This window comes from Streptomyces sp. NBC_01283, assembly GCF_041435335.1.
GTDB lineage: Bacteria > Actinomycetota > Actinomycetes > Streptomycetales > Streptomycetaceae > Streptomyces.
The window spans coordinates 4,872,965-4,930,000 of the sequence record NZ_CP108430.1 but is presented as its reverse complement, the minus strand read 5'-3'; the positions used below and the strand labels follow the sequence as shown (position 1 = coordinate 4,930,000).

At 70.6% G+C, this 57,036-nt stretch carries 57 protein-coding genes, 1 tRNA gene and 1 riboswitch (2 of these 59 only partly in view); of the genes, 46 read left to right on the top strand and 12 right to left on the bottom strand.

Going from position 1 to position 57,036, the window contains the following annotated elements:
- Positions 1–691: the 3' portion of an MDR family MFS transporter gene (locus OG302_RS22550; RefSeq protein WP_371528426.1), read on the top strand. It extends 587 nt beyond the left edge of the window; 691 of the gene's 1,278 nt are visible here — the last part of the coding sequence; the start codon falls outside the window, past its left edge; it ends in the stop codon at positions 689–691.
- Positions 692–735: 44 nt separating this feature from the next.
- Here OG302_RS22550 and OG302_RS22545 read toward each other — a convergent pair whose 3' ends face one another.
- Together OG302_RS22545 and OG302_RS22540 are read right to left on the bottom strand one after the other, a co-directional pair.
- On the bottom strand, positions 736–2,409 hold the full coding sequence (locus tag OG302_RS22545; RefSeq protein WP_371528425.1) for a SpoIIE family protein phosphatase: 1,674 nt from the start codon (positions 2,407–2,409) through the stop codon (positions 736–738).
- Positions 2,410–2,551: 142 nt separating this feature from the next.
- A complete protein-coding gene (locus OG302_RS22540; protein WP_371528424.1) occupies positions 2,552–3,910 on the bottom strand; it encodes an NAD(P)/FAD-dependent oxidoreductase in 1,359 nt (452 codons plus the stop codon).
- A gap of 373 nt (positions 3,911–4,283) precedes the next feature.
- Here OG302_RS22540 and OG302_RS22535 point away from each other — a divergent pair, with 373 nt between their 5' ends.
- Both OG302_RS22535 and OG302_RS22530 read left to right on the top strand, forming a co-directional pair.
- Complete coding sequence (locus tag OG302_RS22535) at positions 4,284–5,057, top strand: TetR/AcrR family transcriptional regulator (RefSeq protein WP_371528423.1); 774 nt, start codon at positions 4,284–4,286, stop codon at positions 5,055–5,057.
- Positions 5,058–5,282: 225 nt separating this feature from the next.
- Positions 5,283–7,241, top strand: a complete 1,959-nt coding sequence (locus OG302_RS22530; protein WP_371528422.1) for a sigma-70 family RNA polymerase sigma factor — start codon at positions 5,283–5,285, stop codon at positions 7,239–7,241.
- Positions 7,242–7,258: 17 nt separating this feature from the next.
- On the opposite strand, the gene OG302_RS22525 is transcribed toward OG302_RS22530, so the two are convergent.
- Positions 7,259–10,504, bottom strand: coding sequence for a BTAD domain-containing putative transcriptional regulator (locus OG302_RS22525; RefSeq protein WP_371528421.1), 3,246 nt, complete (start codon positions 10,502–10,504; stop codon positions 7,259–7,261).
- A gap of 112 nt (positions 10,505–10,616) precedes the next feature.
- Entirely contained in the window at positions 10,617–12,716 is a 2,100-nt protein-coding gene (locus OG302_RS22520) for an asparagine synthase-related protein (RefSeq protein ID WP_371528420.1), read from the bottom strand.
- Positions 12,717–13,415: 699 nt separating this feature from the next.
- On the opposite strand from OG302_RS22520, the gene OG302_RS22515 reads away from it, so the two are divergent.
- The 4 genes from OG302_RS22515 (at position 13,416) to OG302_RS22500 (ending at position 18,702) form a co-directional block, all read left to right on the top strand.
- Positions 13,416–14,882, top strand: a complete 1,467-nt coding sequence (locus OG302_RS22515; RefSeq protein ID WP_371528419.1) for an MFS transporter — start codon at positions 13,416–13,418, stop codon at positions 14,880–14,882.
- Between the two features lie 177 nt (positions 14,883–15,059).
- Positions 15,060–16,262 carry an L-2-hydroxyglutarate oxidase gene (lhgO, locus tag OG302_RS22510; RefSeq protein ID WP_371528418.1) on the top strand — a complete coding sequence of 401 codons (1,203 nt, stop codon included), beginning with the start codon at positions 15,060–15,062 and terminating at the stop codon, positions 16,260–16,262.
- Between the two features lie 162 nt (positions 16,263–16,424).
- Positions 16,425–17,252 carry a tRNA (guanosine(46)-N7)-methyltransferase TrmB gene (gene trmB, locus OG302_RS22505; RefSeq protein ID WP_371528417.1) on the top strand — a complete coding sequence of 276 codons (828 nt, stop codon included), beginning with the start codon at positions 16,425–16,427 and terminating at the stop codon, positions 17,250–17,252.
- 94 nt (positions 17,253–17,346) lie between these two features.
- On the top strand, positions 17,347–18,702 hold the full coding sequence (locus OG302_RS22500) for a PrsW family intramembrane metalloprotease (RefSeq protein ID WP_371750195.1): 1,356 nt from the start codon (positions 17,347–17,349) through the stop codon (positions 18,700–18,702).
- On the opposite strand, the gene OG302_RS22495 is transcribed toward OG302_RS22500, so the two are convergent.
- The 5 genes from OG302_RS22495 to OG302_RS22475 all read right to left on the bottom strand — a co-directional run bounded on the left by OG302_RS22495 (position 18,699) and on the right by OG302_RS22475 (position 23,901).
- A complete protein-coding gene (locus tag OG302_RS22495) occupies positions 18,699–19,643 on the bottom strand; it encodes an aldo/keto reductase (protein WP_371528416.1) in 945 nt (314 codons plus the stop codon). The two genes, OG302_RS22500 and OG302_RS22495, sit on opposite strands and share 4 nt — an antisense overlap.
- 134 nt (positions 19,644–19,777) lie before the next feature.
- Positions 19,778–20,863, bottom strand: a complete 1,086-nt coding sequence (locus OG302_RS22490; RefSeq protein ID WP_371528415.1) for a M23 family metallopeptidase — start codon at positions 20,861–20,863, stop codon at positions 19,778–19,780.
- An 11-nt stretch (positions 20,864–20,874) separates the two neighbouring features.
- A riboswitch (cyclic di-AMP (ydaO/yuaA leader) is annotated at positions 20,875–21,021 on the bottom strand.
- Positions 21,022–21,223: 202 nt separating this feature from the next.
- Positions 21,224–22,381: a PP2C family protein-serine/threonine phosphatase gene (locus OG302_RS22485; protein ID WP_371528414.1), complete on the bottom strand. Its 1,158-nt coding sequence runs from the start codon at positions 22,379–22,381 to the stop codon at positions 21,224–21,226.
- A 156-nt stretch (positions 22,382–22,537) separates the two neighbouring features.
- Positions 22,538–22,611 (bottom strand) — tRNA-Met (locus OG302_RS22480).
- 78 nt (positions 22,612–22,689) lie between these two features.
- Entirely contained in the window at positions 22,690–23,901 is a 1,212-nt protein-coding gene (locus OG302_RS22475; RefSeq protein ID WP_371528413.1) for an alginate lyase family protein, read from the bottom strand.
- 926 nt (positions 23,902–24,827) lie between these two features.
- On the opposite strand from OG302_RS22475, the gene OG302_RS22470 reads away from it, so the two are divergent.
- Positions 24,828–25,175 (top strand): MerR family transcriptional regulator, encoded by a 348-nt coding sequence (locus OG302_RS22470; protein ID WP_371528412.1) that lies wholly within the window; start codon positions 24,828–24,830, stop codon positions 25,173–25,175.
- A gap of 714 nt (positions 25,176–25,889) precedes the next feature.
- On the opposite strand, the gene OG302_RS22465 is transcribed toward OG302_RS22470, so the two are convergent.
- The gene (locus OG302_RS22465; RefSeq protein ID WP_371528411.1) at positions 25,890–26,627 is read right to left on the bottom strand and encodes a GAF and ANTAR domain-containing protein; all 738 of its coding nucleotides are present in this window, start codon (positions 26,625–26,627) and stop codon (positions 25,890–25,892) included.
- A gap of 387 nt (positions 26,628–27,014) precedes the next feature.
- On the opposite strand from OG302_RS22465, the gene OG302_RS22460 reads away from it, so the two are divergent.
- From OG302_RS22460 to OG302_RS22450, 3 genes are all read left to right on the top strand, one after another.
- Positions 27,015–27,758 (top strand): ANTAR domain-containing protein, encoded by a 744-nt coding sequence (locus OG302_RS22460; RefSeq protein WP_371528410.1) that lies wholly within the window; start codon positions 27,015–27,017, stop codon positions 27,756–27,758.
- Complete coding sequence (locus tag OG302_RS22455; RefSeq protein WP_371528409.1) at positions 27,755–28,483, top strand: ANTAR domain-containing protein; 729 nt, start codon at positions 27,755–27,757, stop codon at positions 28,481–28,483. Before OG302_RS22460 ends, OG302_RS22455 begins: the two co-directional genes overlap by 4 nt.
- Before the next feature lie 82 nt (positions 28,484–28,565).
- Positions 28,566–29,258 carry a GAF and ANTAR domain-containing protein gene (locus OG302_RS22450; RefSeq protein ID WP_371528408.1) on the top strand — a complete coding sequence of 231 codons (693 nt, stop codon included), beginning with the start codon at positions 28,566–28,568 and terminating at the stop codon, positions 29,256–29,258.
- Between the two features lie 372 nt (positions 29,259–29,630).
- Here OG302_RS22450 and OG302_RS22445 read toward each other — a convergent pair whose 3' ends face one another.
- Both OG302_RS22445 and OG302_RS22440 read right to left on the bottom strand, forming a co-directional pair.
- Complete coding sequence (locus OG302_RS22445; protein ID WP_371528407.1) at positions 29,631–31,310, bottom strand: tyrosine-type recombinase/integrase; 1,680 nt, start codon at positions 31,308–31,310, stop codon at positions 29,631–29,633.
- Between the two features lie 78 nt (positions 31,311–31,388).
- Positions 31,389–32,084, bottom strand: a complete 696-nt coding sequence (locus OG302_RS22440; protein ID WP_371528406.1) for a hypothetical protein — start codon at positions 32,082–32,084, stop codon at positions 31,389–31,391.
- 41 nt (positions 32,085–32,125) lie between these two features.
- Between OG302_RS22440 and OG302_RS22435 the strand changes: the two genes are divergently transcribed.
- The 35 genes from OG302_RS22435 to OG302_RS22265 all read left to right on the top strand — a co-directional run.
- A complete protein-coding gene (locus OG302_RS22435) occupies positions 32,126–32,434 on the top strand; it encodes a helix-turn-helix domain-containing protein (RefSeq protein ID WP_371528405.1) in 309 nt (102 codons plus the stop codon).
- Between the two features lie 50 nt (positions 32,435–32,484).
- Positions 32,485–32,721, top strand: coding sequence for a helix-turn-helix domain-containing protein (locus OG302_RS22430; protein ID WP_371528404.1), 237 nt, complete (start codon positions 32,485–32,487; stop codon positions 32,719–32,721).
- Between the two features lie 14 nt (positions 32,722–32,735).
- Entirely contained in the window at positions 32,736–33,362 is a 627-nt protein-coding gene (locus OG302_RS22425; protein ID WP_371528403.1) for a hypothetical protein, read from the top strand.
- Entirely contained in the window at positions 33,359–33,793 is a 435-nt protein-coding gene (locus OG302_RS22420) for a hypothetical protein (protein WP_371528402.1), read from the top strand. The genes OG302_RS22425 and OG302_RS22420 overlap by 4 nt, the downstream gene beginning before the upstream one ends.
- A gap of 97 nt (positions 33,794–33,890) precedes the next feature.
- On the top strand, positions 33,891–34,190 hold the full coding sequence (locus tag OG302_RS22415; RefSeq protein WP_371528401.1) for a hypothetical protein: 300 nt from the start codon (positions 33,891–33,893) through the stop codon (positions 34,188–34,190).
- Positions 34,187–36,892 carry a hypothetical protein gene (locus OG302_RS22410; RefSeq protein WP_371528400.1) on the top strand — a complete coding sequence of 902 codons (2,706 nt, stop codon included), beginning with the start codon at positions 34,187–34,189 and terminating at the stop codon, positions 36,890–36,892. The genes OG302_RS22415 and OG302_RS22410 overlap by 4 nt, the downstream gene beginning before the upstream one ends.
- Before the next feature lie 243 nt (positions 36,893–37,135).
- Positions 37,136–37,303, top strand: a complete 168-nt coding sequence (locus OG302_RS22405; RefSeq protein ID WP_371528399.1) for a hypothetical protein — start codon at positions 37,136–37,138, stop codon at positions 37,301–37,303.
- Positions 37,300–37,926 carry a hypothetical protein gene (locus tag OG302_RS22400; protein WP_371528398.1) on the top strand — a complete coding sequence of 209 codons (627 nt, stop codon included), beginning with the start codon at positions 37,300–37,302 and terminating at the stop codon, positions 37,924–37,926. Before OG302_RS22405 ends, OG302_RS22400 begins: the two co-directional genes overlap by 4 nt.
- A 32-nt stretch (positions 37,927–37,958) precedes the next feature.
- The gene (locus OG302_RS22395) at positions 37,959–38,168 is read left to right on the top strand and encodes a hypothetical protein (RefSeq protein ID WP_371528397.1); all 210 of its coding nucleotides are present in this window, start codon (positions 37,959–37,961) and stop codon (positions 38,166–38,168) included.
- Between the two features lie 95 nt (positions 38,169–38,263).
- The gene (locus OG302_RS22390; protein ID WP_371528396.1) at positions 38,264–38,743 is read left to right on the top strand and encodes a hypothetical protein; all 480 of its coding nucleotides are present in this window, start codon (positions 38,264–38,266) and stop codon (positions 38,741–38,743) included.
- Positions 38,740–39,117: a hypothetical protein gene (locus tag OG302_RS22385; RefSeq protein ID WP_371528395.1), complete on the top strand. Its 378-nt coding sequence runs from the start codon at positions 38,740–38,742 to the stop codon at positions 39,115–39,117. The genes OG302_RS22390 and OG302_RS22385 overlap by 4 nt, the downstream gene beginning before the upstream one ends.
- Positions 39,114–40,214 (top strand): conjugal transfer protein, encoded by a 1,101-nt coding sequence (locus OG302_RS22380; RefSeq protein ID WP_371528394.1) that lies wholly within the window; start codon positions 39,114–39,116, stop codon positions 40,212–40,214. The genes OG302_RS22385 and OG302_RS22380 overlap by 4 nt, the downstream gene beginning before the upstream one ends.
- Positions 40,214–40,402, top strand: a complete 189-nt coding sequence (locus tag OG302_RS22375; protein WP_371528393.1) for a hypothetical protein — start codon at positions 40,214–40,216, stop codon at positions 40,400–40,402. Before OG302_RS22380 ends, OG302_RS22375 begins: the two co-directional genes overlap by 1 nt.
- Before the next feature lie 6 nt (positions 40,403–40,408).
- Positions 40,409–40,552, top strand: coding sequence for a hypothetical protein (locus tag OG302_RS22370; protein WP_371528392.1), 144 nt, complete (start codon positions 40,409–40,411; stop codon positions 40,550–40,552).
- A gap of 7 nt (positions 40,553–40,559) precedes the next feature.
- Positions 40,560–41,081, top strand: a complete 522-nt coding sequence (locus OG302_RS22365) for a hypothetical protein (RefSeq protein WP_371528391.1) — start codon at positions 40,560–40,562, stop codon at positions 41,079–41,081.
- Positions 41,078–41,509, top strand: coding sequence for a hypothetical protein (locus tag OG302_RS22360; protein WP_371528390.1), 432 nt, complete (start codon positions 41,078–41,080; stop codon positions 41,507–41,509). Before OG302_RS22365 ends, OG302_RS22360 begins: the two co-directional genes overlap by 4 nt.
- A gap of 79 nt (positions 41,510–41,588) precedes the next feature.
- The gene (locus OG302_RS22355) at positions 41,589–41,711 is read left to right on the top strand and encodes a hypothetical protein (protein ID WP_371528389.1); all 123 of its coding nucleotides are present in this window, start codon (positions 41,589–41,591) and stop codon (positions 41,709–41,711) included.
- A 384-nt stretch (positions 41,712–42,095) separates the two neighbouring features.
- A complete protein-coding gene (locus OG302_RS22350) occupies positions 42,096–42,272 on the top strand; it encodes a hypothetical protein (protein ID WP_371528388.1) in 177 nt (58 codons plus the stop codon).
- Between the two features lie 162 nt (positions 42,273–42,434).
- Positions 42,435–42,698, top strand: coding sequence for a hypothetical protein (locus OG302_RS22345; RefSeq protein WP_371528387.1), 264 nt, complete (start codon positions 42,435–42,437; stop codon positions 42,696–42,698).
- A gap of 13 nt (positions 42,699–42,711) precedes the next feature.
- Positions 42,712–42,987 carry an HNH endonuclease gene (locus tag OG302_RS22340; protein WP_371528386.1) on the top strand — a complete coding sequence of 92 codons (276 nt, stop codon included), beginning with the start codon at positions 42,712–42,714 and terminating at the stop codon, positions 42,985–42,987.
- Positions 42,988–42,993: 6 nt separating this feature from the next.
- On the top strand, positions 42,994–43,431 hold the full coding sequence (locus OG302_RS22335; RefSeq protein ID WP_371528385.1) for an AAA family ATPase: 438 nt from the start codon (positions 42,994–42,996) through the stop codon (positions 43,429–43,431).
- A 191-nt stretch (positions 43,432–43,622) separates the two neighbouring features.
- Positions 43,623–43,889 (top strand): hypothetical protein, encoded by a 267-nt coding sequence (locus OG302_RS22330; RefSeq protein WP_371528384.1) that lies wholly within the window; start codon positions 43,623–43,625, stop codon positions 43,887–43,889.
- Positions 43,882–45,363, top strand: a complete 1,482-nt coding sequence (locus OG302_RS22325) for a terminase (protein WP_371528383.1) — start codon at positions 43,882–43,884, stop codon at positions 45,361–45,363. Before OG302_RS22330 ends, OG302_RS22325 begins: the two co-directional genes overlap by 8 nt.
- An 11-nt stretch (positions 45,364–45,374) precedes the next feature.
- Entirely contained in the window at positions 45,375–46,517 is a 1,143-nt protein-coding gene (locus OG302_RS22320; RefSeq protein ID WP_371528382.1) for a phage portal protein, read from the top strand.
- A gap of 2 nt (positions 46,518–46,519) precedes the next feature.
- Entirely contained in the window at positions 46,520–47,251 is a 732-nt protein-coding gene (locus OG302_RS22315; protein WP_371528381.1) for an HK97 family phage prohead protease, read from the top strand.
- An 88-nt stretch (positions 47,252–47,339) separates the two neighbouring features.
- Complete coding sequence (locus OG302_RS22310) at positions 47,340–48,554, top strand: phage major capsid protein (protein ID WP_371528380.1); 1,215 nt, start codon at positions 47,340–47,342, stop codon at positions 48,552–48,554.
- Between the two features lie 64 nt (positions 48,555–48,618).
- Positions 48,619–48,852 (top strand): hypothetical protein, encoded by a 234-nt coding sequence (locus OG302_RS22305; protein ID WP_371528379.1) that lies wholly within the window; start codon positions 48,619–48,621, stop codon positions 48,850–48,852.
- 11 nt (positions 48,853–48,863) lie between these two features.
- Positions 48,864–49,418 carry a head-tail connector protein gene (locus OG302_RS22300; RefSeq protein ID WP_371528378.1) on the top strand — a complete coding sequence of 185 codons (555 nt, stop codon included), beginning with the start codon at positions 48,864–48,866 and terminating at the stop codon, positions 49,416–49,418.
- Positions 49,419–49,883 carry a hypothetical protein gene (locus OG302_RS22295; protein WP_371528377.1) on the top strand — a complete coding sequence of 155 codons (465 nt, stop codon included), beginning with the start codon at positions 49,419–49,421 and terminating at the stop codon, positions 49,881–49,883.
- Between the two features lie 24 nt (positions 49,884–49,907).
- On the top strand, positions 49,908–50,135 hold the full coding sequence (locus OG302_RS22290) for a hypothetical protein (protein WP_371528376.1): 228 nt from the start codon (positions 49,908–49,910) through the stop codon (positions 50,133–50,135).
- Between the two features lies 1 nt (position 50,136).
- On the top strand, positions 50,137–51,123 hold the full coding sequence (locus OG302_RS22285) for a phage tail tube protein (protein ID WP_371528375.1): 987 nt from the start codon (positions 50,137–50,139) through the stop codon (positions 51,121–51,123).
- A gap of 8 nt (positions 51,124–51,131) precedes the next feature.
- On the top strand, positions 51,132–51,644 hold the full coding sequence (locus tag OG302_RS22280) for a hypothetical protein (RefSeq protein ID WP_371528374.1): 513 nt from the start codon (positions 51,132–51,134) through the stop codon (positions 51,642–51,644).
- A gap of 8 nt (positions 51,645–51,652) precedes the next feature.
- The gene (locus tag OG302_RS22275) at positions 51,653–52,222 is read left to right on the top strand and encodes a hypothetical protein (RefSeq protein ID WP_371528373.1); all 570 of its coding nucleotides are present in this window, start codon (positions 51,653–51,655) and stop codon (positions 52,220–52,222) included.
- Positions 52,223–52,298: 76 nt separating this feature from the next.
- Complete coding sequence (locus OG302_RS22270) at positions 52,299–56,105, top strand: hypothetical protein (RefSeq protein ID WP_371528372.1); 3,807 nt, start codon at positions 52,299–52,301, stop codon at positions 56,103–56,105.
- A protein-coding gene (locus OG302_RS22265) for a carbohydrate binding domain-containing protein (protein ID WP_371528371.1) crosses the window boundary here: on the top strand, positions 56,106–57,036 show its beginning. Its footprint extends 1,799 nt past the window's final position; 931 of the gene's 2,730 nt are visible here — the first part of the coding sequence; it begins with the start codon at positions 56,106–56,108; its stop codon lies beyond the right edge, outside the window. It begins immediately after the preceding gene.

Sequence of the window (57,036 nt, the reverse complement as noted above, 5' to 3'; positions counted from 1 at the left end):
CGGGTCCGCGCCGCAGAGCGGTCTGCGGGCGCTGCTCCGGCACAAGGCGATGGTGCAGCTGTGCGTGCTCGGCTTCGTGCTGTTCTTCGCCTGCTACGGCCAGTTCGAGTCGGGTCTCTCCGCCTACGGCGTGGAGGCGGCCGGGATCTCGCCGTCGACCCTGGGCATCGCGCTCGCCGCCAACACGGCCGTGATCGTCATCGCGCAGTTCGCCGTCCTGAAGTTCGTCGAGCGGCGCAAGCGGTCGCGCGTGATCGCCGCCGTCGGTCTGATCTGGGCCGTCGCGTGGATCGCCGCCGGGTACGCGGGGATGGGGAACGGCAGCCAGGCCATGGCCACCGCCGCGTTCATCTCCACGTACGCGCTCTTCGGGCTCGGTGAGGCGATGCTGTCGCCGACCGTCGCCCCGCTGGTCGCCGATCTGGCGCCCGCCGGGATGGTCGGTCAGTACAACTCGGCCTTCGCCCTGGTGAAGCAGCTCGCGCTCGCGGTCGGCCCCGCGGTGGGCGGTCCGATGGGGGCCGCGCTGCACGGGCCGTACATCGTGACGTTCCTGCTGTTCTCGCTGGGCATCACGGTGCTCGCCGTACGTCTGGGCCGGCAGCTCACTCCGCTGCAGAACCAGCCGTACGTGGCGAAGAGCCGGGTGGTGGCCCAGGGCACCCCGGAGCCCGTACCGGCCAACTCCTAGACGCCTGTCGTACTAGTCGCATTACCTGTCGTACTAAAGGAGCACTACGCGCGCGGGAGGGCGAATTCGCACCAGACCGCCTTGCCGCCGCCCGGTGTGCGCCGTGAGCCCCAGTTCGAGGCGATCGTGGCGACGATGGCGATGCCACGGCCCGCCTCGTCCGCGGGCTCGGCGCGGCGGCGACGCGGCAGGTGGTCGTCGCCGTCCGTCACCTCGATGATCAGCCGCCGGTCCGTGCGGCGCAGGCGGAGCCGCATCGGGGGTGTGCCGTGCTGGAGGGAGTTCGCGACCAGTTCGCTGGCCGCGAGCACCCCCAGGTCGTGCAGTTCGGGCGGGAAGCGCCAGCTGGCGAGGACTCCCGTCGCGAAGGCACGCGCGCGTGGCGCCGCCTCCACTCCCCCGAGCAGCTCCAGGGCGGCGTTCCGGAACAGCTCGGCGTCCAGGCCGGTGCGGGCCGGGTGCTGGAGGACCAGGACCGCCACGTCGTCGTCGTGGTCGGCGGCCACCCCCAGGGCGCGGATCAGCCGGTCGCACACCACCTGGGGTGTGCCGGTGGCGCCCGCGAGGGCGCGCTCCAGGGAGGCGACGCCCTCGTCGATGTCCTCGCTGCGCCGCTCCACCAGGCCGTCCGTGTAGAGGACGGCGGTCGAGCCGGGGCCGAGCGGGACCGAACCCGAGGTGTGCAGCCAGCCTCCGGTGCCGAGCGGCGGGCCCGTGGGCTCCTCCGCGCGGTGGATCGTGCCGCCCTCGTCCCGTACGAGGATCGGCAGGTGCCCGGCGGAGGCGTACGTCAGGCTGCCTTCGTTCGGGTCGTGCACGGCGTAGACCATGGTGGCGATCTGCATCGCGTCGATCTCGGTGGCGAGGCCGTCGAGGAGCTGCAGGACCTCGTGCGGGGGCAGGTCCAAGCGGGCGTAGGCGCGCACGGCTGTGCGGAGCTGGCCCATGACGGCCGCCGCGCGGACGCCGCGGCCCATGACGTCGCCGATGACCAGGGCGGTGCGACCGCCGCCGAGGGTGATCACGTCGTACCAGTCGCCGCCGACCGCGGCCTCCGTGCCGCCCGGTTGGTACGTGGCGGCGATGCGCAGGTCGTCCGGCTGCTCCAACTCCTGCGGAAGCAGCGAGCGTTGCAGGGTGACGGCCGTCTCGCGCTGGGTGCGCTCGCTGGCCCGCAGCCGCTCGGCGGCCTCCGCGTGGTCGGTGACGTCGGCGGCGAAGACCAGGATGCCGTCGTCCTTGAGCCCTGTGGCGGAGCCGCTCACGGGGAGCGTCACGGGGGTGCAGGTGAATGTGTACGACCGGCCGCTCGCCGCCTTGCGGGACTTGACCGTGCGCGGCTTGGAGCTGCGCAGGACCTGGTCCAGGAGGGGCAGCAGGCCCAGCTCGTCCAGCTCGGGCAGCGCGTCGCGGGCGGGTTCGCCGACGGGGCGCTCACCGAACGCGGTGGCGTACGCGTCGTTGACGTACGCGATGCGGTGCTCGGGGCCGTGCACCAGGGCGACGAGGGCCGGAATGCGGTCGAGCACCTCGCGGGTCGGCAGTTCGTCGACGCCTGCGGCGGCCGGGGTGAGGGTGGTGCCCTCCTGGCCGCCTTCGGCGCGGGCCGCAGGGACGGAGCTTTCGGCTCGCTGTGGCGGGGAGATCCCCAGGTCGGTGCGCGCCGCGGCGCGGCGCTGCGTTCCGGGGAGCCGGGCGCTCCAGCGCGTGAAGTTCACTGCGGTAGGCCTCGTGATGTCGCTTCTGGATCGGGCGGGGATTTCCGGCGGTCCTGGCCCGCCCATGGTCACACGAACAGTCTGGCCGACCGGACTGACATCCGTCAGACGCCGGTGTCGTACGGGGAGTTCCTGCCTCCGGTCAGGAGGACTCCTTCGGGCTTCTGCCCCCGGCCGCGAGTTCGAACTCCGCACGCGGGTGCTCGAGCGACCCCAGGGAGACGATCTCGCGTTTGAACAGGCCGGACAGGGTCCATTCGGCGAGCACCCTGGACTTGCGGTTGACGGTGGGCACGCGGCTCAGGTGGTAGACGCGGTGCATGAACCAGGCAGGGTAGCCCTTCAACTTCCGTCCGTAGACATGTGCGACGCCTTTGTGCAGCCCCAGGGAGGCGACGGAGCCCACGTATTTGTGCGTGTACTCCTTGAGGGGCTGTTCGCGCAGGGAGGCGGCGATGTTGTCGCCAAGTGTCCTGGCCTGGCGTACCGCGTGCTGGGCGTTGGGGGCGCACTCCTTGCCGGGCTCGTCGGCTGTGACGTCGGGGACGGCTGCCGCGTCTCCCGCGCCCCACGCGTGCGTGGTGCCGTTCACGGTCAGCTGCGCGGTGCAGTCGAGGCGGCCGCGTTCGTTCAGCGGCAGGTCGGTCGCGGCCAGCACCGGGTGCGGTTTGACGCCCGCGGTCCACACGACCGTACGGGTGGGGAAGCGCGCGCCGTCGCTCAGGACGGCGACCCGGTCCTCGCACGAGTCGAGCCGGGTCTCCAGGCGTACGTCGATGTTGCGGCGCCGCAGCTCACGGACCGTGTACTTGCCCATCTCCTCGCCGACCTCGGGGAGGATCCGCCCGGAGGCCTCGACGAGGATCCACTTCATGTCCTCGGCCTTGACGTTGTGGTAGTACCGCGAGGCGTAGCGGGCCATGTCCTCCAGCTCGCCGAGCGCCTCGACCCCCGCGTAACCGCCGCCCACGAAGACGAAGGTGAGGGCCGCGTCGCGGACCGCGGGGTCGCGCGTCGACGAGGCGATGTCCATCTGCTCGATGACGTGATTGCGCAGGCCGATGGCCTCTTCGACGGTCTTGAAGCCGACACCGTGCTCGGCGAGGCCCGGCACGGGCAGGGTGCGCGAGACGGATCCCGGGGCCAGCACGATTTCGTCGTACGTGATCTCGACGGCGCCCGAGCCCTCGTCCGCGGTGGCGAGGGTGGTGAAGGAGGCCGTGCGCTTGGCGTGGTCGACCGACTGGACCTCGCCGATGACGATCCGGCATCTGTCCAGGACACGGCGGAGCGGGACCACGACGTGGCGCGGCGAGATCGAGCCGGCCGCGGCTTCGGGCAGGAACGGCTGATAGGTCATATAAGGATCGGGCGTCACCACCACGATCTCCGCTTCGCCCCGCTTCAGCTCCGGCTTCAGCTTCCGCTGGAGGCGCAGCGCGGTGTACATGCCGACGTATCCGCCGCCCACAACGAGAATGCGCACAGGTTCCTTCACCATCCCATGACGCACCCAGCTCTTGAGTTTGTCCACAGGCTCGACAATTTGTGTGACCGGCCGTGATGCGCGGCGAGCCGTCCGGGCCTTGCCGAAGCGCGATATAGATGTGCAGGTCAGCGGGGTGAAGAGGGGCAAAGCGAAGGGGTGCAATCAGGTCGGAATCGGTGCGTACTCCGATCGGGGGGCGGTCCGTGCGGAACCCGCCTCTTCTGAATTGACTCTGGCTCAACTATGTTCGTGTGTCGTCGGGGTGTCGGGGGATGCGCTCGTCGGGTCCAGCTACGGGTCCCGGAATCGGGCTTGCTCCTCACACTCCGGTAGTCAATGGCGGGGAGTGTCTCCGGGGGGAGACGTCATTACCGGGGGAACGCGTATGCATATTCAGGAATCTCACTGGACTTCGAGCACGGCGTCGGCAGCAGCCGTCGCCACCAGCGGGAACGGACGCGACATGGGGGACGGACCGCGTTCGACGCCGCTGCGTGTGGACGCACAGCGCAATCTCGAGCACGTACTTCGCGCGGCGCGCGAGGTCTTCGGCGAGCTGGGTTACGGCGCGCCGATGGAGGACGTGGCCCGGCGCGCCCGGGTCGGCGTCGGCACGGTCTACCGCCGCTTCCCCAGCAAGGACGTGCTGGTGCGGCGCATAGCCGAGGAGGAGACCTCCCGGCTGACCGACCAGGCCCGTTCGGCGCTCGGGCAGGAGGACGAGCCGTGGTCGGCGCTCTCGCGCTTCCTGCGCACGTCCGTCGCCTCGGGCGCGGGGCGGCTCCTGCCGCCGCAGGTCCTGCGGGTGGGCGTCGCGGACGAGGTCGCGGGGGTTCGGGACGACGAGGCGCGGGTGCCGCAGCAGCGGCAGGCGGCTCCGGCCGGACCCGAACTGCGGCTCGTCGAGCAGCGCTCGGCACCGGCCGAGGAGTCGGCGGCCGTCGACCCGGGAGCGGTCGCGCTCCTGGACGTCGTCGGGCGCCTCGTGGAGCGGGCACGTGCGGCGGGCGAGCTGCGCGCGGACGTGACCGTGTCGGACGTGCTCCTGGTGATAGCGACGGCGGCGCCCTCGCTGCCGGACGCGGCCCAGCAGGCGGCGGCGTCCTCGCGGCTGCTCGACATCCTGCTGGAGGGGCTGCGCTCGCGCCCCACGGCCTGAAGCGGCCCAAGGACACGGCATCAGCACAAATCCCTCACAGGGAAGGCTCAACCTCCGTTGTGAGCACGGAGGTTGAGCCTTCCCCGAATGGGTGAACGGTAGTGCTCGGATACGGGAAATCACCCCGGAAGGGTGGTTGACCGTCATCGCCGTCCGTCGTAGCAGGACCGTATGGCACTCTTTCCCGGATGGCCGGGTCTGAGTGTGCAAGCGGGGGCTTCCGCGATGAGTGGTGACGGGCGGGACGAGTCGTCCTCCGCCCTGGGCGACGAGGCCGCGGGACTGCCTCATCGGCAGGTGCCGAACCAAGGCGGGCCCATGGCCGGCGGCGCCGCCGGTGGCGCCCCCGACGGCGCGGATCCGAGCGTTCCGCCTCAGCGGGAAGGCGCCAGGGCCGAAGCAGCGGTCCCTCTCCTGCCGACCGGCCCGACCGACGCCGGAGCTCTCGCGCCCGGGGACGGTCCGCCGCCCGACAGCGACCTGATCGCCCGGATGCGGGCGGGCGACGACACCGCGTACGAGGAGCTGTACCGAAGGCACGCCGAAGCCGTCCGCCGGTACGCCCGCACGTGCTGCCGGGACGCGCACACCGCGGACGACCTCACGGCCGAGGTCTTCGCACGGATGCTCCAGGCGGTCCGTGGCGGCAGCGGGCCCGAGCACGCGGTGCGCGCCTATCTGCTCACCACGGTGCGCCGCGTCGCCGCCGGGTGGACGAAGTCGGCGAAGCGTGAGCAGCTGGTCGAGGACTTCGCGGTGTTCGCGGCACAGGCCTCACGCAGCTCCGAGGTCTCCGACGACGACACCCTGGACCTCGGCGCGGACGTGCTCGCGATGCACGAGGCCGAGCAGTCCATGGCCATGCAGGCGTTCCGCAGCCTCCCCGAGCGGTGGCAGGCCGTGCTGTGGCACACGGAGGTCGAGGACGAGTCCCCGAGCGACGTCGCCACCCTCTTCGGGCTCGACGCCAACGGCACCCGGGTCCTCGCCAAGCGGGCCCGCGAGGGTCTGAAGGAGGCGTATCTCCAGGCCCATGTGAGCACCACGCTCACCGCCGACGAGGAGTGCGCGCGGTACGCCGACCGGCTCGGCGCCTACGCACGCGGCAGTCTGCGCACCCGGGCCGAGCGCGGCCTGCGCAAGCACTTGGAGGAGTGCGCCAAGTGCCGGCTTGCCGCGGGCCAGATCAAGGAAGTCGCCAGCGGCATTCCCGGGGTCGTGCCGATCGCGGTCATCGGCTGGTTCGGCGCCGCCGGTTACGCGAAGGTGGCCGCCCTCGTCGGCGGTGGCGCCGCGGGTGCCGCGGGCGCCGGTGCGGCGGGCGCGGCAGCGGCGAGCGGCGGCTCGTCCGGAGGTGCGGCGGGCGGCGGTGCCGCGGCCGAGGGCCTTGGCGCGCCCGCGAAGGCCGGTATCGCCGCGGGTGTCGTCGTCGCGGCCGCGGCCGTCGTGGCGCTGGCGCTCACCGCGGGCGGGGACAAGCCCAAGGACCTGCCGAGCGCCGACAAGCCACCGGCCGTGGAGCCGGTCGTGCCGAGCAAGCCGCCGCCCCCGAAACCGAAGCCGAAGCCGCCGCCCGAGCAGCCGGTCGCCGAGTCGAAGCCGAAGCCTCCCCCCAAGCCGGCTCCCGAGCCGAAGCCGAGGCCGACCCCGACGCCCACCCCGAAGCCGAAGCCGCCGGCCCCGAAGCCGACGCCCGCTCCCACACCGTCCAAGCCGAAGCCCAAGCCGCCGCCCCCGCCGCCGCCCGCCCCGGCGGTCTACCAGTGGAGCGAACTGCGGTACGGCGTCGTCGGTGACGGCACCAAACCCGAGATGCGGCTCGGCGAGAGCAGCTGGGTCTGGCAGCGGTCCGGCATGTCCATCGCGGACCGGCAGTACGGCCACGGCGTGACCGTCCACGGCCAGTCCTCCGTCACCATCGACCTGAACCGCACCTGCTCGTCGTACGAAGCGGTCGTCGGTGTCGACGACCTGACGATGGGCCTGGGCAAGGTGCGGTTCTCCGTCTTCGGCGACGGCGCGCGGCTGTGGCAGTCTCCGGTGATCAAGGGCGGGGACCCGGCGGTCCCGGTGCAGGTGAATCTGACCGGGCGCAAGACGATCCGCCTGGTCGTCGAGCCGCACACGCCGTTCGACTCGGTCGCGCTCGCGGACTGGGCGCAGTCGCGCTTCCGCTGTACGTAGGCCGGGCCCGGCGCCCTTCAGCTCAGTTCCGCGAGGGCGCCGGCCGCGGTGAGCCGGGCACCCGCCTCGCTCTCCGCCTCGTAACGGCTCCGGCCGAGGACGGCGAGCGCCGCGCTCTCGACCTGTTCGGCCTCGGCACGCTCCGGCATCGGGCGCGCGCTTCCGTTCCGCAGCCGGGTGCTGAAGGCCAGCAGGCGGACCGCGCGGGGGTGATCGCCAAGGCGGCACACGAAGGTGGCTCCGGTGTCCACGAGGGCGGCGACGACCAACTCCGCGCACCGGCTCTCCACGGCTTCGCGCTGACCGTCGGCGAGCAGGGGCAGCGCCTGCGCAGGACCGGACTCGGCGGCCACGATCGTGGACTCCAGGCGCTTGAGGTCCGCGTTGAACTGCGGCGGTGGCGTGCCGCGCTCGGCGTCGGTGCGGGACGCCTCGAAGCAGACGCGGGCCCCGGCGACATCTCCGTCGTCCAGCGCCATCCGGGCCTGCATCATCCGCAGGAACGCCCGCGCGTCCGTCACTCCGTACCGGTCGGCCTCGATCGACGCCTCGTTGAGGGCCTTCGCCGCCAGCTCGCGGTCGTCCTCGCGGTACGCCACCTCGGCGAGGCGGACGATGAGGAACGGCGTCTCCGCGTAAGCGCCCACCTCGTAGGCGAGGCGGAGCGCTTCCTCGTACTCCCCGCGCGCCTCCTCGTACAGACCGCGCGCCATCGCGGCCTCGCCCGCCGCGCTGGACACCTGGGCGCGCATCCAGCGGTCACCGGCGCGCCTGCTCAGCTGCCGCAGCTCGGCGAGGTCCTCGTCGACACCGGACATGTTGCCCGGGGCGTCGACGGCCTGGTGCGCACGGAACATCAGGCTGACACCGACCTCCCAGTCACCCCCGTACCTACGGCAGTTGGCGACCACTTCGTCCATGGCGGGCCTTGCCGCGTCGGTGCCCTCAAGGAAGTAGACCGTGAACGGCCAGATCAGCCCGGGGAAGCGGGCCGCCGCGGGACCCGGTCGCGAGAAGGCGTCCCGCACCCGCCGCACGCTCTCGCGCTTGCCCTCCCCCTCCATCAGATCCGTCGGTCTGTTCTCCGCCACCAGGAAGAAGGACAGCAGCCGCAGGCTCATCCAGGACCAATGGAGCGGGTCGCCCGTGCCGTCGGGGGCGCCGTCAGGCCCGTCCGGCGGCATCGGCGGTGCGAGGAGCAGGAGACGGGCGGTCCACTCCGTGCCCTCTCTGCGGTAGTTCCGCAGCCACCAGAACCAGCCCGTGGCCAGAGTGATGGCCAGGGCGTCTTCCACTTCCCGCGACTCGATGGCGCGCTGCAGGGCCGCGCGGATGTTGTCCAGCTCTGTCTCCATGCGCTGGATCCAGGGGAGTTGGTCCGCGGAACGGAGCAGGGGCTCGGCCTGTTCGACCAGCGCGCGGACGTACGCGGTGTGGCGCCGGCCCGCGGCGGCACTCAGGTCCGGCGTCTCGGCGGCCCGCTCGGTCGCGTACTCGTGGATGGTCTCCAGCATGCGGTAGCGCATGTCGCCCCTGGCCGTGGGCTCGGCGATGAGCAGCGACTTGTCCACCAGGGCGCCGATGAGGTCGGCGGCGGGCCCGGTGCAGACCGCCTCGGCCGCCGCCAGGTCCCAGCCGCCGGCGAAGACGGACACCTCGCGCAGCACGGTCCGCTCCGGCTCGTCGAGCAGGTCCCAGGACCAGTCGACGACGGCCCGCAGGGTCTGCTGGCGGGGCAGGACCGTGCGGCTGCCGCTGGTGAGGAGGCGGAAGCGGTCGTCGAGACGGTCGGCGATCTGCCGGGGTGCGAGCAGGCGCAGGCGGGCCGCGGCGAGCTCGATGGCGAGCGGCAGGCCGTCGAGCCGGCGGCAGATCTCGGCTACGGCGTCGGAGTCCTCCTCGGGGGCGAAGTCCGGGCGCACGGCCATGGCGCGCTCGGTGAAGAGGCGGTACGCCGGGTCGGGCGGGAGCGGCTCGACGGGGCGCACGAACTCGCCCGGCACGCCCAGGGGTTCACGGCTGGTGGCGACGACGGTGAGGTCAGGGCAGTGCGTGAGGAGGGTCTGGGCGAGGTCGGCCGCGGCGCCGATGACGTGTTCGCAGTTGTCAAGGAGCAGGAGCAGGCTGCGCGGGGCGCAGTACTCGACGAGCAGGGCGACCGGGTCGTCCTGCGGCGCCGTCATGTCGCTGGTCATCAGCACGGTCTCGCGCAGACCGAGCGCGCTGACGACAGCCCCCGGGACCGCCTCGGGATGGTCGAGCGGGGCGAGCTCGGCCAGCCATGCCTGCGGATGCCCGGCGGCGGCTTCCTCGGCGAGGCGGGTCTTGCCGGAGCCGCCAGGTCCGGTGAGGGTGACCAGGCGTGCTCGTCGTATGTCGGAACGGATGGCGGCGAGTTCGGGTTCCCGGCCGACGAAAGAGGTCAGGCGGGGACGGAGATTGCCCCGCCGCTCGGGGCGCTCCGGCCGCTCCGGCCGCTCGGGAGGCTCCCGCCGCTCCGGACCGTCAGTGGCGTGCCCACCGGTGGTCGGCCCCGGACCCCCGGGCCGATTCAGCAACTCCGCGTGCAGAGCTCGCAGTTCCCGGCCCGGGTCGGTGCCGAGTGCGTCGGCGAGCGTGCGGCGCGCGTTCTCGTACGCGGTGAGGGCGTCGGCACCGCGGCCCGCGTCGCGCAGAGCGCGGATCAGCAGCGCGTGCAGGGCCTCGTCGTACGGCTGGACCTCGGTGAGTTCCCGCAGTTCCGGTACGACGTCGGAGGCGTGGCCCAGGAGCAGCTCGGCCTCGATGCGGGCGCGGGTCGCCTCGGCACGCAGCGCTTCGGGGCGGGTGGCCGCGCTGCGGTCCGGCAGATCGGCGAGGGCGGGGCCGCGCCACAGGGCGAGCGCCTCACCGAGGGTGCGGGCGGCCGACGCCGGGTCGTGGTGGCCGAGGGCCGCCCGCCCCTCGCGCACAAGGCGTTCGAAGCGGTGCAGGTCGATGTCCTCGGGGGCGGCGGTGAGGCGGTAGCCGCCGTGGTCCGAGGCGATGGCGGCCTTGCCGAGGGCCCGGCGCAGACGGCCGACGAGGGCCTGGAGGGCGGCGGGCGCGTCCGTGGGCGGCTCGTCCTCGGCCCACACCTCGGCGATGAGGGTTTCCACGGGGACGGTGCGGTTGGTGCGGAGCGCGAGGGTGGCGAGGAGCGCGCGAAGTCTTCGGCCCCCTACGGGCAGGGGTGCCCCTTGTTCGTCGTACGCCTCGGTGGCGCCCAGGATTCTGTACCGCACGGGGTCATTCTCGCCGGTGGCGCGGGTCGAGGCGCGAGGGGTTTCTTTCTCCGGGCGAGCCGTTCCCTGCCGCCTCGACGGCCACGTCCTGGTCCGTACGGGGCACTCCGGGCTACCGCCCCGCCCCCAAAGCCCCCCTCTGCGGCACGACGCTCCCCGTAGGGACCGCCCTCTGCCGCGCGGGTGTGCCCGTCCAGCACGTGCCCCGGCGGGACAGCAGGCGGCGCAGCCACAGTTCCACGGAGACCAGGTCCGCCAGACCGTCGAGCGGCAGTGGTTCCCCCTCGGCCGCCGCGCGCAGCGCCTTGCGGACGACGCGGGCCTCCACCAGGCCCGCCTGCGCGAGCAGGGGCGTGTCGAAGAGGGCCAGCAGATCGTCCACCGCCACCCGCAGACCCGTCCGCGCCGCCACCGCCGACGACGCGTGGGACGGCGCGCCCCAGCCGGGCGGCAGTTCGGCCACTCCCGCGCCTTCGAGGACCGTACGCAGGATGGCCGCACGGGCCCCTGGCTGGACCCGCAGGGCGACCGGGAGGGCGCGGCAGGCCCGGACGACCTGGTTGTCCAGGAAGGGCGCGTGCAGGCGCTGGAAGCGGACCTCGGCGGCCTGTTCGAGGACGCGCAGGTCGGCCGCGTGCCGGGCGAGCGCCGCGCGGGCACGGAATTCGCCGGGGCGCTGGCCTGGGCCCGCGCCGGGTCGCCCGGTCGTGTCCTGGAGGCGAACCGATACTTCAGCGAGGGCCTCGCCGGTCAGCCAGCGCGCGGCGGGCCCCGGTCTCGCCCACGAGAGCGCGGCCATCGACGCCCCCACCGCCCCGCCCGGCTCGTCGAAGCGGCGCTGGAGGAGACGGTCGGCGAGCGAGTCGACGCCCGCGCGGTAGGGCATCCGGGCGAGCTTGCGCGCGGCGCCGTACACGCGCGCGGGGACCATGACGGAGCCCGGGGAACCGTCCGCCTTCGCCAATGCCGCGACGGGGCGCACCAGATGGCGTCGCCTGCGGTCCATCAGGAGGTCGGCGAGGCGGGCCGGATGCGCGTCGAGGACCTGCCGGGCGCCGTACCCCGTGAAGTGGTCGGCGCTGCCCGACGCGAGCCGCGCGCGGTGGCGCTGGGCCGTGACGAGGGTGGCGCTCGGCTCATCCGTAAGAGGGCCGTCCAAGTCCGCGTACGGGAGTGCCTCTTCACCCGCGGCGACCACCACGTGGTGCAGCCGGGGGTTGGCCGCGATGGCGCCCGCCCGTTCCAGCTCGGCCTCACGGCCCTTGATCGCGAGGTCGTTGAAGGTGACGGCAAGGAGCCGCTCCCCCGCGCCCGTGCCATGGCCGAGGACCGTGCCGGGCATCCCCGGGAGGCCCGCGGCGAGCAGCGCGAGCGTGCCGGAGGCGGGCCCCCCGGAGAGGTCGGCGCCGATGCCGGGCACCGGCATCCCGCGTGCCGCCCGCCGCTCGGCGGGGCCCATGCCGGGCACGGGCCCCGGATCGACCTCTGCCGCTCCGGGGACGTGCCGGGGGGCGCCGAGCCGGGTGCGTACCGCTTCGACGAGGGCGTCACGGACGCCGTCCACCGCGGCGGTCGCGTCGGCGGCGGGCGCGGCGACGGCGAGGGACGCCACGTGTTCGTACCCGGCGATCTCCCGTGCGCCCGCGCGCAGGATCAGCGCATGCCCCGGTGGCACACGGCGCACGCCCTGGTAGGGCGTCGAGTCCTGGAGCGCCTCCGGCACGTCGGGCGCCGCGAGGAGCGCCGCGAGGTGGCCGATGTCCAGGTGGGCCTCGATGAGGTCGGCCAGCGGGAGCGCGGCCGTCGCGAAGGCCGTGCCCGCGGCCCAGGGGGTGTAGAAGACGGGGCGCGCGCCGGCGAGGTCGCCGGCGACCATGACGCGCCGCCCGACCTGGACGACCGCGGTGTAGCTCCCGGACCAGGCGGTCAGATGCCGCAGGGCGCCGCCGCGGGCAGCGAAGAGGCCGACCCTGAGCTCTTCGTCGCTCGCGCCGCAGGTGCCGAGCACCGCGATGCGCGTCTGTTCGTCGGCCTGCACCGTGCGCACCTCGTCGGCGCGCCAGTCGCCCACCGCCCACAGCGGATCCGGGTCGCCCCACAGGAGTTGGGAGCCCACGGGGTGGACGGTCTCGCCGTTCTCACCGGTGGCCCCGGCCGAGCCCACCACCGAAGGCTTCGCGGCAGTGCTGCTCCACCCCACCAACCACCGCATCGTTGCCTCCACGGGCTGTGGACAACCAGTGCATCGAAGAACTGGGGTCCCATGCTGCCACGAAGGAGGCGTGCGGGAGCGGCTACGGGGTTGCTCGCGCTCCCGTTAATCTGCCCCGGGGGAGCGGTACTTGAAGGGTGCGGCCATGCCCTTCCCCCGTAGGGGGGGCGCATTGGCCGGTCTGCGCTGGGTCGATTTTCAGCCAAATCAGCGGGTGACGCTCGCGTGCCGGAACCGTAAACGGCAACACACAGTCCGGGAGGCGCTGTTCGCCCCCCGGACCGGTCCGCCGCCCGCGGGGATGTGAGGCGGCGGTGTCCCCCAGCCCACTGACTCCAGCGCAGCGGGCCGACCCACGCACCATCAATGGAAGCGCTCCCCTTATGGCCGGTGAAGAGCGCACACGCAGGCGCACGGCCACACACCCGGAGCACACCGCGGCACTCCCCCGCTTCCCTACCGACAACAATCTCGCCATACGGAACTGCGCCTCTTAACGCTTGGGATTCGGCGAACTACGCTGTGTGTGCTGATGTTTTCGCGGAGGCATATTCCTGGGGGCTCGGCCAAATGCTCTTGCGGCCGAGGTTCCGGGCCACGGTGGTCGTAGTCGCGGACACCGCTGCCCCTGAGGAAACACGGCACGAATGCCGCGCGGTCAAGCCACTGCACGGCAGCCGTCTGTGTCGAGGGGTGGCCATGTCCAGGGAGCAACGCGGGCCGAACGAGAAACTCGGCACCGTTCTCGCCCTCGCGGGAATCAGCAACGCGGGACTCGCGCGCAGGGTCAACGACCTCGGCGCCCAACGCGGGTTGACGCTTCGTTACGACAAGACGTCGGTGGCCCGCTGGGTGTCCAAGGGCATGGTGCCGCAGGGCGCCGCCCCGCACCTCATCGCCGCGGCCATCGGGCAGAAGCTCGGCCGTCCCGTCCCGCTGCACGAGATCGGGCTCGCGGACGCCGATCCGGCGCCCGAGGTGGGCCTGGCCTTCCCGCGTGACGTCGGCGCCGCGGTCAAGTCGGCGACCGAGCTCTACCGCCTCGATCTGGCGGGCAGGCGCGCGGGCAGCGGAGGCATCTGGCAGTCGCTCGCGGGCTCCTTCGCGGTGAGCGCGTACGCGACGCCGGCCTCGCGCTGGCTGATAACCCCGGCCGACAGCTCGGTCGCCCGCGACATCACCCCGGACGAGCCCCGCGAAATGAGCCACCCCGCCGACGGCACCGACAGCGCGAGCAGCGGGCTGCCGATGAAGGTCGGCCACAGCGACGTGCTGAAGCTGCGGGAGGCCGCCGAGGACGCCCGGCGCTGGGACTCCAAGTACGGCGGCGGTGACTGGCGTTCGTCGATGGTCCCGGAGTGCCTGCGGGTCGAGGCGGCGCCATTGCTGCTCGGCTCGTACTCGGACGAGGTGGGCCGCTCGCTCTTCGGGGCGTCGGCCGAACTGACGCGCCTCGCCGGGTGGATGGCCTTCGACACCGGCCAGCAGGAGGCCGCCCAGCGCTACTACATCCAGGCCCTGCGCCTGGCCCGCGCGGCGGCCGACGTCCCCTTAGGGGGGTACGTCCTGGCCTCCATGTCCCTCCAGGCGACCTACCGCGGCTTCGGCGACGAGGGCGTCGACCTCGCGCAGGCAGCCCTGGAGCGCAACCGCGGTCTGGCCACCGCACGCACGATGAGCTTCTTCCGCCTCGTCGAGGCACGCGCACACGCACGCGCCAATGACGCACAGGCGGCGGGAGCGGCCCTCCGGGCGGCCGAAGGGTGGCTGGAGCGGGCCAGGGAGGGCGACAACGACCCGTCGTGGCTCGGCTTCTACGGATACGACCGCTTCGCGGCGGACGCCGCCGAGTGCTACCGCGACCTGAAGGCCCCCCGCCAGGTGCGGCGCTTCACGGAGCAGGCGCTCTCCCGGCCGACGGAGGAGTTCGTGCGCTCGCACGGCCTGCGGCTCGTGGTGTCGGCGGTCGCCGAGCTGGAGTCGGGGAACCTCGACGCGGCCTGCGAGCAGGGCACACGCGCCCTGGAGGTCGCCGGGCGCATCTCGTCCGCGCGGACCACGGAGTACGTGAAGGACCTGCTGCACCGTCTGGAGCCGTACGGGGACGAGCCACGCGTGGTGGAGCTGCGGGAGCGGGCACGGCCGCTGCTCGTGGCCCCCGCGTAGTACGTCGTCCATGCGCATGCGGCGCGTACTCGGCCCTCCCCTGCACCGCGCGGTCAGCCCCGCGCGCGCCGCCGGAACGGCAACAGTATTTACGCACCCTGTAACCCTGAGGTCCTCGCCGGGTTTGAAGGCGTTGTCAGTGGCGCAGTGCACTATCGGGGTGGGAGGTGATGCGGCATGGTCCGGGCCGGGATGTACGACTGCGATGTGCTGGTGATCGGCGGCGGGATCGTCGGTCTGTCGACGGCGTATGCCATCACGCGTGCCGCGCCGGGGACGCGGGTCACCGTCCTGGAGAAGGAGGCCGGCCCCGCCAGGCACCAGACGGGACGCAACAGCGGGGTGATCCACAGCGGGATCTACTACCGCCCGGACTCCCTGAAGGCGCGGTACGCGGTGCGGGGCGCCGCCGAGATGATCAAGTTCTGCGCCGAGTACGGCATCGCGCACGAGGTCACCGGCAAGCTGATCGTCGCCACGGAGCGGTCCGAGCTGCCCCGCCTGCACGCCCTCGTCCAGCGCGGCAGGGAGAACGGCATTCCGGTCCGGGAGCTGGGCCCCGCCCAGATCGCGGAGTACGAACCGGAGGTGCGGGGGCTCGCCGCGATCCAGGTCGGGACGACGGGGATCTGTGACTACGGCTCGGTGGCGGAGCGCCTCGCGGACGCGTCGGGAGCCGATGTGCGGTACGGCGCGGACGTCGTGCGCATCGACCGGCGCGCGACGCTCGGGGTGGCCGTCCGCACGGCCGACGGCTCGGTGGTGCGGGGCAAGGTCCTGGTCAACTGCGCGGGGCTGCAGTGCGACCGGGTGGCGATGCTGGCCGGTGACGACCCCGGGATGCGGATCGTGCCCTTCCGCGGGGAGTACTTCGACCTGGTGCGGCCCGAGCTGGTGCGGGGCCTGGTGTATCCGGTCCCGGACCCGGCGTTCCCCTTCCTGGGGGTGCATCTGACGCGGGGCATCGGGGGCGGGGTCCACGTGGGGCCCAACGCGGTGCCCGCGCTGGCCCGCGAGGGGTACGGATGGGGTGTGGTGCGGCCACGGGAGCTCGCGGGGACACTGAGCTGGCCGGGGGCCTGGCGGATGGCCGGGCGGCACTGGCGGTACGGGGCGGGGGAGCTTCGGCGCTCCTTCTCCAAGGAGGCCTTCACCACGGCCGTGCGCAGACTGCTGCCCGCGGTGACCTCGGACGATCTGGTGCCCGCTGCCGCCGGGGTGCGGGCGCAGGCGGTCCTGCGGGACGGGTCGCTGGCCGACGACTTCCTGATACGGGAGGGGCCGCGGGCCGTGCACGTACTGAACGCGCCCTCGCCCGCGGCGACGGCTTCTCTCCCTATCGGGAGGGAAGTGGCTCGGCGGGTGCTGGGGGTTCTGTAGGGGCGGTCCCTGCGGGGCATCCCCCCATCCCGCCCCTCCCCGAACCTGGGGCCCCTCCCCAGACCCCGCTCCTCAAACGCCGGAGGGGCTGAAAGATGTGTCCGGACCGGCGCCGAGCGAGTTTCGGGAAGGGGCGGGGTGGGGGACTAAAATCTCCCCACTGTGTCTGAGTCGAACGCCGCCCCCGAGCACCCCCGCACCCCCCGCCCCAAGGGCGAGCCCCGCTTCCCCGACGGGCCCTCACCCGACCCCGCGGGCTCACACTTCGAGCGCCGGATCCGCAGCTTCCAGCCGCGCCGGAGCCGGGTCACCACAAGCCAAGCGGACGCGCTGCGGCGGCTGTGGCCCATGTGGGGGCTGGACATCGACGGGCAGCGGACCCTCGACTTCGCCGAACTGTTCGGCGCCGGCCGGCCCGTCGTGCTGGAGATCGGGTTCGGCATGGGCGAGGCCACCGCCCAGATGGCCGCCGACGACCCGGACACCGGCATCCTCGCCGTGGACGTGCACACCCCGGGCCAGGGGAACCTGCTCGGCCTCGCCGAGCGGAACGGCCTGGACAACATCCGCGTGGCGAACGGCGACGCCGTCATCCTGCTCCGCGAAATGCTCCCGCCCGCCTCCCTCGACGGCCTCCGCGTCTACTTCCCCGACCCCTGGCCCAAGGCCCGCCACCACAAGCGCCGCATCATCCAGCCCGACTTCCTCGACCTCGCCGCGCCCCGCCTCAAGCCCGGCGCCGTGCTGCACTGCGCGACCGACTGGGAGCCGTACGCCGAGCAGATGCTGGAGGTGCTCACCGCGCACCCCGCGTTCGAGAACACCCAGGCCGACGGCGGGTACGCACCCCGCCCCGCCTTCCGTCCCCTCACCCGGTTCGAGGGCCAGGGCCTGGACAAGGGACACGTGGTCCACGACCTGCTGTTCCGCCGTACTTCCGGTCAAGGAACCGGCTCAGGAACCGGCTCAGGAACCGGCCAAGGGATCTGAGACACCGGCCACGCGGCCCGAGACACCGTCGCGGGCCGCCCCCGTCCCTCGTTAGGGTCAACGGGTGGCCACCCGTTCAGCACACCCGTACCCGATGCCCGCCGCCGGGCCTGCCGGGCTGCGGCACGCACGCTGGTGGCAGCGAAGAGCGATACGCGCGGCCGCCCTGGTCACGCTGCTCGCCCTCTCCGGCCTGGTGATCCTGGCCCTGGTGCGGGAACAGACCGGCACCGAGGGCTTCCTGGTCGGGCTCGGCCTCGCGACGCTGCCCGTGCCGCTCCTGGTGGCCGCCTTCCGCTGGCTGCAACGCGTCCAGCCGGGCCCCTGGCGGAATCTGCTCTTCGCCTTCGCCTGGGGCGCCTGTGCCGCCGCCCTCATAGCCATCGTCGCGAACAGCTTCGCGACCCGCTGGATAGCCACCGCCACCGCCGACCCCACCAGCGCGGACACCCTCGGCGCGACGGTCATAGCGCCGATCGTCGAGGAGAGCGCGAAGGCCGCGGCCGTCCTGCTCGTCTTCCTCTTCCGCAGACGCGAGTTCACCGGCATCGTCGACGGCGTCGTGATCGCCGGAGTGACCGCCACCGGCTTCGCGTTCACCGAGAACATCCTCTACCTCGGCAGCGCCTTCGGCGCGGACCAGCTCAACGGCGGCACCGGGCTCGCGTCCGTGACGGCGGCGACCTTCTTCGTACGCGTCGTCATGTCGCCCTTCGCGCACCCGCTCTTCACCGTGCTCACCGGCATCGGCTTCGGCATCGCCGCGCTCAGCACCGACCGGCAGAACTGGCGGCGCGTCCTGCTCCCGCTCCTCGGACTGCTCCTCGCGATGGGCCTGCACGCCCTGTGGAACGGCTCGGCCAGCTTCGGGGACTACGGCTTCTTCGCGGTGTACGCGACGTTCATGCTGCCCGCGTTCGGCCTGCTCACCTGGCTGGTGATCTGGACCAGGCAGCGCGGCCTGCGCATCGTGCGCGCCGAACTCCCCGCGTACGTGATCGCGGGCTGGCTCACCGCGCCCGAGCCGTACGCGCTCGGCACGATGCGCGCCCGCACGCTCGCCCGCGACTACGCCTCGTACACCCAGGGCAAGGCCGCGGCGCGCACGGTCGCGCAGTACGAGACGTACGCGACGGCTCTCGCGCTCCTGCGGCACCGCGGACGCCGGGGCAAGGCGGGCGCCGACTTCGTCGTACGGGAGCGGGAGTTGCTGAACGCCCTGTGGGAGCGCCGCGAGGCCGCGCGGCCCGCCCTCGCCTACGCGGCACAGGCGACGGCACCGGTACTCGTACCGATACCGCCGCAGCACGGGTACCGCCAGCCGTATCCCCAGCCCTATCCGCATCCCCAGCCGTATCCGCAGCAGCCCTACTCGCAGCAGCCCCCCTACGGATATCCGTACGCCCAGCCGGCGATGCCCTACCCCGCCTACAACCCCTACCGGGGCTAGGCGGAAGCCGCCGTCAGCGCCGACACCTCGGCCTCCGTCAGTTCGAGCTCCCCCACCGCGAGCAGCGCGGGCAGCTGCTCGACCGTACGGGCCGAGGCGAGGGGCGCCGCCACCGTCGGCTGCGCCGCGAGCCACGCGAGGGCCACAGTCGCGAGTTCGGCGTCGTGCGCCTGGGCGACCTCGTCCAGGGCGGCGAGCACCCGCAGGCCGCGGTCGGTGGCCAGGTGCTTGCCCGCGCCCTCGGCCCGCGCGCTGTCGACCTGCGCACCCGGGCGGTACTTGCCGGTCAGGAAGCCGGAGGCGAGCGCGTAGTACGGGACGGCGGCCAGGCCGGAGCGCGAGGCGACCTGCTCCAGCGGGCCCTCGTACGTGTCGCGCGAGACGAGGTTGTAGTGCGGCTGCAGCACCGAGTAGCGCGCCAGGCCCTCGCAGTCGGAGAAGTCGAGGAACTCCTGGAGCCGCTCGGGGGTCACGTTCGAGGCGGCGATCGCGCGCACCTTGCCGGACGTCACCAGGTCGTCGAGCGCACCGATGATCTCCTCGACCGAGACGGTCGGGTCGTCGTAGTGCGTGTAGTAGAGGTCGATGTAGTCGGTGCCCAGGCGGCGCAGCGACTCCTCGGCACCGGACTTGATGGTGTTGGCGGACAGGCCCTTGTAATCGGGGTGGGCGCCGACCTTGGTGGCGAGCACGACGTCGGAGCGGTTGCCGCGCGCGGCGAGCCAGCTGCCGAGTACGGTCTCGGACTCGCCGCCCTTGTTGCCGGGCACCCAGGCCGAGTAGACGTCGGCGGTGTCGATGAAGTTGCCGCCGGCGGCGGTGTAGGCGTCGAGCACGCTGAAGGACTGCGCCTCGTCGGCCGTCCAGCCGAAGACGTTGCCGCCCAGGGCGAGCGGGAAGACCTCGAGGTCGGACGAGCCAAGCTTGCGGAGAGAAGTCATAAGGGGATCAACGCCCTTACGGACTGCAACATTCCGGAGAGCGGCCCGCACCTAGGCAGGCCGTCCGCACATGCCGAACCGGCAGCCCTGGCGTCGGGGGGTTGTCGCCAGGACCGCCGGGGTTCTGGGTTACCTCAGAGCGACTGGCCCTTGCCGCGCAGCCATGCCGCGGGGTCGACCCCGGTGGCGTCGCCGCCCGGGTGGACCTCCAGGTGGAGGTGGGCGCCGGTGACGTTGCCGGTCGCGCCGACGCGGCCGATGACCTCGCCGGTGGTGACCTTCTGGCCGGCACTGACGTTCATCGAGGACTGGTGGCAGAACCAGAGCTCGGTGCCGTCGTCCAGTTCGAGGACCGTGCGGTAGCCGTACGCCCCCGCCCAGCCCGCTTCCTTGATGGTGCCGGAGTGGATCGCCTTGATGGGCGTGCCCGTCGGCGCCGCGAAGTCCAGGCCGGTGTGGTAGCCGGAGGACCACATGGAGCCGGGCTGGCCGAAGGTGCCGGTGAGCGTGTACGAGGCGACCGGGAGGGTGTAGCTCTTCGCGAGCTTGGCCAGGCGCTCGGCCTCGGCCTTCTTCTTGGCCTCCGCCTCGGCCTTCTTCTTCGCGGCGGCCTTCTCGGCGGCGATCTTCTTCTCGGCCGCGGTCTGCTTGGCGGCGGCCTGCTCGGCGGCCTGCTTGACGGCGGCTTCTTCGGCCGCCTTCTGGACCGCGGCGTCCGCCTGGTCCTGCTGGTTCTCGGCCTGCTCCATGATGCGGGCCCGCAGCGCCTCGCCCGCGTCCGTGGTGCCCTGCTCGGTGTCGGCGGTGCTGAGTCCCGCGGCGGAGAGGGGTGCGGCGGCGGTCGTCACGGCGTTGTCCGCGGAACCGGAGCCGGACGAGTCGTCGGATATCAGGGACCCCACGCCCGGCAGCGACTTGGCCTCCGGCAGCGAGTCCGTGACGGCCGACATGTCCGGCATCGCGATGGAGACCGGGGGCTTGCCGCCCTGCGCGGTGGCGATGCCGCCCGCGCCGACGGCGGCGATGACACCTACGCCGAGAACCGTGGAGCTGCGGGCAAGTCCGCCGCCGCCCCGCTTGTGCACGCGGTGCCTGCCGCGGACGGGACGAATGGACTCCTCGGTGGGGTTCCATTCCTCCCAGGAATCATCGTCGTACCCACCGAAATCGTCGTCATTCGGTACGTACGCGCCTTGGGGGGCAGGGCGGTTGGACGCCACGGGGGCGCACTCCTTTCCTTCCTTCTCGCCTACCGGGTTAGCTGACGGGTTCGGAGCAGGAAGGTCTCCTACGAACATCTGGCACGGATGCACAGATGCCCGATTCACCCCAATTAGTGGTTCCCCGGCTCCCTTTCGGGATTAGGCGCGTGCGCGCGGAGCCGACTCGAGTGACGGCTGGGACGACCGCGCTGCGTTATCGAACGTTAATAGACAGCGGGGTCGTATTCCAAGCTGTTCCGGCTGATCGTTAACGCCCACACCCTGTACTTATCGGGACACGGGGGTTGCGAACGGGGCGAGTTGACCCCACTTCTTCACACACCGGAGCTTCACATCTCCTTGACAGCTCGTCAGGTGTTATGCGGAGTGGTGTCCTTCCGTCACGGCCGGTGACACGGGCCGCCGCACCGCGAGCAACGCCATGTCGTCGGTGCCGCCTCCCCCGGTGTGCCGCCGCACTTCCTCGACGAGCGTCGACAGGAGCGCGTCCGGGCCGCCGGGGCCCGGGAAGATCCGGCCGCCGAGCCGGGCCGCGGGATCGTAGAACTCGCCCCGGACGTCACGCGCCTCGGAGAGCCCGTCGGTGTAGAGCAGCAGCATCGCCCCCGGCGGGAACTCCGTCTCGTCCGCACGGTCCGGCCAGGCGCCTAGCTCCCCCATCCCGAGCGGCAGCGCGGGCTCGGTGGCGGACAGGACGCACAGCCGCCCGTCGCCGCGCAGGAGCAGCGGACCCGGGTGCCCGCGGTTGATGAGCCGCACGAGACCGTCGCCGTGCGGGATCTCGGCGAGCACGGCGGTGGTGAAGCCCTCGAAGGCGTCGAGCCCGTCGCGCCGCGTGCCCTCGCGCGCAAGGGCCCGCTCCAGGCGCTGGGCCACGGCCTCCAGCGTGGCCTCCTGCTCGGCGGCCTCCCGGAACGCCCCGATCACGACGGCGACGGCCGCCACCGCGCCCATGCCCTTCCCCCGTACGTCGCCGACGATGACGCGTACGCCGTGCGGGGTCTCCTGCACGGCGTACAGATCGCCCCCGATGAACGCGTCGGCCTCCGCCGCCTCGTACCGCGCGGCGATGTCGAGCCCGCCGATCCTGGGGTCCGGCTGCGGCAGCACGGCGCGCTGGGCGGCCTCGGAGATGGAGCGGGCGGAGGCGAGCTGCTTGTCGCTGCGGCGTACGACGCGGTTGATGAGGACGGCGAGGACGGCGACGGTCACCACCGTGATCAGCTCGGTGACGGCCTCGACGTCGGTGCTGGTGTCGGTCTTGAAATGCAGGGCGAGCACGGCGGCGCAGGAGCCGGTGCCGATGAGGGCGGTGCTGAGCAGCGAGTAGAAGGGTGCGGCGATGAGCGGGGCCGCGGTGAAGAGCGGCGAGGCGGTGAACTCCGGCGGGGTCGTCAGGTCGTAGACCACCCCGACGACGATGAGCAGCAGGGGGAGGGTCCGCACGAGCGCCCGCTCGTGCCGGACATCGGGACGCCTGCCGCCGCCCCCGCCACTTCCTCCTCGCTGCCCCACTCGTCCAGGGTTCCCGGAGCGGCGGCACGGGGCGACCGGTGTGGGCCGACCGGGTTACGACGAAAAGCTGCGGTGGAAACCCCCGGTAGAAGGATCCTGCGGTGGAAAACACCGAAGGCCCGGATCCATTTCTGGATCCGGGCCTTCGGTCTTTAGTAGCGGGGACAGGATTTGAACCTGCGACCTCTGGGTTATGAGCCCAGCGAGCTACCGAGCTGCTCCACCCCGCGCCGTTGAATGCAACTCTACGCCATCAGAGGGAGTGAAAGCGAACCGGTTGAGAACCACCGGCGAACGAGGGCCGCCGCTCACGTGTTCTCGGCGTGCGTCAGCGTCTCCCAGGCCACGAACAGATCGTCCGTGCCCTCGGGCCGCTGCTTCCGGGTGAGCCGCTCCGTCTCCGGCAGGTCCAGCTTCAGCCGGTCCCGCAGGTGGTTGAGGCCGACCTCGGTGTCGGGCCCCATGTCGCGCTGCACCTTGCCGCCGCACAGCCAGTCCGGCGCCTCGGCGCCCAGCTGGTACTTGGAGTGGAATTCCAGCGCGGCCCGCAGCCGCTCCTTGACCTCGCCGTACAGATCGACGCCCTGGTGCCAGGCGGTCTCCGCGATGTGCGCGGTGGCAGCGAGTGAATAGCTGGCGTGCTTGAAGTTCCGGCACGTCTCCTGGGAGAGCCCGTCGGCGAAGGTCTTCTGCCCGAACCAGTACTTCTGGAGCTTCCCCGGGGTATTGATTCCGCTGCCCGCGGGCGACACGGGCAGCGGACCGTCCGACTTCATATAGAAGTAGGCCGGCACGCGGGTCCTGAAGTGCGTCACCGCCTTCTCGAAGGACTCGTGGTCGTCGAGGAAGACCGCCATGCTGATGGTCGCGTCGGCCATCAGGAGGTCCCAGTTGCCGTTGAAGTCGGCCGCGCCGTCCCGCACTTGGGGCAGGTAGGCGGTGCGCAGCATCCGCTCGAAGCGGAGGATCCGGCCGTCGGTCCAGCCGTCGTAGGTGTAGCGCACGGCTTCGGCCGCGCGTGCCCACGAGGAGGCGGCCCAGGCCGTCTGGAGGCCCGCGTTGGCCTCGGTGTGCCGGGTGATCACCCGCGCCCAGGCGTCCATGATCTGCACGGCCTTCTCGGCGTGCGCGCGGTCGCCGGTGATGTTCCAGAGCAGGGCCTGGGTGTACGCGGCGATGGCGTCCTCACGCTCCTCGACGCAGCCCTGGCCCGGGCGGGTGTCGGGCGGGCACTCGACGACGGCGTACGGCTTGGCGGTGTAGTCGTCCGCACCGTACTTGCTGTTCCGCATCCGCCGGAACGCCGTCAGCCAGGGCTGCTCGCCCGCCGCGACGTGGGCCCGTACGCGCTTCAGCTGCGCCTTGCTGACGAGGACTCCGGGGTGTTCGAAGGCCTGCTCGGCGGGCCGGGCCCGCTCGGTGGCCGCGTCGGTGCCGCCGCCGGAACTGCCACAGGCCGCCGAGACGCCGACCAGCAACGGCACGAGCACCATCACGAGAGCCCGTCGTACGGAACCCATGCTGTACCTCCGGATCGGCCACCTGGCAGGCCCAGCGTCACCCGTGGGGCGCGGGGGCGCAGGCGAGGCGGGTCCATTCGGGCGACCGCCCGTCCGTCCGGACAGCCTTGCCACGAGGACGGCCTTGCTGTGCGTCCACCACCCCTGTTCGAGGTCGATTACCTCACCATCGAACACGCGAAAATCTATGGCGGCTGGAGTAGACATTGGATGGTGGTGTGGTTATGGTTTCTCTCGTAACCCAGAGAGACAGCAGGGCCCGGCAGAGACGAACTGCCGGGCAGCAGTACCCGCAAGTGCAGTTCGCAGGACGGTGCGGTGGTGGAGTTTCGAAGCCAGAGCGGTTGCAGGACGGCGACGGGACTGACGACCGGACCGGGCGGCCCGCAGTGATCAGGGGCCTCCGTGAGCAGGACCGCAGTACACGCAAGTGCATTACCAGTAAGTGCAGTTCGCAACACCCAGCAGTGAAGTAAGTGAGCAGCACCTCGGTGAAGGCGTCGACTGCGGGCGCGCGCACCGGGAGGTTCGGCAGTGGGGTTCTAAGCCAGAGCAGATGCAGGAGAGGCGACGGGGCTGGCTGCCGAAGAGTGGCGCTGATACAGGTCACCAGTAGTTCGCATCACCAGCAGTACGCAGTTCCCGTAGGTAAGCAAGTGATTCAAGAGGGAAGAACGGAGGAGCCGAGCGCCATCAGGAGGATCGCCCGGGTGGACTTTTGAGCCCGGGTACCGCAGGACATCGATAGTGAGGTGGTCTCCGGTCAAGCAACCGCGATCCCGGCAGTCCCGACAGCATCTCGGTCGGGTCTGCGGAAACAGAAGGCCGGCGCAGCAACAGGGCCGGCAGATGGTGTAGCAGTTCCTTCGGGGCCCGGGTGCCGTACGGCACCCGGGCCCCTCCACGCGTTCCATAGAGAGGTGCAAGTGACAGCAGACGATTCGTTCGGGCGTCTCGACGACGACGACTATCCCGCCTACACCATGGGCCGGGCCGCCGACATGCTCGGCACCACCCAGGGCTTCCTCCGCGCCATCGGCGAGGCCCGCCTCATCACCCCGCTGCGCTCCGCGGGCGGCCACCGCCGCTACTCCCGCTACCAACTGCGCATCGCCGCCCGCGCCCGCGAACTCGTCGACCAGGGCACCCCCATCGAGGCCGCCTGCCGCATCGTCATCCTCGAAGACCAACTCGAAGAAGCCCAGCGCATCAACGCCGAACACCACCGCGCCGCCGGAGCAACGACCCCGCCGGCCATGAGTCAAAACGGCTGAGCCCTGCGACTGCGGGTGTGCTCGCGCTACTCGCTGTCCGCTGTGCCGGTCCGTGGTCGGGCGGGGCCGGTGACAGGCGTCAGCAGCGGAAGACGAGGCGGGCAAACCGGCGGAAAGGTCGGCCACCCGAGGCCGGCAGTGGGCCTGTTTCGGTTCGCCCTGCCATTCGACGAGATATCCACGGACCCGGTCCAGTGGCGGCCTGCGGTGGGAGACTTGAGACAGACCGGCCGTGCGGCCGGGCTTGGGAATCGCCGCCGGTGTGTGACGGCGATCCCCAAGCGTGAGGATGCGCGGCTCCCCTCCACCTCATCCTCACGAGGGCCCTCCCGGAGTCGGGGATGCGGGAATAGCCCCCACAGCCGGGCGGGCGGAGGCTGGAGCTGCGTTGTCGGCGATGCGGCTCCAGCCGGGCCTCGGTGTTGTTCCGGCTCGGGGGCTGGGAGCCTGCTGGGATCACGTGGTCAGTGACAGCACGTGAATCCTTCGTCCGGGATCAGGATATGGCTCCGGCGGCAGCTGCGGTAGAGGGCCTTCCCAAGCAGCCTGCCCCATGCCTGCCGATGGACGGACAAGTCGCCCTTCTGCCTTGAGGCGCTCTCGACTCCCGGCAACTGACCGGGCGCCAGCACTCCACCCACTTGGCGGGCCCGCATCGGCCGGCACACTTCGCAGGCTTCGACGGCCGCGATCGTGCTCGTGATCCGCACCCCGTCAGCCCTCTCCGTTTTCGGAAGCGGGCGGGTCGAGGAGCGTGAAGTGATCGTGGACGACGGCACGGGCCAGGCTGGGCAGGGGCGTTGACTGGGTGTGGGCATGGGCGCGCAGCAGGGCGAGGGCCTGGCCGGTGGAGAGGGAGTGGCGGTAGCTGATCATGCCGATGGCCTGGTGGACCACGGCCTCCGCCGGCAGGAGCCAGGCGTGGACGAGCTCGTCCTGGCTCGGCACGGGCGTAGTGAGAAGCAGGAGGTCTGCGGCGTCGGCGTGGTCCTGGGCAACTTGCAGGTCGGCTTCGGAGATCGGGCCGGGGCGGTGACGGTAGAGGGTGAGGGCGAGGCCGGCCTGCCCGGCCGCGTCGGCGCCGTGGAGGATCGGCAGCGCGTAGGCGGCCCGGATGTAGTGCGCCTTCGCCTGTTGGGCGAAGACGGGCCAGTGCCGGGTGGCTTCCGGGTCGTCGAGATCGGCGACCAGGACCTGAGCGCGCTGGCTCAGGGCCTGTACGCAGGGGCCTTCTCCGAGACTGATCTGCAGCTCCTCGCCCTTGCGGGCCAGCGGGCCGGCCGCGCAGAGCGACACCCGCTGCGCCAGGGCGGCATCGACCGCCAGTGTGAGCCCCACGGAGTACGCGCTGTGCAGGGCCCTCCGGCACGCCTGGCCGATGCGCAGTCCAGGTTCGGCGTCTCCTGTGTAGCGGGAGGCGAGGATGACGACCTCACCGCGGACGGCCGTCACCGGAGACTCGGTGCACGAGCAGGGCAGGCGGGCAGGCAGGCGCTATTGAGGCGCGCGGTCATGGTGGCGTCCGAACTCCGGCATTCACCGCCGATGCTGCCCGGATCGGAAGCCAATGTCAGGGTGAGGTGGGCGAGCAGCGTCGCCTTCGGGCAGCCTGTGTCTCCACCGTACGCCTCCCTCGCGTTCAGCGGCGTCCGCAGACGTCCGGTTGCCTGCCTGCTTCGCCCGCGGGGCCTGCGGAGAAAGTCGGCCGCTTCGCCACTTTCGACACCGAAACGGGGAAGGAGGATATCGGCAGCAGAAGCTCCCTAGACTGGATTCGTCATCAGTGCGTCCTCCGCGCCGCGGAGTCGCCTCCTGGGGCCGTGACGGGAGGTGAGAGCAGTGGGCACCGACAGTGACCTGGCTTACGTGCTGCAGAGCCTGCATCCCTCCTCCGGTGAGACGAGTCTGATCGGTGCCGACCCGAAGCTGTGCGCCCAGGCCCTGCTCGTGGACGGCATCGCCGTCTCGGCGACCACCGACAACGGCCTGAGCGAACTGCTGTGGTCCACAGCAGGCGCCAGCACGTGGCTGGAGGACCTGCAGTTCACTCTGGGGCAGGGACCGGCGCTCGAAGTGGCCGCCTCGTGCAGGCCCGTCCTGGTGGCGGACCTCTCGCGCGTGCCGGCCGGCCGGTGGCCCGTGCTGTTGCCCGAGGCCACGGCGCTGGGCGTCGGCGCCGTCTTCTGCTTTCCGCTGTCCGTCGGGTCGGCCTGTCTGGGCACGATGACGCTGCAACGCACGGCGCCGGGTCCGCTCCCGGACACCGCGATGACCGACACCTGGCTGGTGGCCAACGCTTTGACCTCCCTCCTGCTGGAGAGCGGTCCACAACAGGAAGCCCTCGCCACCGCCGCCGACTCCTCGGACTTCTACCGGGCTGCCGTTCACCAGGCCAGTGGCATGGTCAGTGTCCAGGCCGGGGTCTCGCTCGCCCAGGCCCTCCTGCGGCTGCGCGCCCACGCCTACCGGCACGGGCAGCCGCTGCTGGAGGTAGCCGAGGACGTGGTAGCCAGGCGGCTGGCCTTCCACAATGATGAAAACGGGCCGGACGATCCTGCCGGTGAAGGGACTGAAAGGCCATGACACGTGAAGAACAACTGCTGGGAGCCATGGTCGATGCCGTGGACACCCTCGTCGACGACTTCGACCTGATCGACTTCCTGCACCAGCTGTGCGAACGGTGCAACGAGTTGCTGGACGTTTCCGCCGTGGGCGTCATGCTCGCTGACCCCGCCGGGGGCCTGCAGCTGATCGCCGCGTCGGACGAGCACGCCCGGCTACTGGAACTCTTCGCCCTCCAGGCCGACCAGGGACCCTGCGTGGAGTGCCACCGCACTGGCACCTCCCGCTTCAACATCTCCCTGAAGTCCCCCGAGGAGACAGCTGCCTTCCCGCTCTTCGCCGAGCGGGCCCTCCAGGCCGGATTCGCCACCACCCACGCCCTGCCGATGCGCTTGCGCCAAAAGGTCGTGGGAGCGATGAATCTCTTCGACTCCCGGGAACAGAAACTCAGCGACGCTGACGCGCGGGTGGCGCAGGCACTGGCCGCCGTGGCCACCATCGCCATCCTGCAGCACCGCACCGTCGTGCACGGCAACATCGAGCGCGCCCAGCTGCGGGCCGCCCTCTCCAGCCGCATCGTCATCGAACAGGCCAAGGGAATCCTCGCCGAGCGCTGGCAATCCACCCTCGACGAGGCATTCGACGCCCTGCGCCAACACGCCCGCTCTCACCGGCAGACCCTGGCCGGGCTCTGCAAGCAGCTCATCGACGGCTCCATCGACTCCTCCGCCATCCAACGCCCCTGACCGCGCACCCCGGCCAGGCACCCCGCCCCAGACCCCGGCGGAAGGACGTGTCCCTCCCGCCACCCCGTCACAGGGACACTTCGTGACCCAGGACCACCAGACCGCAGCCTGGCAGCGCATCAACACCGCTGCTCGCACCGGCGGCATCACGCTCACCGTCGCCTGCCGGGCATGCGCCGACGACGTGGAAGCCGACTTCGCCGGAGCCACCCTCGTCGTCGCCGGAGAACTGCGTCTGCTGGCCACCGCCACGGACGAGCGCGCCCGGAGGGCGGAAGACGCCCAGCTGATCACCGGCGAAGGGCCATGCACCGATGCCTACACCCGCCGCGCCCCCGTCGACGCCGTGGACCTGCACCACGCGGCCGACCGCTGGCCCGTCTACACCCCCCTGGCGAGGGAACAGGGCGCACGCAGCGTTCTGGCGCTCCCCTTGACGATCGGCGCCCTCGCCATCGGCGCCATGGATCTCTACCGCGTCGAGCCCACCCCGTTCAGCCCCGCCCATCAGGAGCGGGCCGGTGCCTACGCCCGCATTCTGGCCCTGCTCGCCCTGGAGGAGCACCCTCACCTGCTCACCAGCCATTCCCGGCCCACCCAGCGCGGACCACAGGGCTACCCCCCTACCGTCCACATGGCCGCCGGTGTCCTCGCAGCCAAGGACGGGCTCACCCCCGAAGACGCCCTGGCCCGCCTCCGCGCCCACGCCTTCAGCCACAACCAGCCCCTGCTGCACACGGCGGAACAGGTCATCAACACCCACCGACTCGACTAGGGATGCGTGCGCAGACGACTGCCGAAACAAGGAAGCGCCCGAGCCAGCCGAAGCCGACCCGGGCGCTGCGTAGCAGGTCAGAGGGGGTTTCCCCTCACCCACTTTCGGTAGACCGTGTGGGACTCGAACCCACAACCAATGGATTAAAAGTCTGCGAGTTGCTCGTGGGCCCCCGTGGGCTCCGCTCTGGCTGCGATCGTCCAAGTGGGCTCCCGTGCAGCTCAGAGGATACTTGGCGCCCTCACTCCTAACCGGCTCATCCGGTCTCGTGGGCTCCTGTACGGTCTGGTTCGGAGACGTTTGGCCGAGCAATGGCCGAGCAGAAAGGCCCCGCCACCTGGGGTGACGGGGCCTCGCTCGTTCCACTCAACTCTACGCCGAGCCCTGCCCGTTGTCAGTGCCACCGCCTACCGTGGACTCATCCACATCAGCGTCTGCTGGCTGCGACGCACCAGGCCCCGCCTCCGGAACAGCGACCGAAGACGGGGCCTCGTCGCGTGGCTGGCGGGCCCGCGGCACGGCCGCCGCAGCCCGCTCCGTGACGTCGTCCTCGTACTCCTCGAAAAGCTCCATGTACGTGTCGGACGTGAGAGTGATCGTCGAGTGCCGGAGCTTCACCTTCGCGTCATGCAGGTCCCCGCCGCCCGCCTTCACGAGGGCCGCCGCGCCGTGGCGCAGGTCGCGCAGGTTGATGGGTGGTAGGCCGGCCGCGTCGGCGATCCGCCGGAAGGCCTTGGACACGGTGTCCGGGTGCAGCCAAGCCCCACCTTCGGCACTGAACATCTTCCCGGTGTCCGTCCAGTCCGAGGTGTTCTCACCCTGCTCGCGCTCGGCGGCGGCCTTCACGTTCCAGACGTCTCGCTCTGCGCGCTGTCGCTCCTTGTGGGCCAGCAGCACCTTGACCGTCCCGGCGTCGACCTTGACCAGGCCCGCGGACCCTTCAGTTTTCGGGATCGTCTCGATGGGCTCCCAACCATCGACGACGATCTCCTTCGCCACCAGGATCTGCTTGCGCTCCGGCGAGAAGTCGGCCCAGTCCTGGCCGACACCCTCGCCGCGGCGCAGGCCGTGGTGGGCGATCAGGTGGAAGAAGGCGTACAGCCGATCACCCTCGGCCTCGTCGAGGAACGCGCCGAGTTGCGCGGGCGTCCACACCATGACGGGGCCCGGCTTCTCTCCGGTCTGCTGCCAGCGCTCGACCCGCTCGTCCGTCCACAGCAGCCCCTTGGGCCTGGGCGCCGAGGTCAGCTCTACGTGGGCGGCCGCGTTGAAGGTGATGAGCTGTTCGCCGATGGCCTTGTTCAGCGCCATGCGGAGCGTGCGGCGGACGGCCTGCTTCGTGGCGGGACCCGTGATCCGGCGGAAGGGTGGCATCTCCGCGAGCTTGACCCGCTCGGCGGCCAGCGCGGCCCTCTCCGTGGCCTTGGGCGCGCCCGGCTTTCCTCGCTTGCAGCGGGCGACCTGCTCGCGCCGCGCCTGGTTCTCCGCGCGGATGACGTCGTTGCGGTCCTCAATCGCGCGGAACATGTCCTCGACGTGGCCGACGCCGAGGCGGTCCAGGCGCAGGTGGCCGAGCGCAGGCTTGAGGTGAATGCGGATGTGGCTGGCGTAGCCATGGTTCGTGGTGGACCTGGTCGCCTTGGTGGCCATCACCTGGTCGAGCCAGTCTCCGACGGTGGTGCGGCCATCAAGGGGGACACCGACGCCGAGCTTGCGGGAGACCTCGGTCGGGTCGGGGATGTCGCCCCGGGTCGTCATGAGGCCTTGCAGGAGGTCGCCGACGCGGCGCTGTCCGTCGTCGTCGTCTCCGGGGAGGTCGAGGATGGCGCGGATGCGGTCGAGGTCGGTCTGTGCGTCGGTGACCTTCGCGTAGCCGGTGCGGCGGAAGCGTCGGCGGGTGCCCTCGCTGTCGGGCGGGAGCTCCTGGTGCAGTTCATGGTTGCCGTGATTGCGCTTCGGCAGCTGCCCGCATTTCGTGCCGAGCCGTTTGCCGTCGGTATCGCGGCACTCGCAGCGTTTGGTGATGCCGCCAGCGCGGCGAGATGTAGGCACTTTCCGTCCCTCCCATGCGGCCGGGCGCATTCCCAGCTGCGGGCACTTCGACTGCGACGCTATCTTTCTTGGCTTCGCCTAGAACGGTGTTTCCTCAAGCGGGATATTTGCCGTCGGCCGTTCCAGGGCGTCAGCCAGTAGCCGGTATACCTGAGCTGCGGGGCGCTTTTCCATCAGAGAGGCGAACCGTACGACGGCCTGCCAGTCGTCAAGCGTCAGGTCGTCTTCGCCATCCCGTGTCACGTGGCGCCAGGATTCGTAGTCGTCAGACCCATCCTCCCATTCCACATGGCTGCTCGGCGTCCATTTCAGTCCCTTGCTGCGCAGTAGCTGATTGACCTCCTCGACCAGCGATGGGGGGTAGTGGAGGGGGACGACGGCGTTGAGTAGGTCCGGGGACTCCAGTAGACGGTCCGTCTGGTTCCCCTCTTCGTCGCCGCGCGACAATTGGTACAGGAACTGTTGCGGCGTTCGCTTCCCCTCGGGATTTAGAGGCAGCAGAAAGTACGCAACGGGGTACTCATAGACGCGGGAAAAAGTCACCAATTCATTGGCGTCGAATACGCGGGGCCTACCTGAAGAGACGGCCCGCTCAGACGCGCTCAGGGTGGCGGCCGTCCACCTCTTGCCGCTTGCCGCCTCAAGGCGCTCAGCTGCCTCCTCCTGAGTCCACCCGCGGCTGCGGCGAGCACGGGCCAGGTTGTGGGAGACGACCTGGTTAACGGTGAGCAGGAACTGGGGGACGTCTGGTGCCTGCGATCGAGCTTCAGCCATGCGCTAACTGTAGCCCACGGGTCAACACCAATGAAGGATCCATGTGCATGGATGCCGAGTCACGCTTGCACCACAGCCATCACGCGGCCTACTCTTCAACCATGCGCACTGATTCAACACTCTTGCGCAGCTCCTCACCGCTGCGGGCAGTCAGAACCGCCAGGGGGATGGGGCTGCGGACTGTCGCAGCACAAGCCCAGATCGATCCGGGTCACCTGTCCAAGGTCGAGCGAGGCGAGAAGCAGCTCTCCATCGAGTCGCTCTACCGCCTCGCCGTGGTGCTGGAACTGCGCGAGTTGTCGCAGCTCCTCAAGCCCTACGTGCATGAGCCGGAAGCGAGGGCCTCATGAGCCAGCGCATCGTCCCGCTAACTGCCGCGCAGGTCCTCGCCCTGCCAGCCATGCCTGACCTCGTCCCCCACGGGGCCGCCGCTCTCGGCATCTCCAGGGACACCGCCTACTCGCTCGCACGCACCGACTCGCTGCCCGTCCAGGTCGTACGCCTGGGCCGCTGCATGAAGGTCCGGCGCGCCGAGCTCATCACCTTCCTCGGCATCCGCGAGGACAACGGCGACGGGGCCTGGGCTGCAACCCAGACCCCGCTTGCCGAGCGCACTACCGCAACCACTGGCAAGTAGAAGAGAGCACGCTCATGACCAGCGTAATCCCCGAGACGTCAACGACGACGTCAGACCCGAGAGCCCAGAGCACCGACAAGCCCCGCCAACCCGGTACCTGCGCCGACTGGCCAGGCATTTGCACCGAGGCCGAGTCCGGCCACTTCGACCACTCCAACCACGGTCACCAGGTCGTGGACAAGAGCGGTGTGCAGCTGCTCGACGTCGGGTTCGCCGCCCTGAGCAACGACTCGAACCCGCGACCGGTGATCTACATCGGCAGCGAGGACTGGGCGCCCGACGAGTTCCACGCGGCGAGCGCCGCCGTCCGCCAACTGATGGACACGGGCGACGACATGGCCGAGAGGACGATGCTCCGCCAGGGCAATGGAGAGGCCGCCCTCGCTCGCATCGACCAGAAGATCAAGGGCGAACGCACGCGGATGATCGCCATGGTCGCCCACCAGCGCCGCGTCAGGATCGAGCTGCGGCCGAGCCGGACGCCGTTCACCGAGTCGGACACGGAGCAGACCGCGTCCGCCGCGTTCTCGCTGGCCTGCGACGCGGTCGGTATCGCTCTGGCGAAGAGCCCGGACAAGGCCGGGATGGTGCGCGCGCTGCGGGCCATGGTCGACCTGTACGCCGACGAGGCGAGCGCATGACCGCCCACCGCCCCGGCCAGTGGCCGGTCGACGAGCCCGCCGCGACCGTTGCGCCTTCCCCCGACGAGGAGCGCCCGACGGCGCCGAGGCCCCACGTACAGATCCCGCTCGCTGACGTCCGCCTGGTCGTGACCGTCGACCTCACCGGCCAGTACGACAGCCACGACGACGTGTCCCGCGCCCTGTACGAACAGACCATCCGCGCGAGCGACTGCCACACCGCAATCGTGCGCCTGTCGGACGACGCCATCAGCAAGCACGCGGGACTGCCCCGCGCGATCGCCGGAGCGTTCTTCCTCTCCGCGCAGCGCATCGAGATCCACGTCTCTGCTGGGACACGGCACGCCTACTTCGCCGCACGGGTCCGCGAGGAACTCGCCCAGATCTGCGCAGACCACGCCTGCATGATCGCCGCCCTACCCCCCGGCTAAGCCAGGGGAAGCGCGACGCGGCCCCGGGTCCCCAGGCCCGGGGCCGCACGCGCACTCACGAACACCACTGGTCCCGCTCGTAGAAGAGAGCACGTTCGTGAACAGCACCACCACTGTCCTCTCGCTCTTCGGGGAGGACACAGAGCAGGACACGGAGACCCGGCCACCACGGGCCCACCTCGGCATGCGCTCAGCCGCCGCGCGCCTCGTCGCCTACCGCGACACCCAGGCCGACGACGGCGAGCAGCGCGCTCTCCTCGTCGTCGACTGCCCGTTCTGCGACCACCAGCACATCCACCCCGCCGGCCTCGCCGACAAGCCGCGCCTCTGCCCCCGGCACTCGCGCTGCGTCGCCCAGCCCACGGGCACCTACTACTTCCCGGCGGTGCAGCAGTGACCCAGGCCCCGCCCGCCGAGCACCTCGTCATCGACGAGCAGCTGGTCCGCGCCTCGCTGGCCTACCACTTCCAGGACGTGCCCGGCCTGCTCAGCATCTGCTCGGACAAAGACGGGTGGGCGGGCCGCCGCTTCACCACCGACGAGCCCGGCATCGCGGCCGCCACGCGGTACGTCGCCGAGCTCGACGCACGGTCCCCGAAAGGCATCTACGCGCAGGTCACCACCCTCCGCGAGCGTCCCGCAGAGGGACGAGGCGGTAAGGACCTCGCGCACGGAGTGACGTTCCTGTGGGCGGACGGCGACTACGGCACGACCGGCCACAAGCCCGGCCTCGACGACATGCCACACCCGGCCGACGCCGACCACGTCCGCGAGATCGTCGCCGCGTCCGGCCTGCCCGAGCCCAGCGGATGGTGGCACTCAGGCGGCGGCTACAACCCCATCTGGGCACTCGCCGAGCCCTACGTCATCAGCAACGACGAGGACCGCGCGGCCATCGAGCAGTTCACCATGGGTCTGCAGGCCGTCCTCGGCGCGTCCGCGTACTCGCACGGCTGCTCGTGGGACACCCAGATCGGCAACCTCGACCGGCTCATGCGCGTACCCGGGACGGTCAACCGGAAGGCGGAACCGCGCCCGACGGCCAGCCTGCCCGGCACGGCCGCGCCCGTAGATCTGGCCGTCATGCGGGAGGCCGTGGCCCGCCTGGAGCCGGACGCGCGCGTCCTATTGGAGAAGGCCGCCGCAGAGAAGCGGGCCCGGCACGACGCCAGGACCGGCCGCACGACTACCGCGCCGCCCCCGCCGCGGCGCTCGGCGTTCCCCCGCTCAGGCGGCGGGACGAGCGTCTTCGACATCCTCGCCAGCGAGATCACGTTCCGCGACATCCTTGAACCCGCCGGGTGGACATACCGCGGCACAGCCGCGGACGGCCGCGAAAAGTGGCTTCGCCCCGCCGGGGCCGAGGGCGCAGCGGACAGCGACCACAGTCTCGTCTGCGACGACCACGTCGCCGTCAACTGGTCGGAGAGGTCCGGGCTCCCGGTCGGGCAGCAGCCCATGGGCCGCAAGCTCACCGTCCCCACCCTGTGGGCGCACATCCACTACGGCGGCAACGAGCGGGAAGCAACGCTCGACGTACTGCGCGCCGCCTTCGACCAGGACGCCCACGCCGCCGCCCGCTCCCTTCCGACGGCCGTCCTCACCCGGGTACGGCAGCACTGCCGCCCACCGTCCGCGCCGCGCCACGACGTGCCGCCCGCGCGCCCGCCAGTGGACGACGAGATGTGGGCCGACTTCGGCGACGAGCCCGACCCGGGGCCGGCCGACGAGGGCGAGACGGCCGGACCCGCCCCCATCCCGGGGCAGATTCCCGAGGAGTTCTACGCCGCCCGGCCGGAGCTGCGGCAGATCCGGCAGGCCGGGCACTCGCGCAGCAGGTCCGGCGACGTCGCTCTTCTCTCTGTGCTGACTCGCTTGTCGGCCATGGTCTCTCACCGCATCCGTGCGGACACCGGTGTCGCCGGGTACGCCTCGCTGAACCTGTTCGGCGGGATCATCGGACCGTCCGGCATCGGCAAGTCCACGGGCGTTGAGGTCGCCGACCGGCTCATGCCCGCACCGACAGGCCTCGACTTCCGTGACGGCTTGCCTCTCGGTTCTGGCGAAGGCCTCGCCGAGGTCTTCATGGGCACCGTCGAGGAGGAGACCGGCGAGGTCCAGCGGGGCAGGGGCGGGACGGCGACGCCCGTCACCCGCACGGTCCGCAGGCAGGTCCGCCACAACGCGTTCTTCTACGTCGACGAGGGCGCCACGCTCACGCGGCTGATGAAGGAACGCTCAGGGTCGACCCTGGGGGAGACGCTCCGCAGCGCCGCAGTCGGCCAGACCTTGGGGCAGACCAACGCCTCCAAGGACACCAGCCGGTACATCCCTGGCGGCTCCTACAGTCTCGGCCTGCTCGTCGGCTTTCAGCCGGAGACCGTGGCTCCGCTGTTCGAGGAAGTTGCCGAGGGCACACCGCAGCGGTTCCTGTGGGTGCAGGTTGTTGACCCGTCCATCCCCGACGAACAGCCGCCGTGGCCTGGGGAACTGACCGCGTGGCAGGCCGCGGTCTCTGCCCCGGCTGGCGACGAGGCGAGCGGGTACGTCCTGGTCAGCTTCGATGAGGCCATCAAGACGGAGTTGCGCGCCGCCGACCTTGCCAAGGCGCGAGGGCAGGCGCCCGCCGCCGACCGGAACCCCTACGACTCCCAGGCCCCGGTCATGCGCGTGAAGGTCGCTTCCCTCCTGGCGATCCTCGCCGGTCGTCGGCACGTGAACGCCGAGGACTGGCACCTCGCCCGCATCCTCTGGGGCGCCTCGTGCGCCACTCGCGACGCGATCCTGCAGTACAGCGAGGACCAGCGCCGTGCGGAGCAGGAGAAGCGCACGAAGGCCCGCATCGAGGAAGAGGTGCGCGTCGACCACGCGAAGCAGCTGGCCGACGACGCGCGGGCGGACAAGGCCGTCGAACGGCTTGCGACCCGGCTCGCTGTGTTGGTCCGTGAGAGCGGCCCTCAGGCACGCAAGGCGGTGCGGGGCCGGACGGCGGGGCGGGACAAGAAGTATCTGCCGGATGCCTTCGCCTACGCCGTGCTGCGGGAGTGGGTCGTCGAGGGGGACGGGAAGTTCGCCCCGGGTCCTGTCCCCCCGTCGTGAGGGGGGGGACAGGGGGGACGGGGGGACAGCTTTTGTCCCCCCCCACCCCGGGGGGACACCCAAATTGGTTCCGCATCTCAACTATTGCAGGCGCAAGTAAGCCCGTGACCTGCATATATAAGAAATCAAGATCACTAATTACTTGACTCGCGTACCGCGCGAGGGAGGGGGGGACAAACAGCGTCCCCCCTGTCCCCCCCCTGTCCCCCCTTCCGGGATCGCACACCGCAGGAGGTAAGCCTCATGAGCAACCACGAGATCCAACTACTCGCCCTCGGGGTCGGGATCGGCATGCAGCTCATGCTGCTCGTGCAGATCACCTTCGCCGTCCTCGACGACCGTCGCGCCCGCAAGACACTGCGAGCCCACGAAGCCGAGCTCGAAGCCGCACAGAAGCGGGCCAACGCGTGAGCGCCAGCTGCGGGCTCTGCGAACGCGACCTCGAGCACGGGCACCTCTGCCCCGGCGACACGCTCGCCCTGGCCGAGCGCCTCGACCGCATGCCGAAGCTGTACGACGCTCTGGGCGCGTTCCTCGCCCCCGCCAGCACGCCGCCCGGCGACCGCGTGTCCAGCGGCCCGGCCGGATCCCGGATGCCCGTGGACGAGGCGGCCCTCGATCTCCGATTCGGAGGCATCGCCTTGGTCCTCGAGTCGTGGCGCTCCGACGTCCAGCACGAACGCGGCTGGGGTCCGCCCGCCATCGGGGGCACCGTCGAGCATCGCGTCTTGGCCGCCTCCCGGTGGCTGGGCATGAGCCTGGAATGGATCGCCGCGAGCTACCCGGCCGCTGGCGAACTGGCCCGTGAGGTGCGCGAGATGGAAGGCGCCGCCCTGTCCATCCTGGGCGCACTGCCCGATCGCGGCCGGCGGATCGGGCAGTGCGTGGCCATCGACCCGTCCGGGGCCCTCTGCGGTGCTGTGCTGCGTCACCGCACCGGCGAGACGCGGATCGTCTGCCCCTGGTGCACGTGCGTGTACGAGTCCCGCGACTTCCTGATGCTGAAGGCGCTTCAACCGTGCGAGTCATCGTGACTATCACGGGGGGCCGTGATAGCGTGCTGCTTGTGACCGAAGAACCCTGGCGGGTTCGGTTCCAACGTGAGGACGAGCTGGTGGAACAGCTCCAATCGCAGCTGGCCGAAGCCCTGAAACGGCGGGGGAAGGCGCTCGCCGACGGCAAGAAAGAGCTCGGCAGTTCCTACGCGGTCGCCAAGGATCGCGGCCGTAGCTACACCGTCATCAACGACGCGATCAAGAAGTACTCAACCGAATAGAGCGGGGCCGGACGACAGCTCCCGGGTGGTGGAACACCCGAGGCGCGCGCGTCGCCCGACCCCTACCGAACATCCTGACTAGACCAGGAGTCGGCATGGCCGATCTTTCCATGTCCCCGCACGCGGGCGACACCACCCACACGTACCCGAGTGAGCTCCCCGCCGCGATCACCGTGGCGCGCCGCATGCTCGGCACCTACGGCACCGTCGACTACGGCCAGGCCGCCAACACGGCGCAGGCCCATGGCCTGCTCGCCGAGGCCCTGCGTATCCTCCTGCGAGGCATCGACCGCGCTGCCCTCGACAACGAGGCATTGCGCCCGCCGCCCGTCGAGCCCTACGAGCCCATCGGTCCCGGCTGTGGCGCTCCCGCCGCTGCGCTCATCGAGGGGTACAGCCCCCGCGACGGCCTTGCCCACGGCAGCCTGGACCTCACGGTCTACGCCTGTGACGAGCACGCCACCACCGCCCGCACGGACTGGCTCCGCGGGATGACGCCCTACTCGATGCCTTCGCCCAGCGGCCGCCGCTGCGGCACGCGCTTCGACTACCGCACGCTCGGCGGTGGCCGATGAACGCCGAGCCCCGCACCGTCACCGTTACGGTCCTCACCACCCAAGCCCTGGACATCGACGAGCCCACGTGGTGCGTCGACGCCCACAGCGGCGCCCAGTTCAAGCCCGACATCGTCCACAACGGGCCCGAGATCGCCGCGTACATCGAAACGGGAGACACGGCCCTCGCCTACCTCCAGGCGTGGATCACCACCGCGCCCTACGGCGTCATCCACCACGAGCCGCTCCCGCTCGTCGCCATCGACGTCGCCGGGACCGTCGCCTCCTACGACCCCGACACCGTCCGGGCGTTCACCCGCATCACCCGCCTCCACCTCGACCGCATCGACCAGCTCGCCGACGAGGCCGAGCGGCTGCGCGGAGGTGGCCAGTGACGCGCACCCTGAACGCCTGGCAGATCACCGTCCTGTCCGTCGCGACCGTTCTCATGATCGCCGTCGGAGGCTTCGGAGGCTGGGGCACCTACACCAACGTCGCAGCCCAGTTCCACCGCGGCGCCACCGCCGCCGGTGTCGTCGCCGCCGGCGAGGGCCTGGCCCTCGTCCTCGCGCTGACGATGCTGTGCCTGACCATGCTCGGCCAGGCCTCACCGAAGGTCGTCCGCCTCGGCCTGTGGCTCGCCCCCGTCGGAGCCTGCGCCACAGGCGTCACCATCGCCCGCACCACAGGCGAGGCCATCGTCTACGGGCTGACCCCGATGGCGATGTCCGGCGCCGCCGAGGGCCTCGGCCTGATCGCCCGCCGCGTCACCATCTACCGCACCGGTGTGGATGCGGAGCAGATGCGCCGCAACGCCGACGCCGTCCAGCAGATCGCGTACCAGCAGGCCGTCGCCCAGCACCACCCCGACGAGGAGACCCGCAACAAGGCGCTGCGCGACAGCTGGACGCTGGCCGAGAAGGTCGGCCAGGGCGACGCCCAGCTCGGCGCCGAACTCGTCGACGTGCAGCGCATCCGCATCCGTGACGGCGCCGACACCGCCCTCGGCGGCATGTACGGACGACAGACCCTCACGGCGAAGGCCAGTCCCGACCGGTCGGCGCAGGCCGTTCTGCGGCGCCGCTTCGCCGAGATGGACCCGGCGGATGCGGTGCGGATCGCACGTGATGCGCAGCCGGATATGACGCCCGCCGAACTCGCCTCCCTGCTCGTCGGCTACGGCGTCGTCATCGACTCCGTACAGGTCGCCCTGGTCCTCGGGGAGCGGCCACCGGAGTACGAGGTGCATCGACCGGATGCGGCTGATGCGCTGCAGGTCGCCGCGCTGGAGGCCGTGACGTTGGAGGCCGCCGTCGTTGAGGCCGCATCCACTCTCGGCCCGGACGCCAAGGCCCGCGAGATCGCCGAGTACTTGGAGCGCCACCGCCGCCTCGTCGTCGCCGAGCCGTACATCCGTACCGCGCTCTCACGCGAGGCGAAGCGCCAGCAGGGCGGGGCCCCGGCCAAGCCGATGGAAGGCGGGTACAACTGATGCGCGCTTCCGCCTCTGCTCCCGACGAACATCGCGTCCGGCACCTGCTGCTCGTGAACGGTGTCGGCCCCGACGCTGAGCAGCTGCTGCCCACGCTCCCGCCCGGCGACCTCCCGCCCGGCTACGAGCCCGCCCCGGCCCCCTGGCTGTGGGACGCCTACTTCGCCGGCCACCCGCCGATCGAGTAGGCCCCGGTGCTCGCAGTGCTCTTCCCGGTCGCTGCCCTGGTCGCGTTCCTCGGCCTTTGCGCCGTCGCGCTCACCGACGTCCCCCGCATCACCGGGACCGTCGCCCTGATCATCACCCTCGCCGCGCTCGCCGTGGCCATCCTCCGCTGAGGACCCCATGACTCCGCTCGACATCCCTACCTACGGCCTCGTCTCCCTCGGAGGCGTGACCGTCGGACTGTCCCTTTTCGGCTGGGACTTCACCCGCTGGTGGGCCAGCAACAAGAAGCGCCTCTCACTCAAGGCGCTCCGCCGCCTCGCCCCGTTCCTCCTGTGCCTCGCCTACGGCACCCTGCTCATCCTGTCCGCCGGCGGCCTCATCGGCGCCGCCGCCGACTGGTCGCTATGGGGCACCAACAAGGTCGGCGAAGCGATCCTCGTCTACGGCGTTGGCGGCACATCACCCGACGTCACGCGAGGATCGTTCCTCGCACTCACCCCCGGCGGCCACGCGTTCATCATCATCGCTACCGTCGTCCTGGTGGCCGTCGCCTCCCGCCGCGGGTTCCGGCTCGACTTCCTGCGCGGCATCCTCGCCGGGGTCAGCCTCGGCCTGGCGTCCAGCGTCGCCGGTGTCGCCGGGTACGTCCTCGCTCCCGTCGTCTCGTTCTCGGGCGACCTGATCGTGGGCCTGCTGTGAGGGCGCGCGCGGTCGCGGCCGGCCACCGCCTATGCCTCGGCACGGGCAAGGCCTTCGAATGGCTCGGGTACTGGCTCGGAGGCAAGAGCCACACCCCCGAGCGCCACACGCTGCCCGCCGACCTGGCGTGGCTCGGCGTCGTCCTGCGGCGCCTCGTCCTGCTCGCGCTCGCGGCGATCTTCTATGCCGGACTCCTCATCCAGGCGCCGCACTTGATCTACCTCGCGCCGATCGCGTGGGCCGTAATGGCGTGGCAGATGTCCGATTGGTCCGCCACTCCCCCACCGAGAGGGGTGGCCCCCGAATCCGACGAAGCTGCACGTCGCAGGCTCAAGAGGGCGAGAGGGGCTCTGGATCCGAACGGGGTTATGTGCATCTACCACGCACCACGCGAGGAGATCAACGAGCCCGACTCGCACGCCACTTAGACCCCAGGGCGGCCGACTGCTGCCAGGCGACCCGGCCGCCCTGGTCCACCCATCCCGATCACACGAGACAGGAACCGCCATGATCTCTCGACTCCTCACTGCCGCCTACCGGATCGCCGTACTCCGCTACGACCAGCCGCCCCTGGACCTCTGCACCAACTGCATGGGGTACTTTCCGCCGTCACACTTCCCCTGCGTCTGATCCCGAGGGCCCGGGCCCCACCGCGTCGATCGCGGCGGGGCCCGCTCTGCCGACCAGACACCGTGCTCAGGGCGCGAGAGTGACGGGGTTATCCACAGCCTGCGAGTTGTCCACCAAGATCCAACAGTCGTGCGGGGGCCCGCCAGAGTCGAGCCATGCCGACCCGCACAAGCCCCCGCCCCCTCGTCCCCTGGGAGCACTGGACCGCCCGCAGGAGCAGCCGCACATGTGGATCACCGCCCCACGGCGGGTCAGGTAAGGGCATGGACATACCTACCTGGGTGCTCTTCGCGCTCGCCACCCTGCTCGTGCTCATCATCGGCATCGACGTCGTCAGCACCGTCATCGACCTCGTCGACGTCATGCAAGGCGCATCATGGCTCTATGGAGCCCGTACTCGTCGACCCCTACGCCGCCCACGCTGCAACCGGCATCAAGCCGGGCACCATCCGCGTGTGGCTCCACCGAGGCAAGCTCACCCACCACGGCCACGATGACCACGGCCGCGCCCTCGTCGACCTGCACGAACTCCAACACCGCGTAACAGGCAACGCCGCTTGACCCATTACGTCGCAGGCTGTAACACTCAAGGCACGTCCGGCGTGCCCAGACGCACAAGCCCCGCCACCGCGCGGGGCATACGCATGTCACGACCCGGCCAACACGCCTTCACGCTGCCCCCACACGCGCCACGCTGGACCCCCACACCATCCGGGGGGAACCATGCGCACTCGCGCCGCCATCGCCATCGCCGCCGCTCTACTCGCGGGCCTCACCGCGTGCGGCAAGTCCGACGCCGAGATCGAAGCCGACTGCGAGAAGGCGATCGTTGAAGCGTCCACCGTCACGAACCGTCCCGAAGCCTGCGACGACCTCTCAGAGGACGACTACCGGGCGCTCCTCATCGCCCGCACCCTGCGTGACGGCGGCGTCGTCGACGACAACGGAGACGTAGACCTGCGCGAGCTCGTCGACGAGGACCAGTAGCAGGGAGGCGCCCGTGGCCGGCATACGCAACGGGCGCCCATACCGCCGCCTCGTCGCCGCACAGAAGGCGCTCGGCCTCCCGTGCTGGCGCTGCGGCCACAACATCCCCGCCAACGTCGACGGCACGCGCCACCCCCTCGCCTTCACCCTCGACCACCTCATCCCGCTCAGCCGAGGCGGATCACTCCTCGACCCGGCCAACGCCCGCTCAGCACACCGGCGCTGCAACAGCGCGCGAGGCAACCGGCCCGACCCGGTACGGCAGGCGCGAGCCCCGATGAGGTGGTGAACCCCCATGCTGTACGTCATCACCGGCCCGCCGGCCTCGGGCAAGAGCAGCTGGATCGACAGCCACGCCAAGCCGACCGACATCGTCATCGACCTGGACCGCATCACCCGCGCGCTCACCGGACCCGGCGCCCCCGCCTGGAACCAGGACCCCATCCAGCTGCGCGTCGCCCACCGTGCCCGCTACGCAGCCATGGACGAGGCGTTCACGCTTCGTGACAAGACCGACGTGTACCTCATCCACACCATGCCCAGCGCCAAGGCCAGGGCCCGCTACAAGCGCCTAGACGCCAAGGTCATCACCGTCGACCCCGGCCGCGACGTCGTCATGCAGCGCATCGAAGCCATGCGCGACCCGGCCATGAAGAGGGTCGCCGCCCGCTGGTACAACTCCCGACGGGCCGCCTCCCACATCACCGCCGGCGGCTCCCCACTCACGTGGTGATCATGGCTCCGCCCACTTTTTGAGCACAGGAGCGGGCGACCCAAACGCCCTTCTCGCCCGATTTTTTACACGGCGCCTGTACTCGCTAATCCGCTGGCCTCGACTCCAGCGATTTAGCGGGCGCCCCTAATCCGCCGACGCCGACGCCAGCGATTTAGCGCGGTGACTGCGCGTGACCACCGGGGGTGATCATGCCGACGAACGTCGAGGCGACTGCCGCCGAGATCGCCCAGCTCCGCGTCGGCGAGACGGCGCCCGGCCTGTCTCAACTCGCCCTGACCCTGGCTGCGGTAATGGACGGCAAGGACGGGGCGACCGCCAAGGCGAACGCGGGGCGTGAGCTGCGCGCCGTCCTGGAGGGCCTGCGCAAGGTCGCGCCGGCGGAGGAGCGGAACGACAGGATCGACCAGCTGTCGCAGAAGCGGGAGGCACGCCGTGTCACTGCCCGCCGTGCCTGAGCCTGGCTTCGGCGTCCAGACGCCGCGGTTGTTCACCGCCCCTCCCGCGTTCCTGTCCTCGTCCGGGCAGGAGGCTGTCGAGCTGGCGGCGATGGCGGGCCTGGACCTCTTCCCCTGGCAGCAGCACGTGCTGGACGTCGGGATGCGGGAGCGCGAGGACGGCAACTGGTCCGCGTTCGAGATCGCGGTGAACGTCGCCCGGCAGAACGGCAAGGGCGGCGTGATCGAAGCGAGAGAGCTGGCCGGGCTGTTCCTCCTCAAGGAACGGCTGATCATCCACTCGGCGCACGAGTTCAAGACGAGCCGCGTCGCGTTCCAGCGAATCCAGTCACTCATCCTTGGATGCCCTGACCTGCGCAAACGCGTCAAGCGGATGTTGTGCAACACCACAGAGACGTCGATCACGCTGACCACCGGGGAGTGCCTGCAGTTCATTGCCCGCTCGGGTGGCTCGGGGCGTGGCTGGACCGGTGACTGCAACATCCTCGACGAGGACATGATCCTTGGCGACGACGCCATGGGCGCGCTGATGCCGACGATGTCGGCCGTCCCGAACCCGCAGCTCTGGTACCTGGGTTCGGCAGGGATCGGCGCCCCGTCCGTGCAGCTGGCGCGGCTGCGGCGCCGTGCGCTGGCCGCGCTGGAGGCCGGTGTCCCGGATCCGTCGCTGGCGTACTTCGAGTGGTCGGTGGATCCGCACGTGGACGAGTGCCCGCCGGGCTGCGCGGACCACGACGATGCTGATGACCCGGCGGCCTGGGCCAAGGCCAACCCCAGCCTCGGCTACCTGATCACGCCCGAGTACGTGCGCAACGAGCGCGCGTCGCTGGGCTCGTCGGGCATCTTCGAGCGCGAGCGGCTCGGCGTGGGCGACTACCCCTCGGACGAGGCCGACACGTGGCAGGTCATCGGGGAGGACGCCTGGCGGGCCCTGGCGGTCTCCGACGCGAAGCGGTCGGCGCCGGTGGCGTTCTGTATCGACATGACGCCCGAGCGATCGCATGCGGCGATCTGCGCGGCCTTCCGCTGGCGCGGTGGCGTGCACGTCACCGTCGTCGAGCACCGGCCCGGCGTGGGCTGGATCGTCGAGCGCGCCAAGGAGCTGCACAAGAAGTGGAAGCCGCGCTGCTGGGTCGTGGACCCGGCGAGCCCGGCCGCCTCGCTGATCGACGCACTGGAGGACGAGGACGACGGCTTGGGCATCGAGGTGGTCAAGCCCAAGGCGCGCGAGATGGCGGCCGCGTGCGGCCAGTTCTACGACGCGGTATCCGCGCAGGAGCTGACGCACTTCGATGATGCGCCGCTCGCTTCCGCGCTGGCCGGCGCGCAGCAGCGTCCGCTGGGTGACGCGTGGGCGTGGGCCCGGCGGATCGTGTCCGTGGACATCAGTCCGCTGGTCGCGGCGACGCTGGCCAAGTGGGGCCTGGGCGCTGAGGTCGAGGAACCGAAAGACATCATGCAAAGCGTCTGGTGAGGGGACAGCTCATGAAGTGGTGGCCCTTCCGCCGGTCGGCGTTGAAGCGTGCGATCTCGTATCAGGACGTGTGGGGGTCGGGCGGGGACCCGGCTGTCCTGCGCGGTGGCAGCCAGGAACGGGCACTGCGCCTGGGACCCGTGTACGCCGCTACGCGGCTGCTCGCGGACTCCGTGGCATCCCTGCCACTGAAGAGCTATCTGGCGGCGGGAGACGACCGCCTGCGCGCCCCCATGCCCCCGCTCTTCCGGCGTCCGGCGGCGACCGGTACGCGCTACGACTGGCTGCACCGGTGCATGACTTCGCTGACGCTGCGCGGCAACGCCTACGGGCTGATCGTCGCGTGGGGGCCCGACGGCTGGCCGAGCCAGATCGAGTGGCTGCACCCGGACGATGTGAGCATCCAGGACAACCTCGCGGCCGTGCCGGTCTGGTACTACAAGGGGCGCCGCCTCGAGGACGGGCAGCTCTTCCACGTTCCCGCCTATACGGTGCCCGGCCAGATCCTGGGGCTCTCGCCCATCGCCTACTTCGCGACGACGACCGAGGCCGGTCTGCTGGCCAACCAGTTCGGCCGCGACTGGTTCGCCAACGGCTCCACCCCGAGCGCCGTCCTGGAGACGGACATGGTCGTCGACCGCGACGCGGCCACGATCCTGAAGGCGCGGTTCAAGGAAGCAGCCGAGGGCCGCGACGTCGTGGCGCTGGGCAACGGCGTGAAGTACCGGGCGATCTCGGTCCCGGCGAACGAGTCGCAGTTCCTGGAGACCATCAAGGCCACCGCCAACCAGATCGCCGCGATCTACGGCGTGCCCCCGGAGAAGGTCGGCGGCGAGACCGGCGGATCGCTGACCTACGCCACGGTCGAGCAGAACAGCATCGACCTGCTGACGTGGACGCTGCGGCCGTGGCTGGCCCGCCTCGAGGAAGCGTTCTCATGGCTGCGCCCGCCGACGGAAGAGGCGCGGTTCAACGTCGACGCGATGCTGCGCACCGACACCCTCACCCGCTACCAGACCTACCGGATCGCGCGCGCGATCGGCCTGCACAACATCGACGAGCTGCGGCGCCTGGAAGACGAAGAGCCCCTGCCCGGTGGCATGGGGCAGAGCTACGAGCCACTGGTCAAGGTGGCCAAGGACGAAAGCGAGTAGACGTGAACGACAGTGAACGTCGCTTCACGCGCGGCCTCGTGGAGGTCCGGGCGGCCGGCGACAGCAGGACGATCGGCGGGTACGCGGCGAAGTTCAACACGCTGAGCAGGAACCTCGGCGGGTTCGTCGAGCGCATCGATCCGGGGTTCTTCGCCAAGAGCGAGGGTGACGGATGGCCGCGCGTGATGGCCCGCTACAACCACGACAACATGGCGCTGCTGGGCACGTCCCGTGCGGGCACGCTGCGGCTGCAGACGGACGGCACCGGCCTGGACTACAGCGTCGACGTACCGGCAGCGCGCGGCGACGTGTACGAGCTGGTGCAGCGCGGTGACATCGCCGAGTCGTCGTTCGCGTTCTACACGTTCGAAGACGACTGGGCGATGACCGACGACGGGTTCCCGGTGCGGACCCTGCTGTCCGGGCAGCTGGTCGACGTCGCCCCGGTAAACGATCCGGCCTACCTGGACACGTCCACCGGGCTGCGCTCGCTGGCGGAGAAGGCCGGCGCCGACCTCGCCGAGGTGCGGGCCGCGGCCGAGGCGGACGAGCTGAAGCGGTTCCTGGCCAAGCCGAACACAACCGTCGTCATCGACCTGGACGGCACGGCCGCGGCCGACGCCGTCCGCTCGGTGATGTCCAAGACCAAGCCGCCGAGCGGGCAGGGCGACACCCACCCGGTCATGGCGGTACGGCAGCGGCGCGCCGAGCTCATGAAGCGCCGCACCTTCTGAGGCAGGGCGAACCCCACCTCGACACCCCACCCACCAGGCACCCCGGCCCACTTGCCGAGGGTGCCTTCGTCATGCCCAGGAGGGCGACGTGAGTTCACACATCAAGGCGCTGCAGGAGCGCCGCGCGAACATCTGGGAGCAGACCAAGGCGCTCCTGGATGCGGCCGAGGCCGACAAGCGCGACCTGACCGCCGAGGAGGAGTCCAGCTATCAGGCGCTGAACGGGGACCTCGACAAGATCGATGCCCGCGTGAAGGACCTGACCGAGGCCGAGCAGCGCACCAAGGACGCCGAGGCGGCGTTCGCCGGTCTGCTGTCCAAGCCGCAGGAGCAGGAGCGCAAGACCGAGACGGACTCGGAACTGCGGCGCTGGGCGCGCGGCGAGCAGCGCGGCATCGACATCGCCAAGCCGGACGGCGTCGCCTTCCGTGACCTCGTCAAGAGCTCGGCGACCGCGGGCGGCAACACCGTCCCGACCACGTTCTACGGCCAGCTGATGGCGCACCTCATCGAGGTGTCCGGCGTGATGATGGCCGGGCCGACCGTCCTCAACACCTCGTCCGGCGAGACCATCGAGATCCCGGTGACCACCGCGCACTCCAGCGCCGCGCTCACCGCCGAGGCCGGAACGCTGACCGAGTCGGACCCGGCGTTCGCCAAGCGCGCCCTGGGCGCCTACAAGTACGGCGTCCTGCTGCAGGCGTCCAGCGAGCTGCTCACCGACACCGGCGTCGACCTCGAGGGCTACCTCGCCATGCAGGCCGGCCGCGCGCTGGGTAACGCGTTCGGCGCTCACGCCATCACCGGCGACGGCTCGTCCAAGCCGACCGGCGTCATCACCTCGGCATCGGCCGGCGTGACCGGCGGCACCGCGGTGGTCGGCGCGTTCACGGCGGACAACCTCATCGACCTCTACTACTCGGTGATCGCCCCTTACCGGAACAGCACCTCGTGCGGCTGGCTGATGCGGGACTCCAGCCTCGGCGCGGCCCGCAAGCTCAAGGACGGCCAGGGCCAGTACCTGTGGCAGCCCTCCATCCAGGTCGGCGCCCCGGACACCCTGCTCGGCAAGCCGGTCAACACAGACCCGAACGTCGCCGCCCCGGCGCTGTCCGCGAAGTCGGTGGCCTTCGGTGACTTCTCGCAGTACTTCGTCCGCCTGGCGGGCGGGGTGCGCTTCGAGCGCTCCGACGACTACGCGTTCAACTCCGACCTGGTGACCTTCCGGGCGATCATCCGCGCGGACGGTCTGCTCATCGACCAGACCGGCGCGGTGAAGGTCTTCACCGGCGGGGCGTCCTGATCCACCCGCACCCAGGGCGGCCGTCGGATGGCGGCCGCCCGTCGCACCCCTTGAGAGGAACGACATGCGTGTCCGCATGAAGGTGACGATCTCCGGAACCCGCGACGGCCAGCCCTGGCCCGAGCGCGGCGGGGCGGTCGAACTGCCCGACGACGAGGCCGGGCAGATGATCGCCGCAGGCCTGGCCGAGGAGCACGACGGCGAGGAACCGGCCGAAGAGAACGCGGCCAACCCCGCCGAGCCCGAGAAGGCCACCGGCCGCCGCAAGCCCATGACGAAGTCCACCGTCGAGAAGTAAGGCGGGGCACCATGGCGCTGCTCACCCTCGCCGAAGCCAAGGCCCAGCTCGACATCGACGGCACCGGCGACGACGCGGAGCTGGGCGTGTACGTCGAGGCGCTCACCGCGGCGATCGAACGGCACGTGGGCCCCGTCGAGACGCGGGAGTTCACCGAGACGATCGAGGGCCGCAGCGCCTCTCTGTGCCTGTCCCACGTTCCGGCCGTGGCCCTGGTGTCCGTGGCCCCGGCCGTCGAGGCGGGCGACGCCCTGGACCTGGATGCGCTGGTCCTGGACGGCACGCCCGGCATCGTTCGCTACCGGGGTGGCTCGTTCGCCGGGACGCTGTGGCTGGTCACCTATACGGCTGGCCGCGGCACCGTACCGCCCACCATCAACCTCGCCGCCCGGATCCTGCTGCAGCACCTGTGGCGCACCCAGTACGGGGCGTCGCGTGGTCTGGCCAGCGTCGGGGGCGGGGACGACTGGAGCGTGACCGAGCCGACGCCCGGCTGGGGATACGCGATTCCCAACCGCGTGCTGCAGCTGCTGGAGCCGTACAAGGTTCCGCCGGGGGTGGCTTAGATGCAGACCTCCCGAGTTCCCGCCGCGATCGAGGCCCTGCTGGCGATCCTGCGTGCCCGGCCCGCGCTGGACGAGGTGGCCATCGTGGACGGGCCGACCGCGGTGAATCTGACCAGTCGGCGCCGGATCCATATCGGCTGGTCACCGGCTGGCGAATCGGCTGTCGGACTGGAGCAGGAGTTCGCCTCTGCGGGGGCGCGCCTGCGCGACGAGTCGTTCGCGATCGCCTGCTACGCCGAATCGCGGGGCGGCGACAAGGACATGGCCTTTCGTCGTAGCGACGTCTTCACGCTGGTCGGCGAGGTCGAGCAGGCGCTGCGCGGCACCGATGCCGCACCGGAAGCTCCGACCCTGAACGGCACCGTCCTGTGGTCGGAGCTCACAGCCGGGGACCTGACCCAGTCACACAGCGAGGGCGCCATCTGCGGTCTCGCGTTCACGGTCGCCTGCCGCGCCCGTATCTGATCCACCCCATCAAGGAGTACTGCCATGGCGCGTGTGCGCTTCATCGGTCCCGAGACGGTGACCGTGCCCGAACTTGGCGACCGGGTCGTCGAGCCGGACGAGGTCGTCGAAATCCCCGACGACCGCTTCGAGGGCTACGTCTGCCAGCCGCAGACGTGGGAGTCCGTCGAAGAGCCCAAGGAAGAGCCGACGTCGGCGCCGCTGCTGCCGATGCGGAAGAGCGCGGTCAAGCCGCAGAAGGACGAGGTCTGACATGGCGATCGGTTCCGGTCTCGGCGCACAGATGGGCATTGCGCCCGAGGTGACGTATGGCACCTACGTGGCGCCGACGAAGTTCATCGAGTTCACCAAGGAATCGCTGGTCCTCAAGAAGACCACGGCGCAGTCCGCGGGCATCGCGGCCGGCCGCCTGATCGCATTGTCCTCGCGGCGCGTGCTGACCCGGCGGGAGGCCTCGGGGAGCATCGAATTCGAGGTCACCAACAAGTCCATGGGCGTGCTGCTGCAGGCGCTGATGGGCACGTCGGTGACCCCGGTGCAGCAGGCGGCGACGGCAGCGTACCTGCAGACGCACACTCTGGCGGATACGGCGGGCAAGAGCCTGACGATCCAGAAGGGTGTTCCGCTCACGACGGGCACGGTGACCCGGAAGAACTTTCTGGGCTGCAAGGTCACCAGCGGTGAGTTTTCGTGCGAGGTGGGCGGCATGCTCACCGGCAGTTTCGAGATCGACGGCAAGGACGTCGAGGAGAGCTCGGCGCTCGCGGCGGCGTCCTACTCGGCGATGTCGCCGTTCCACTTCGGGCAGATGGCGGTGAAGACCGGCGCCTACGGCACAGAGACGGCGCTGGACGGGATCCGCAAGGTGTCCTGCAAGATCGAACGGCCGCAGGAGACCGAGCGTTTCTACGCCGGGCAGTCGGGGTTGAAGAAGGAGCCGATCAGCAACGACCAGGTGAAGGTGAGCGGCACCCTGGAGTCGGACTACGTCGCGACGATGCTGGATGACCTGCACACCTCCGACGGCGCGACCAGCCTCGTCTGGGAATTCGTCGGCCCGCTGATCGCCGCCACCCACTACCAGACGTTCCGGGTCGTCCTGCCTGCGATCCACCTCGACGAGGGCCCCCCGGTCGTCGACGGCTTCGGCGTGGTCAAGCCGAGTTTCAACTACGTCGGATTGTTCGACGGCACGAACCCGTTCAAGATCGAGTACATGTCGACCGACATCACGCTGTGAGGTGACCGGTGGTCAGCGATGTGCGCATTCTGGGCACCGGCCAACTCATCGAACTCCAGCGGAAACTCCGCGCGGCGGGCAACGAGAACCTGCGGGCGAACATGCAGCGCCGTGTGCGCCGCGCAGCCGAACCGTTGCGCGATGACCTGCAGCAGACGATCCGCGCCCTGCCCATCCGCTCCGAGGGCCGCAAGGCGGGCAAGCGCGGTGGCCCCTCGCCGACCACGCGCCCGCTGCGCGCCACGATCGCCGGTGCCATCCGGATCAGCGTCCGCAACACCAGCGGGGATGCGGGCGCCCGCGTGTGGGTCGACAAGAGCCAGCTGCCACCGGACCTGAAGAACATGCCCGACACGATCAACTCGGGGCGGATCCGCCACCCGGTGTTCGGCAACCGCAGGCGGTGGGCCACGCAGACGGCCTCCCCGCCCTGGTGGAACTCCACCGTCCGCAAGCACACACCGCGCATGCAGCGCGAGGTCGCCCGCGTCCTGGACGACGTGCGCCGCCAACTCGAATAGGAGCAGCCTTGATCATCGTCTACACGCCCGCGGGCGGCGAGGCCGAGCAGTACGACGCCCAGACCCTCAAGGTGTCCGAGGTCAGCATCGTGCAGCGCACCATCGACATGAAGTGGGGCGAGATCAAGCAGGGTCTTGCGGTCGAGGATCTCGACGCGATGCGCGGTATCGCCTGGGTCATCAAGAAGCGGGCCAACCCCTCGCTGCGCTGGGCCGAGTTCGACCCCGGCATCACCGAGCTGGTCACCCGCATGGACAACACCGAGGTCCGCGACTACATCCAGGGCGCGGCCGAGGTGATGGCCGAGGACCCCGACGCGGACTGGGATGCGGTCCGGGGCGCGCTGGACGAGATCGCGGGGGCGGCCATCGATCCCGAGTTCGCCCGCGCGCAGATCGCCGCTGCGATGGCCGGCCCAAAAGAGGCGCCCGCCGAGCAGCCGGACGCGGCACCGGAGCAGACGCCCCCGGTGGAGCCCAACGCGAAATCGAACCCGACGTCCAGTACGCCCGAGACACCTACCTCGGACTCCTCGCCCATCTCTGCAACACCCCTCCCGCAGCCGTCGATGACCTGATCGTCGACGACTTCTACAACTTGATCGCCTGGATCGACGCCTACCAGCAGGCACAGCAGACGGAAGGCGGCGAGTCGTGACGTCGATGAACTTCATCCTGACCGGGCGCGATCACCTCTCCCGCGTCCTGAACGGGGCGGGAGACGCGAGCGACCGGCTGGGCCGTCGCCTGCTGGCGATGTCCGTCCAGGGCGATGCGGCCATGCGCCGCCTGGGCAACAGCACCACCACCCGCCTGGCGGGCATGACGCGGGACGCGGACGCGGGCAGCAAGGCCCTGGACGCGGTGAAGAAGTCCGCGCTCAGTCTGGCGCCGGCGGCCATCCCCGCTGCGGCCTCGCTGCTGCCGATCGCCGCGGGCGCGGGCGCGGTGGCCGTGGCGCTCGGCGCGATGGGTGCGGCGATGGGCCCGCAGATCGCCAAGCTCTCCGAAGCCGCGGAGGCAGAGAAGCGCTACCAGGACGCCGTCGAGAAGAGCGGCGCCCACAGTGAGGCGGCCATCACCGCGCAGCGTGAGTACGCGCAGTCGATGGCGAAGCTGCCGCCCGAGACGCGTAAGGCGGCGGCCGCGGTCGGCGTGCTGAAGGACGACTACCAGGCGTGGTCCGACTCGTTGGCCGGGGACACGATGGCTCCCTTCTCCAAGGGCGTCGCCCTGGTCAACGCCCTGCTGCCCAAGACGACCGGGCTGGTCAAGGGCGCGAGCGGCCAGACCGACCGCTTCCTGACGATCATCGGCGGGGCGATGGCCTCGCCAGGCTTCGACGGGCTGAACCGGCGCTTCACCGACTTCACCACGAACACCCTCTCCCGCATGAACGACAAGGTCGTCTCCGTGCTCGGCCGCCTCAACAACGGCGGTGGGGCTCAGGCCGGCGGCACCGTGCGGGAGTTCATGGACTGGGCACGAGTCCAGGGCCCGACGGTCGGCAACATCCTGCAGAACGTGGGCACCGCACTGATGAACGTGCTGCGCGCCGGGTCCGAGGTCGGCGTCGGCATGCTGCAGGCCATCGATGTCCTGGCGAACATCGTGGCCGCCGTACCGCCCAGCGCCATCGCACTCTTCCTGCAGCTGGCCGTGGCGATGCGACTGGTGAAGCTGGCCGCCGCGGGCATGGGCGCGGCGAGCGCGGCGGCTGCCGCGTTCGGTACCCAGCTGGCAGCGATGCGCACGGGCGCGGCCGGAACGACAGGCGTGGTGGGGCGCCTCACAGGCGCGTTCGCCGGGCTGTCGCGTGCGGCGAAGCTGAACGTCGCCGCACTCGGCGTGGGCCTGCTGGTCCTGGCCGTCACCAAGCTGAGCAACATCGGCAAGTCCGCCCCGCCGGACGTCGACAGGCTGTCCACGTCGCTGGGAAACCTGGGGCGCACCGGCAAGGCTTCCGGCTATGTGGCCGCGCAGTTCGGCAAGGACTTCGGGAAGCTCAACGATTTGATCGGCAAGGTCACCAACCCCAGCACGGTCGAGTCGATCAACAACTGGGGCGCCGACATCACGGGCGGGTTCCTCGACGGCGGCGACGCCTCCGAGGAGTTCGCCAAGAAGACGGACGCCGCCGATGACGCACTGTCCAAGCTGGTCAGCAACGGCAACGCCAAGCTCGCCAAGGCCGCGCTCGACCACATGATGAAGGGCCTGAGTCCCGAGAACGCCAAGAAGTTCCGGGAGTCCCTGGACGGCTACGACAAGAAGCTGGCCGATCTCGCGCTCGAGCAGAAGATTACGGCCGACGCGATGGGCATCTTCGGCTCCAAGGCGCAGGACGTGCAGGCCAAGCTCGACGGCCAGAAGATGGCGGCCGAGGGATTGCGGCAGTCCATCGTCGCCCTGAACGATGTCAACCGCTCGGCCTACGACGGGCAGATCGCGTTCGAGGGTGCGATCGACAACCTGACGAAGTCGTTCAAGGAGAACGGCGCGACGCTCGACATCAGCACGGACGCGGGCCGCAAGAACGGCACCGCCATGTCGCAGGTGGCCAAGGCGCACGACGAGATGGTCACCTCGGGATTGGCCGCTGGTGACTCGCTCGGGTCGATGACGCGCAAGTCCGACAAGCTGCGTGGCTCGATGATGCGGCTGGCCACGCAGGCATTCGACGGCAACAAGCAGAAGGCCAAGGAGTACGTCAACACCCTGCTCGGCGCCCCCGGCGAGATCAAGACGCTGGTCAAGCTGGAGCGCAAGCAGGCGGTCGCCGGCCTTGAGTCCGTGCAGGCCGCGATCAAGAAGACCCCCGGCGCCAAGTCGGTCAAGGTGGCGACGCTGAACGGCGCCGCGATCCGGGCCCTGGAAGCGGTAGGCCTCAAGACGCGGACGCTGAAGGACGGACGCACGCAGGTCTACACGAAGAACGGCCAGGCCCTGGGTGCGATCGGCTCGGTATCCCGGGCTATCGCCTCCCTGCGCAATCGGACCGTCACCATCACCGTGTTCCGCAAGACGACGATCGCCACGATCCACACGTACCAAAAGAAGTACCTCAGCGGTCGCAGCCAGCACGACATCACCGGCAAGACCGGCGGCTTGTACACCGGCGGCGATTTCGCGCACCGCGGCAAGGGCTACGCCGGCGGCGGCCTGGTCGAGGGGCCTGGCACCGGGACCTCCGACTCGGTGTTCGCTCCGTGGCTGTCGGCCAAGGAGTTCGTGGTCAACGCGCGGCAGACGGCCCGGAATCTGCCGCTGCTGCGCGCGATCAACGACGGCAAGATCGGCATGGGCACGCTCGGGACGGGTGGCGCCGGCGCCGCAGTGGCCCAAGGCCTGGCCGGTGGTATCGACGCCTCGCACGGCCTGGTCGCCAAGGCGGCGCGGGCGATGGCGGCCGTCGTCATCACCGGGATGAAAGACGAGCTGCAGATCGCCAGCCCGTCGAAGCGCACGAAGGCTCTGGCGAACGACGTGGGCAAGGGCCTGATCTCAGGTATGACCGGGTCCCGCGACAAGATCAAGGCGACGTCCAAGGATCTGGCCAAGGACATCTGGTCGGCCTTCTCCGGGTCGAAGGACAACCGCTTGGTCTCCTACGTCAACCGGCATACCAAGACCCTGTTGTCGCTGGCCAGCAAGCGCGACGCCCTCACTGCAACGATCAAGCGGGCCAAAGATTTTGCGGAGTCGACGCGAGTCGGCGCGAAGAAGTCAGCCTCGCTGGGCGGGATGTTCGAGGGCGACGAGCAGGTCTCGGCGTCGGGCATCAACTCCAAGCTGCAGCAGCGTCTCGCGCGCATGAAGACGTTCAGCTCGTACATCAAGACGTTGGCCAAGCGCGGCCTCAACAAAACGATGTTGCGCGAGATCTTGGAAATGGGTCCGGAGGAGGGGTACGCCTACGCGTCGGCGCTGGCGGGGTCGTCGTCGAAGCTGCTGAAGGAAATCAACTCGACCCAGTTCAAGATCAATGACCAGGCCGAGAGCCTCGGCCGGTCTGGCGCCGATGCCCTGTACGACTCGGGGAAGAACGCGGGCCGCGGCTTCCTGAAAGGCCTGGCTTCGCAGCAATCGGCGATCGAAAAGCAGATGCTGAAGATCGCCAAGGGTATGGACAAGGCCATCCGTAAGGCGCTCGGCATCCGGTCGCCATCCACCGTGATGGCGCAGGTAGGCCGCCACTCCACCGAGGGCCTCGCGCACGGGCTCACCGACCGCATGCCGCTACTGAACACGGCACTGCGTGCGGTGGGCGGGAAGATCGGCGGCATCTACCCGGTGTTCGGCAGGCCCGCCCTGGCCAACGGGGTCGGCGGGCAGGTCGTCCAGATCCAGATCGATGTGCACGGAGCGATGGACCCGGTGGCCGTCGGCAAGGAACTGCAGCGGGTCCTGGTCAAGCTCAAGCGGACACAGGGCGTCAACGTGAATCTGGGGGTGGCGTAGATGGCACGAGCGGTGGTCGAGGCGGCGTTCGGGTCGACGATGAGCACGCCGTCCCCGACGTGGACGGAGATCACCGAGTACGCCGACAACGTCGGCGCCGCGATCAGCATCACCCGCGGGGCGTCCGACGAGCTGCAGGACATCTCGGCCGGGACCTGCAGCTTGACCCTCGACAACTCGGACGGGCGGTTCACGTCCGGGCTGGCGTCGGGCGCCTACTACCCCAACATCAGGAAGAACGTCCCGCTCCGCGTCCGCGTCGTGAGCTGCGACCGGAACCTGGTCACCAACCCTGATTTCGAGGCGGGGCTCACCGACTGGTCCAAGACGGCCTCGCCGTCGTGGACGGTGGACGCTACCCGTGCCAAGCGGGGCACGCAGTCGGTGCGTATGACGTGGGGCGCCCCGACCGGGCAGTCCCTGTACACGCAGCTCTACGGTCTCGACATCGGCATGCGGTACACCGTCAGCGCCTACGTGTGGGTCGCGGCGGGCGCCCCGGCCATGGAGTGCCGCGTCGAGGGCGTAGCGGTCGGGGCGGCATCCACCCTCACCGATACCTGGCAGCGCATCAGCCTGACGTTCACCGCGACGGCCACGCAGCACCGGCTGGCACTCCAGCAGGTGGGCACGCCCACCGTCGGCACCCAGTGCTGGGTCGATGCCGTGCAGGTGTGGGAGGGCGCCGCCGCCCTGCCCCTGAACCACCTCGCCAACGGCGACTTCGAGACCAGCGTCGCCAACTGGGCGTCCTCGGGCAGTCCGTCGGTGGCACGGTCGACGGTGCGGGCGCAGCGCGGTACCGGCTCGATGCTCGTCACGTGGGCCGGGGTCGATAACCAGTCGGTGACCTGCGACTCCATGGTGGGCATGATCGTGGGCCAGCAGTACACCTTCTCCGCTTGGGTGTGGGTGCCCGCCGGGCACACCG

What these genes read in the sequence shown, in the direction of transcription:
- OG302_RS22540 (WP_371528424.1), bottom strand. Translation starts at nt 3,910, where the DNA reads ATGGTGAAGGAACCTGTGCGCATTCTCGTTGTGGGCGGCGGATACGTC.
- OG302_RS22535 (WP_371528423.1), top strand. Translation starts at nt 4,284, where the DNA reads ATGCATATTCAGGAATCTCACTGGACTTCGAGCACGGCGTCGGCAGCA.
- OG302_RS22530 (WP_371528422.1), top strand. Translation starts at nt 5,283, where the DNA reads ATGAGTGGTGACGGGCGGGACGAGTCGTCCTCCGCCCTGGGCGACGAG.
- OG302_RS22520 (WP_371528420.1), bottom strand. Translation starts at nt 12,716, where the DNA reads ATGCGGTGGTTGGTGGGGTGGAGCAGCACTGCCGCGAAGCCTTCGGTG.
- OG302_RS22515 (WP_371528419.1), top strand. Translation starts at nt 13,416, where the DNA reads ATGTCCAGGGAGCAACGCGGGCCGAACGAGAAACTCGGCACCGTTCTC.
- lhgO (WP_371528418.1), top strand. Translation starts at nt 15,060, where the DNA reads ATGGTCCGGGCCGGGATGTACGACTGCGATGTGCTGGTGATCGGCGGC.
- OG302_RS22500 (WP_371750195.1), top strand. Translation starts at nt 17,347, where the DNA reads ATGCCCGCCGCCGGGCCTGCCGGGCTGCGGCACGCACGCTGGTGGCAG.
- OG302_RS22495 (WP_371528416.1), bottom strand. Translation starts at nt 19,643, where the DNA reads ATGACTTCTCTCCGCAAGCTTGGCTCGTCCGACCTCGAGGTCTTCCCG.
- OG302_RS22475 (WP_371528413.1), bottom strand. Translation starts at nt 23,901, where the DNA reads ATGGGTTCCGTACGACGGGCTCTCGTGATGGTGCTCGTGCCGTTGCTG.
- OG302_RS22455 (WP_371528409.1), top strand. Translation starts at nt 27,755, where the DNA reads ATGACACGTGAAGAACAACTGCTGGGAGCCATGGTCGATGCCGTGGAC.
- OG302_RS22440 (WP_371528406.1), bottom strand. Translation starts at nt 32,084, where the DNA reads ATGGCTGAAGCTCGATCGCAGGCACCAGACGTCCCCCAGTTCCTGCTC.
- OG302_RS22435 (WP_371528405.1), top strand. Translation starts at nt 32,126, where the DNA reads ATGTGCATGGATGCCGAGTCACGCTTGCACCACAGCCATCACGCGGCC.
- OG302_RS22430 (WP_371528404.1), top strand. Translation starts at nt 32,485, where the DNA reads ATGCCTGACCTCGTCCCCCACGGGGCCGCCGCTCTCGGCATCTCCAGG.
- OG302_RS22425 (WP_371528403.1), top strand. Translation starts at nt 32,736, where the DNA reads ATGACCAGCGTAATCCCCGAGACGTCAACGACGACGTCAGACCCGAGA.
- OG302_RS22420 (WP_371528402.1), top strand. Translation starts at nt 33,359, where the DNA reads ATGACCGCCCACCGCCCCGGCCAGTGGCCGGTCGACGAGCCCGCCGCG.
- OG302_RS22405 (WP_371528399.1), top strand. Translation starts at nt 37,136, where the DNA reads ATGAGCAACCACGAGATCCAACTACTCGCCCTCGGGGTCGGGATCGGC.
- OG302_RS22390 (WP_371528396.1), top strand. Translation starts at nt 38,264, where the DNA reads ATGGCCGATCTTTCCATGTCCCCGCACGCGGGCGACACCACCCACACG.
- OG302_RS22385 (WP_371528395.1), top strand. Translation starts at nt 38,740, where the DNA reads ATGAACGCCGAGCCCCGCACCGTCACCGTTACGGTCCTCACCACCCAA.
- OG302_RS22375 (WP_371528393.1), top strand. Translation starts at nt 40,214, where the DNA reads ATGCGCGCTTCCGCCTCTGCTCCCGACGAACATCGCGTCCGGCACCTG.
- OG302_RS22365 (WP_371528391.1), top strand. Translation starts at nt 40,560, where the DNA reads ATGACTCCGCTCGACATCCCTACCTACGGCCTCGTCTCCCTCGGAGGC.
- OG302_RS22355 (WP_371528389.1), top strand. Translation starts at nt 41,589, where the DNA reads ATGATCTCTCGACTCCTCACTGCCGCCTACCGGATCGCCGTACTCCGC.
- OG302_RS22350 (WP_371528388.1), top strand. Translation starts at nt 42,096, where the DNA reads ATGGAGCCCGTACTCGTCGACCCCTACGCCGCCCACGCTGCAACCGGC.
- OG302_RS22345 (WP_371528387.1), top strand. Translation starts at nt 42,435, where the DNA reads ATGCGCACTCGCGCCGCCATCGCCATCGCCGCCGCTCTACTCGCGGGC.
- OG302_RS22335 (WP_371528385.1), top strand. Translation starts at nt 42,994, where the DNA reads ATGCTGTACGTCATCACCGGCCCGCCGGCCTCGGGCAAGAGCAGCTGG.
- OG302_RS22330 (WP_371528384.1), top strand. Translation starts at nt 43,623, where the DNA reads ATGCCGACGAACGTCGAGGCGACTGCCGCCGAGATCGCCCAGCTCCGC.
- OG302_RS22320 (WP_371528382.1), top strand. Translation starts at nt 45,375, where the DNA reads ATGAAGTGGTGGCCCTTCCGCCGGTCGGCGTTGAAGCGTGCGATCTCG.
- OG302_RS22305 (WP_371528379.1), top strand. Translation starts at nt 48,619, where the DNA reads ATGCGTGTCCGCATGAAGGTGACGATCTCCGGAACCCGCGACGGCCAG.
- OG302_RS22300 (WP_371528378.1), top strand. Translation starts at nt 48,864, where the DNA reads ATGGCGCTGCTCACCCTCGCCGAAGCCAAGGCCCAGCTCGACATCGAC.
- OG302_RS22295 (WP_371528377.1), top strand. Translation starts at nt 49,419, where the DNA reads ATGCAGACCTCCCGAGTTCCCGCCGCGATCGAGGCCCTGCTGGCGATC.
- OG302_RS22290 (WP_371528376.1), top strand. Translation starts at nt 49,908, where the DNA reads ATGGCGCGTGTGCGCTTCATCGGTCCCGAGACGGTGACCGTGCCCGAA.
- OG302_RS22285 (WP_371528375.1), top strand. Translation starts at nt 50,137, where the DNA reads ATGGCGATCGGTTCCGGTCTCGGCGCACAGATGGGCATTGCGCCCGAG.